The 57671-nt window shown below is 63.7% G+C and carries 50 protein-coding genes (1 of these 50 cut by a window edge); 39 read left to right on the top strand and 11 right to left on the bottom strand.

The features are described 5' to 3' along the window. Positions 1-164: 164 nt before the first annotated feature. Positions 165-977, bottom strand: coding sequence for a ParA family protein (locus tag AC25Z0_RS06690; RefSeq protein ID WP_488119403.1), 813 nt, complete (start codon positions 975-977; stop codon positions 165-167). A 77-nt stretch (positions 978-1054) separates the two neighbouring features. Here AC25Z0_RS06690 and AC25Z0_RS06685 point away from each other — a divergent pair, with 77 nt between their 5' ends. The 3 genes from AC25Z0_RS06685 to def all read left to right on the top strand — a co-directional run bounded on the left by AC25Z0_RS06685 (position 1055) and on the right by def (position 6445). Beyond that, positions 1055-4459 (top strand): pyruvate carboxylase, encoded by a 3405-nt coding sequence (locus AC25Z0_RS06685; protein ID WP_488132671.1) that lies wholly within the window; start codon positions 1055-1057, stop codon positions 4457-4459. Positions 4460-4510: 51 nt separating this feature from the next. Then, on the top strand, positions 4511-5842 hold the full coding sequence (locus AC25Z0_RS06680; protein WP_488132670.1) for a MinD/ParA family ATP-binding protein: 1332 nt from the start codon (positions 4511-4513) through the stop codon (positions 5840-5842). A 111-nt stretch (positions 5843-5953) separates the two neighbouring features. Beyond that, positions 5954-6445 carry a peptide deformylase gene (def, locus tag AC25Z0_RS06675; RefSeq protein ID WP_488133121.1) on the top strand — a complete coding sequence of 164 codons (492 nt, stop codon included), beginning with the start codon at positions 5954-5956 and terminating at the stop codon, positions 6443-6445. Positions 6446-6503: 58 nt separating this feature from the next. Here the strand turns inward: def and AC25Z0_RS06670 are convergent, their stop codons facing one another. Beyond that, the gene (locus tag AC25Z0_RS06670) at positions 6504-7061 is read right to left on the bottom strand and encodes a TetR/AcrR family transcriptional regulator (RefSeq protein WP_488132669.1); all 558 of its coding nucleotides are present in this window, start codon (positions 7059-7061) and stop codon (positions 6504-6506) included. Between the two features lie 178 nt (positions 7062-7239). On the opposite strand from AC25Z0_RS06670, the gene AC25Z0_RS06665 reads away from it, so the two are divergent. Further along, positions 7240-8250, top strand: coding sequence for an SDR family NAD(P)-dependent oxidoreductase (locus AC25Z0_RS06665; protein WP_488119399.1), 1011 nt, complete (start codon positions 7240-7242; stop codon positions 8248-8250). A gap of 140 nt (positions 8251-8390) precedes the next feature. Here AC25Z0_RS06665 and AC25Z0_RS06660 read toward each other — a convergent pair whose 3' ends face one another. Next, positions 8391-10226 carry an AMP-dependent synthetase/ligase gene (locus tag AC25Z0_RS06660; RefSeq protein WP_488119398.1) on the bottom strand — a complete coding sequence of 612 codons (1836 nt, stop codon included), beginning with the start codon at positions 10224-10226 and terminating at the stop codon, positions 8391-8393. A gap of 173 nt (positions 10227-10399) precedes the next feature. Here AC25Z0_RS06660 and AC25Z0_RS06655 point away from each other — a divergent pair, with 173 nt between their 5' ends. The 3 genes from AC25Z0_RS06655 (at position 10400) to AC25Z0_RS06645 (ending at position 13565) form a co-directional block, all read left to right on the top strand. Beyond that, entirely contained in the window at positions 10400-11350 is a 951-nt protein-coding gene (locus AC25Z0_RS06655; RefSeq protein ID WP_488119397.1) for an ROK family glucokinase, read from the top strand. 58 nt (positions 11351-11408) lie between these two features. Then, the gene (locus tag AC25Z0_RS06650) at positions 11409-12098 is read left to right on the top strand and encodes a lysophospholipid acyltransferase family protein (protein WP_488132668.1); all 690 of its coding nucleotides are present in this window, start codon (positions 11409-11411) and stop codon (positions 12096-12098) included. A gap of 138 nt (positions 12099-12236) precedes the next feature. Next, complete coding sequence (locus AC25Z0_RS06645; protein WP_488119536.1) at positions 12237-13565, top strand: class II 3-deoxy-7-phosphoheptulonate synthase; 1329 nt, start codon at positions 12237-12239, stop codon at positions 13563-13565. A gap of 115 nt (positions 13566-13680) precedes the next feature. Here AC25Z0_RS06645 and pknB read toward each other — a convergent pair whose 3' ends face one another. Then, positions 13681-15633 (bottom strand): Stk1 family PASTA domain-containing Ser/Thr kinase, encoded by a 1953-nt coding sequence (gene pknB / locus AC25Z0_RS06640; RefSeq protein ID WP_488132667.1) that lies wholly within the window; start codon positions 15631-15633, stop codon positions 13681-13683. A 66-nt stretch (positions 15634-15699) separates the two neighbouring features. After that, positions 15700-16971, bottom strand: a complete 1272-nt coding sequence (locus AC25Z0_RS06635; protein ID WP_488132666.1) for a LysM peptidoglycan-binding domain-containing protein — start codon at positions 16969-16971, stop codon at positions 15700-15702. 146 nt (positions 16972-17117) lie between these two features. Here AC25Z0_RS06635 and AC25Z0_RS06630 point away from each other — a divergent pair, with 146 nt between their 5' ends. Next, positions 17118-17459: an Rv2175c family DNA-binding protein gene (locus AC25Z0_RS06630; protein WP_488132665.1), complete on the top strand. Its 342-nt coding sequence runs from the start codon at positions 17118-17120 to the stop codon at positions 17457-17459. A gap of 93 nt (positions 17460-17552) precedes the next feature. On the opposite strand, the gene AC25Z0_RS06625 is transcribed toward AC25Z0_RS06630, so the two are convergent. After that, positions 17553-18677, bottom strand: coding sequence for a polyprenyl synthetase family protein (locus AC25Z0_RS06625; RefSeq protein ID WP_488132664.1), 1125 nt, complete (start codon positions 18675-18677; stop codon positions 17553-17555). A 75-nt stretch (positions 18678-18752) separates the two neighbouring features. Here AC25Z0_RS06625 and AC25Z0_RS06620 point away from each other — a divergent pair, with 75 nt between their 5' ends. The 21 genes from AC25Z0_RS06620 (at position 18753) to dnaE (ending at position 42996) form a co-directional block, all read left to right on the top strand. After that, the gene (locus tag AC25Z0_RS06620; RefSeq protein WP_488119391.1) at positions 18753-19142 is read left to right on the top strand and encodes a DUF3040 domain-containing protein; all 390 of its coding nucleotides are present in this window, start codon (positions 18753-18755) and stop codon (positions 19140-19142) included. A 346-nt stretch (positions 19143-19488) separates the two neighbouring features. Further along, positions 19489-19920 (top strand): division/cell wall cluster transcriptional repressor MraZ, encoded by a 432-nt coding sequence (mraZ, locus tag AC25Z0_RS06615; protein WP_488119390.1) that lies wholly within the window; start codon positions 19489-19491, stop codon positions 19918-19920. 98 nt (positions 19921-20018) lie between these two features. Continuing rightward, positions 20019-20972 (top strand): 16S rRNA (cytosine(1402)-N(4))-methyltransferase RsmH, encoded by a 954-nt coding sequence (gene rsmH / locus AC25Z0_RS06610; RefSeq protein ID WP_488132663.1) that lies wholly within the window; start codon positions 20019-20021, stop codon positions 20970-20972. Beyond that, positions 20969-21634 carry a cell division protein FtsL gene (ftsL, locus tag AC25Z0_RS06605; RefSeq protein WP_488119388.1) on the top strand — a complete coding sequence of 222 codons (666 nt, stop codon included), beginning with the start codon at positions 20969-20971 and terminating at the stop codon, positions 21632-21634. Before rsmH ends, ftsL begins: the two co-directional genes overlap by 4 nt. Positions 21635-21716: 82 nt before the next feature. Then, a complete protein-coding gene (locus AC25Z0_RS06600; RefSeq protein WP_488119387.1) occupies positions 21717-23510 on the top strand; it encodes a peptidoglycan D,D-transpeptidase FtsI family protein in 1794 nt (597 codons plus the stop codon). A gap of 78 nt (positions 23511-23588) precedes the next feature. After that, positions 23589-25067, top strand: coding sequence for a Mur ligase family protein (locus AC25Z0_RS06595; protein WP_488119386.1), 1479 nt, complete (start codon positions 23589-23591; stop codon positions 25065-25067). Further along, positions 25068-26480 (top strand): UDP-N-acetylmuramoyl-tripeptide--D-alanyl-D-alanine ligase, encoded by a 1413-nt coding sequence (locus AC25Z0_RS06590; protein WP_488132662.1) that lies wholly within the window; start codon positions 25068-25070, stop codon positions 26478-26480. It abuts the gene before it with no gap. Further along, positions 26477-27574: a phospho-N-acetylmuramoyl-pentapeptide-transferase gene (mraY, locus tag AC25Z0_RS06585; RefSeq protein ID WP_488119384.1), complete on the top strand. Its 1098-nt coding sequence runs from the start codon at positions 26477-26479 to the stop codon at positions 27572-27574. The genes AC25Z0_RS06590 and mraY overlap by 4 nt, the downstream gene beginning before the upstream one ends. Beyond that, on the top strand, positions 27571-29085 hold the full coding sequence (gene murD / locus AC25Z0_RS06580) for a UDP-N-acetylmuramoyl-L-alanine--D-glutamate ligase (protein WP_488132661.1): 1515 nt from the start codon (positions 27571-27573) through the stop codon (positions 29083-29085). The genes mraY and murD overlap by 4 nt, the downstream gene beginning before the upstream one ends. Positions 29086-29094: 9 nt before the next feature. Continuing rightward, positions 29095-30294 carry a putative lipid II flippase FtsW gene (gene ftsW / locus AC25Z0_RS06575; protein ID WP_488119382.1) on the top strand — a complete coding sequence of 400 codons (1200 nt, stop codon included), beginning with the start codon at positions 29095-29097 and terminating at the stop codon, positions 30292-30294. Next, positions 30291-31358 (top strand): UDP-N-acetylglucosamine--N-acetylmuramyl-(pentapeptide) pyrophosphoryl-undecaprenol N-acetylglucosamine transferase, encoded by a 1068-nt coding sequence (locus AC25Z0_RS06570; RefSeq protein ID WP_488119381.1) that lies wholly within the window; start codon positions 30291-30293, stop codon positions 31356-31358. Before ftsW ends, AC25Z0_RS06570 begins: the two co-directional genes overlap by 4 nt. A gap of 152 nt (positions 31359-31510) precedes the next feature. Next, positions 31511-32932 carry a UDP-N-acetylmuramate--L-alanine ligase gene (gene murC, locus AC25Z0_RS06565; protein WP_488119380.1) on the top strand — a complete coding sequence of 474 codons (1422 nt, stop codon included), beginning with the start codon at positions 31511-31513 and terminating at the stop codon, positions 32930-32932. Between the two features lie 13 nt (positions 32933-32945). Then, on the top strand, positions 32946-34172 hold the full coding sequence (locus AC25Z0_RS06560) for a cell division protein FtsQ/DivIB (RefSeq protein ID WP_488132660.1): 1227 nt from the start codon (positions 32946-32948) through the stop codon (positions 34170-34172). A 215-nt stretch (positions 34173-34387) separates the two neighbouring features. Next, on the top strand, positions 34388-35566 hold the full coding sequence (gene ftsZ, locus AC25Z0_RS06555; RefSeq protein WP_488132659.1) for a cell division protein FtsZ: 1179 nt from the start codon (positions 34388-34390) through the stop codon (positions 35564-35566). Between the two features lie 6 nt (positions 35567-35572). After that, entirely contained in the window at positions 35573-36256 is a 684-nt protein-coding gene (locus AC25Z0_RS06550; RefSeq protein ID WP_488119377.1) for a YggS family pyridoxal phosphate-dependent enzyme, read from the top strand. 36 nt (positions 36257-36292) lie between these two features. After that, positions 36293-36805 carry a cell division protein SepF gene (locus tag AC25Z0_RS06545; protein ID WP_488119376.1) on the top strand — a complete coding sequence of 171 codons (513 nt, stop codon included), beginning with the start codon at positions 36293-36295 and terminating at the stop codon, positions 36803-36805. 7 nt (positions 36806-36812) lie between these two features. Beyond that, positions 36813-37106, top strand: coding sequence for a YggT family protein (locus AC25Z0_RS06540; RefSeq protein ID WP_488119375.1), 294 nt, complete (start codon positions 36813-36815; stop codon positions 37104-37106). A gap of 144 nt (positions 37107-37250) precedes the next feature. Continuing rightward, positions 37251-37904 (top strand): DivIVA domain-containing protein, encoded by a 654-nt coding sequence (locus AC25Z0_RS06535; RefSeq protein ID WP_488119374.1) that lies wholly within the window; start codon positions 37251-37253, stop codon positions 37902-37904. Further along, the gene (gene lspA, locus AC25Z0_RS06530; RefSeq protein WP_488132658.1) at positions 37894-38496 is read left to right on the top strand and encodes a signal peptidase II; all 603 of its coding nucleotides are present in this window, start codon (positions 37894-37896) and stop codon (positions 38494-38496) included. Before AC25Z0_RS06535 ends, lspA begins: the two co-directional genes overlap by 11 nt. Before the next feature lie 5 nt (positions 38497-38501). After that, entirely contained in the window at positions 38502-39425 is a 924-nt protein-coding gene (locus AC25Z0_RS06525; protein WP_488132657.1) for an RluA family pseudouridine synthase, read from the top strand. Positions 39426-39474: 49 nt separating this feature from the next. Next, positions 39475-42996, top strand: coding sequence for a DNA polymerase III subunit alpha (dnaE, locus tag AC25Z0_RS06520; protein ID WP_488132656.1), 3522 nt, complete (start codon positions 39475-39477; stop codon positions 42994-42996). A 325-nt stretch (positions 42997-43321) separates the two neighbouring features. On the opposite strand, the gene AC25Z0_RS06515 is transcribed toward dnaE, so the two are convergent. Then, positions 43322-44725, bottom strand: a complete 1404-nt coding sequence (locus tag AC25Z0_RS06515) for a pyridoxal phosphate-dependent decarboxylase family protein (RefSeq protein WP_488132655.1) — start codon at positions 44723-44725, stop codon at positions 43322-43324. Positions 44726-44855: 130 nt separating this feature from the next. Here AC25Z0_RS06515 and AC25Z0_RS06510 point away from each other — a divergent pair, with 130 nt between their 5' ends. Next, positions 44856-45632 carry a lysophospholipid acyltransferase family protein gene (locus tag AC25Z0_RS06510; RefSeq protein ID WP_488132654.1) on the top strand — a complete coding sequence of 259 codons (777 nt, stop codon included), beginning with the start codon at positions 44856-44858 and terminating at the stop codon, positions 45630-45632. A gap of 44 nt (positions 45633-45676) precedes the next feature. Here AC25Z0_RS06510 and AC25Z0_RS06505 read toward each other — a convergent pair whose 3' ends face one another. Beyond that, positions 45677-46237 carry a flavin reductase family protein gene (locus tag AC25Z0_RS06505; protein WP_488132653.1) on the bottom strand — a complete coding sequence of 187 codons (561 nt, stop codon included), beginning with the start codon at positions 46235-46237 and terminating at the stop codon, positions 45677-45679. 125 nt (positions 46238-46362) lie between these two features. Between AC25Z0_RS06505 and hisD the strand changes: the two genes are divergently transcribed. The 3 genes from hisD (at position 46363) to AC25Z0_RS06490 (ending at position 49330) form a co-directional block, all read left to right on the top strand. After that, on the top strand, positions 46363-47667 hold the full coding sequence (gene hisD / locus AC25Z0_RS06500; protein WP_488132652.1) for a histidinol dehydrogenase: 1305 nt from the start codon (positions 46363-46365) through the stop codon (positions 47665-47667). A gap of 107 nt (positions 47668-47774) precedes the next feature. Beyond that, positions 47775-48290: a transcriptional regulator NrdR gene (gene nrdR / locus AC25Z0_RS06495; RefSeq protein WP_488119535.1), complete on the top strand. Its 516-nt coding sequence runs from the start codon at positions 47775-47777 to the stop codon at positions 48288-48290. Positions 48291-48298: 8 nt separating this feature from the next. After that, positions 48299-49330, top strand: a complete 1032-nt coding sequence (locus AC25Z0_RS06490; RefSeq protein WP_488133120.1) for a quinone-dependent dihydroorotate dehydrogenase — start codon at positions 48299-48301, stop codon at positions 49328-49330. 87 nt (positions 49331-49417) lie between these two features. Here AC25Z0_RS06490 and AC25Z0_RS06485 read toward each other — a convergent pair whose 3' ends face one another. Further along, positions 49418-50506 carry an App1 family protein phosphatidate phosphatase gene (locus AC25Z0_RS06485; RefSeq protein WP_488132651.1) on the bottom strand — a complete coding sequence of 363 codons (1089 nt, stop codon included), beginning with the start codon at positions 50504-50506 and terminating at the stop codon, positions 49418-49420. Positions 50507-50615: 109 nt separating this feature from the next. On the opposite strand from AC25Z0_RS06485, the gene AC25Z0_RS06480 reads away from it, so the two are divergent. The 5 genes from AC25Z0_RS06480 to AC25Z0_RS06460 all read left to right on the top strand — a co-directional run bounded on the left by AC25Z0_RS06480 (position 50616) and on the right by AC25Z0_RS06460 (position 54690). After that, a complete protein-coding gene (locus AC25Z0_RS06480; protein ID WP_488119365.1) occupies positions 50616-51278 on the top strand; it encodes a TetR/AcrR family transcriptional regulator in 663 nt (220 codons plus the stop codon). 158 nt (positions 51279-51436) lie between these two features. Further along, positions 51437-52327 (top strand): ABC transporter ATP-binding protein, encoded by an 891-nt coding sequence (locus tag AC25Z0_RS06475; protein WP_488132650.1) that lies wholly within the window; start codon positions 51437-51439, stop codon positions 52325-52327. Then, positions 52324-53025: an ABC transporter permease gene (locus AC25Z0_RS06470; RefSeq protein ID WP_488119363.1), complete on the top strand. Its 702-nt coding sequence runs from the start codon at positions 52324-52326 to the stop codon at positions 53023-53025. Before AC25Z0_RS06475 ends, AC25Z0_RS06470 begins: the two co-directional genes overlap by 4 nt. Further along, positions 53022-53762, top strand: coding sequence for an ABC transporter permease (locus AC25Z0_RS06465; protein WP_488132649.1), 741 nt, complete (start codon positions 53022-53024; stop codon positions 53760-53762). Before AC25Z0_RS06470 ends, AC25Z0_RS06465 begins: the two co-directional genes overlap by 4 nt. A 1-nt stretch (position 53763) precedes the next feature. Continuing rightward, positions 53764-54690, top strand: a complete 927-nt coding sequence (locus AC25Z0_RS06460) for an ABC transporter substrate-binding protein (protein ID WP_488119361.1) — start codon at positions 53764-53766, stop codon at positions 54688-54690. Positions 54691-54821: 131 nt separating this feature from the next. On the opposite strand, the gene AC25Z0_RS06455 is transcribed toward AC25Z0_RS06460, so the two are convergent. Both AC25Z0_RS06455 and AC25Z0_RS06450 read right to left on the bottom strand, forming a co-directional pair. Continuing rightward, positions 54822-55790, bottom strand: a complete 969-nt coding sequence (locus AC25Z0_RS06455; protein WP_488132648.1) for a M56 family metallopeptidase — start codon at positions 55788-55790, stop codon at positions 54822-54824. 17 nt (positions 55791-55807) lie between these two features. Beyond that, positions 55808-56191, bottom strand: coding sequence for a BlaI/MecI/CopY family transcriptional regulator (locus AC25Z0_RS06450; protein ID WP_488132647.1), 384 nt, complete (start codon positions 56189-56191; stop codon positions 55808-55810). 101 nt (positions 56192-56292) lie between these two features. On the opposite strand from AC25Z0_RS06450, the gene AC25Z0_RS06445 reads away from it, so the two are divergent. Next, a protein-coding gene (locus AC25Z0_RS06445) for a cytochrome ubiquinol oxidase subunit I (protein WP_488119358.1) crosses the window boundary here: on the top strand, positions 56293-57671 show its 5' portion. It continues 34 nt past the right edge of the window; the window shows 1379 of its 1413 coding nt (coding positions 1-1379); it begins with the start codon at positions 56293-56295; its stop codon lies off the right edge, out of view.

Below are 57671 nucleotides of genomic sequence, written 5' to 3'. Positions count from 1 at the left end.
CGGAAAGGTTGCCGCAGAGAGCGCGATCCGTCCTGTATTCGGTGACACGTGCTCGATTCATCCTGTATTCGCTACAGGTTGGGCTGCTGCGCGGCAGCGCCACTCGCCGGCGCCCGTTCCTCAAGCACCGAGGTGGCACCGCCCACGCCGCGTGTGACGCCCTGTTACGCGTCGCGCTGCTCGGCGTATTCGCCGATTCGAGCCGTGCGCAGCACGCGGTCGAGCAGCTGGTCGAAGTAGCGTGCCATCTCCTGGGCGCTGTCGCCAGGCCAGACGTGCAGCGGCTTTGCCGCGCCCTGTGCCTGCTGCAGCGACGTACGTTCAGGCAGCTGGGGGCTGAGCACGAGGGGACCGAACATGTCGCGCAATTCCTTGATGCGGAACTGGTGCTCAAGCGAGGCCGTGCGTGCACGGTTGACGATGATGCCGAGTGGCTGCAGGCGAGGGCTCAATCCACGACGGATCTCTTCGATCGCGCGCAGGGCCCTGTCGGCCGCGGCGACGGAGAACAGGCCGGGCTCTGTCACCACGGTGACGCGGTCACTGGCTGCCCACGCGGTACGCGTGAGTGCGTTCAGGGATGGCGCACAGTCGATGAGAACGAGGTCGTATTCTTTTTCGACCGTCGAAAGTGCCTCTTCGAGCTTCCAAATATCACGGATGCTCGGGTGCGGGCCATCGAAATTGATCGCAGACGGGCTGCCGATCATCACATCGATCGTGCCGCTGCGTCCCTTGGTCCACCCACTAGGGGCAATGGCCGCACGCACCGTCTTCTCCTTGGGAGAGGCCAGTACGTCGGCAACGTTGAGGTGACCGGCGACCTGAATATCCATGCCAGTCGAGACATCCGACTGGGGATCGAGGTCGACGACCAGGGTTCTTACACCGCGGGCGAAGGCAGCAGAAGCAAGACCAAGGGTCACCGTGGTCTTTCCTACGCCTCCCTTGAGGGAGCTGACGCTGAGTACGTGCACAATCAGTTACGTTACCTTCACTAGGCTGAGAGTACCTAACCGTTAGCTGTGTGCACCCCCACGCTCGAAAGGTCTGCATGTTCACCAAGATTCTCGTTGCCAACCGTGGGGAAATCGCGATTCGCGCCTTCCGCGCCGCCTATGAATTGGGCGCGAAAACCGTCGCTGTTTTCCCTTTCGAAGATCGCAATTCGCTGCACCGTCTGAAGGCCGATGAGGCCTACCAGATTGGTGAGACCGGCCACCCTGTGCGGGCATATCTCGACGTCAGTGAGATCATTCGTGTTGCAGTGGAGTCCGGCGCAGATGCGATTTACCCCGGCTACGGCTTCCTCTCTGAGAATCCTGAGCTGGCTGAAGCCGCCGCAGCCGCCGGCATTACCTTCATCGGTCCTGGCAAGAGCGTGCTCGAGATGGCCGGCAACAAGGTCACGGCGAAGGAACACGCCATTGCGGCCGGTGTTCCGGTGCTGAAGTCGACCCCGCCGTCGCAGGATGTCGACCTCCTGATCAGCCAGGCCGACGAGATCGGCTTCCCGATCTTCGCCAAGGCCGTTGCCGGTGGTGGCGGGCGCGGCATGCGTCGCGTCAACTCGAAGGCCGAACTCCGCGGATCCCTCGAAGAGGCCATGCGCGAGGCCAAGAGCGCCTTCGGCGACGCCACGATGTTCCTGGAGCAGGCTGTCCTCCGCCCGCGCCACATCGAGGTGCAGATTCTGGCGGATGCCACGGGCGAAACGGTTCACCTGTTTGAACGCGACTGCTCTGTGCAGCGTCGTCACCAGAAGGTCATCGAGATCGCCCCAGCGCCGAACCTCGACGAGACGGTGCGCCAGAGCATGTACAAGGACGCCATCGCGTTCGCCCGCTCGATCGGTTACGTCAACGCAGGCACCGTTGAGTTCCTGCTCGACACCCAGGGGGAGCGCGCAGGCCAGCACGTCTTCATCGAGATGAACCCGCGCATCCAGGTTGAGCACACGGTGACCGAAGAGGTCACCGACGTCGACCTCGTGCAGTCCCAGATCCGCATCGCAGCCGGTGAGTCCCTCGAAGACCTCGGTCTCACCCAGGACAAGATCCAGCTTCGCGGCGCCGCACTGCAGTGCCGCATCACGACGGAAGACCCCACCGCGGGCTTCCGCCCAGACACCGGCAAGATCACCACGTACCGTTCACCGGGTGGTGCCGGCATCCGTCTCGATGGCGGAACGATCAACCCCGGTGCACAGATCAGCCCCCACTTCGACTCGATGCTGGCCAAGCTCACCTGCCGTGGCCGCGACTTCGACGCGGCCGTCGTTCGCTCCCGTCGCGCCCTGGCTGAGTTCCGCATCCGTGGCGTGTCCACGAACATCCCGTTCCTGCAGGCCGTGCTTGACGACCCAGACTTCGCCGCAGGCGACCTGAGCACGTCATTCATCGACGAGCGCCCAGAGCTGCTCAAGGGACGCCCGTCCAAGGACCGCGGAACCAAGATCCTCAACTGGCTCGCCGATGTGACGGTGAACCAGCCCAACGGGTCGCCGATCACCTCTGTGAAGCCCGCAGACAAGCTGCCGAAGATCGACCTGTCGACGCCGCCACCTGCCGGTTCACGCCAGCGCCTGCTGGAGCTCGGCCCGAAGGGATTCGCTGACGCGCTGCGCGCCCAGACGCCGCTGGCCGTGACGGACACCACGTTCCGTGACGCACACCAGTCGCTGTTGGCCACTCGTGTGCGCACCAGGGACCTCGTTGCCGTTGCGCCGTACGTTGCCAGGATGACGCCAGAGCTGCTCTCCGTAGAGGCGTGGGGCGGCGCGACGTACGACGTCGCACTGCGATTCCTCGGCGAAGACCCGTGGGAACGCCTCGCAGCCCTCCGTGAGGCGCTTCCGAACATCAACATCCAGATGCTGCTGCGCGGTCGCAACACCGTCGGCTACACGCCGTACCCGACAGAGGTGACGGATGCCTTCGTGCGCGAAGCCGCCGCCACCGGCGTCGACATCTTCCGTATCTTCGACGCCCTGAACGATGTGTCCCAGATGCGTCCGGCCATCGACTCCGTGCTGGCAACGGGGACGACCATCGCCGAGGTCGCCGTCTGCTACACGGGTGACCTGCTCGACCCGGCTGAAGACCTCTACACGCTGGATTACTACCTGCGCCTCGCTGAGCAGATCGTGGACTCTGGCGCGCACATCCTGGCGATCAAGGACATGGCCGGCCTGCTGCGCCCGTCGGCGGCTGAGAAGCTCGTCACGGCATTCAGGGAGAACTTCGGCCTTCCCGTTCACGTGCACACCCACGACACCTCCGGCGGACAGCTGGCAACGCTCCTCGCCGCATCGCGCGCCGGTGCAGACGCGGTTGACGTGGCCAACGCATCGATGGCCGGCACCACCAGCCAGCCGTCGGCATCCGCTCTGGTCGCCGCCCTCGCACACACCGAGCGCGACACCGGAATGTCGCTGAAGAACGTGAGCGACCTCGAGCCGTACTGGGAGGCCGTTCGCCTCGTGTACCGCCCGTTCGAGTCCGGCCTCATCGGCCCGACTGGTCGCGTGTACACCCACGAGATCCCAGGCGGACAGCTGTCGAACCTGCGCACGCAGGCCGTTGCCCTTGGCCTCCAAGACCACTTCGAGCTCATCGAGGACATGTACGCAGCTGCGAACACGATCCTTGGCCGCATTCCGAAGGTGACGCCGTCGTCGAAGGTGGTCGGCGACCTTGCTCTCTATCTCGCGGCAGTCAAGGCCGACCCGGCCGACTTCGAGGAGAACCCAGGTAACTACGACGTGCCTGACTCCGTGGTCGGCTTCATGGCCGGTGAGCTGGGCGACCTGCCAGGCGGCTGGCCAGAGCCCTTCCGCACCAACGTTCTCGCCGGGCGCACCATTCGCACCGGCATCACGGAGATCACCGAGGACGAGCGGGCCGCGCTGAACGGCGACAGCACCACGCGTCGCGCCATGCTCAACCAGCTGTTGTTCCCTGCCCCCACTCGCCAGTTCGAGCAGACCAGGGAGCTCTTCGGAGATCTCTCAACGCTCGACACCGTCGACTACCTCTACGGCCTGAAGCAGGGCCAGGAGCACGTCGTCGAGATCGACAAGGGCGTTCGCCTCTACGCAGGGCTTGAGGCCATCGGTGAAGCCGATGACAAGGGCATGCGCACGGTCATGACCATCCTGAACGGCCAGCTGCGTCCGGTCTTCGTTCGCGATCGCAGCATCGCGGTGGAGACCAAGGCTGCAGAGAAAGCGGATGCGAACCGGCCAGGCCAGATCGCCGCTCCCTTCTCCGGAGTCGTGACCCTGCAGGTCGAGGAAGGGACCGTTGTTGAGGCTGGCCAGACTGTGGCATCCATCGAGGCTATGAAGATGGAAGCTGCGATCACCACCCCGATTGCCGGTGTCATCGAGCGTGTCGCGATCCCGAAGACCCAGCAGGTTGATGCAGGAGACCTGCTGGTCGTTGTGAGTCCGCGCTAGTCTTAGGTGCGCTCCCCAGACGGGGGGAGCACCAAAGAGGAGTTCGGTCTGTTGTCAGAAAAACCCAAGGATGACGAAAACGCCGCCCAGTTGCTCGCGTCAGACGCACGCGTGCTTCCCGGCGACGAGTACCACAGCGAACTGCCTCCGCACAGTTTCGAAAACCTGGCAGCTGCCCTCCCCGAGAGCCTGAGCGTCCCGATCGACGTTCCAGCTCCCCGGAGGGCAGTGTCAGGAGCACGCTCAGAGAGCGGCTCGCACACCGGACCAGTGTCGACGCCAGCAGCCGCATCGTCGGCACCACACCCGGCGACTCACACGATCGAGATCAGTACGCCGCGCACGGAACGCGTCGCTGTTTCGGCGCGCGACACCGCGCCCATGATCGATGAGTCAGCGCCCAAGCGTGATCGCGTGCGCACCGAAAGCCACGACGCACCTGAGTCGGCCTCGATGCTGACCTCTGACCGCCTGCTTGAGGTGAACCGCAAGACTCGGCGTCCGCCACAGGGCGGCTGGAACCGCTTCGTGTACACCGCGACGTTCCACCTGGTGAACCTCGGTGACTCTGCGAAGGTGCGCGCCCAGAAAGAAATGGATGCCCGCATCCAGAAGCAGTTCGAAGGTGGCGCGCGCTTCGTCCCGATCCTCACTCGGAAGGGCGGTGTCGGCAAGACTACCGTTACGACGCTGCTCGGCATGGCATTGGCGGATGCTCGCGAAGACCGCATCATTGCCGTCGACGCGAACCCAGACCGCGGCACGCTCTCAGAGCGGGTGCCGAAGCAGACCAGGTCAACCGTGCGCGACGTCGTCACGAAGGCGTCCTCCATCGGCGGCTTCACCGACTTCTCCGCGCTCGTCTCCCGCGACGTCACCCGCCTCGACATCCTGGCCTCAGACACCGATCCCATGCTGTCAGAGGCATTCGACGAGAACGACTACAACGTCGTTGCCGACCTCGCCGCACGTTTCTATTCGATCGTCCTCACCGACTGCGGAACCGGCATCGTGCACTCCGTGATGCGGGCAACCCTGCAGCGCGCTGACTCGATCGTGATCGTGTCGGGCGGCAGCGTCGATGAGGCCAGGCTGGCGTCGGAGACCCTTACCTGGCTTGAGGCCAACGGCTACGGAGAGCTCGTCAGGAACGCCATCGTCGCGCTCAACACGGCCACCCAGGGCACCAACCTGGTGAAGCTCGAAGAGATCGAGTCACACTTCCGCTCGCGGGTGCGTGAGATCGTGCGTATCCCGTACGACCCGCAGCTTGCCGCGGGCAGCGTCGTGTCGTACAACGACCTGCAGCCGATCACGAAGCTGGCCTCGCGAACCCTCGCAGCACTCGTCGTCGAGGGCCTGCCGGCAGACCGCACCGCCTAAGGCGTTGCAGCACCTCGTTAGCCCGTGACCCACGTACTACCCGGCCGCCACCGCACTGCGGATGCGTTGCGCTACTTCCAGAACACCGCACACCACCACAGGGAGATCACTGTGCCCGAACGCCAGATTCGTCTCTTCGGAGATCCTGTCCTCAAGACCGTGTCCGATCCGATCGTCACGATCGACGATCGTGTTCGGGCTCTCGTCACCGACCTCATCGACAGCGTGCAGCTGCCTGGCAGGGCAGGGGTGGCTGCAGCACAGATCGGTGTGAACCTCCGCGCCTTCAGCTACAACGTCGACGGAGAGGTCGGGTACATCCTGAACCCAGTGGTCGTTGAGCTCTCCGGAGAACCGGAACTCGTTGACGAGGGATGCCTGTCGGTTCCCGGCCTCTGGTACCCGGTGAAGCGGTACCCATTCGCCAGGGTCACGGGAATGGATCTCGACGGCAATCCGGTCGAGCTTTCCGGCCATGACCTGATGGCGCAGGCACTGCAGCACGAGACCGACCACCTCGACGGGATGCTTTACCTCGATCGTCTCGACAAGGCGAACCGAAAGGCCGCGATGAAGGAAGTCAGGGAATCCACCTGGTTCTAGCCGTCACGCGCAACAGTCCATCGCGCGCAACGGATGCCATCAGGCGCGTGTGCGCGAACTAACCGCGCAGGCCAGGCCCGATCAGTACCCGCCACACCCAGTCGGCCGCCGTCTCAACGGGTGGCCGCGGGTCGCGGTCAAGCCAGTACACGATCACGCTGAGCGCTGAACCGGCGATACCGACCCCGACGACATCGAGCGGGAGCCCGTGGAATGCGTCAGAGCCAGAGGCGACGACGCCCTCGATCGCTGCCTTCTCCAGACGTGAGCGGATGCGGCCGGCTGCGGCCGACGCGCCTCGTTCGCCCAGCACGATCCGATAGAGCGCTGCGTGCGTCTCGAAGTGCTGGAGATACGCGACGAGATCGGCCGGTGGCCGCTCAGGCAGTGGGCCATCGAGGGTTGGCACGCGCGCTCCTGCCTCCGCTTCGACGACGTCAAGGGCGTCGGCGAGCAACGTCTCTTTGTCGGAGTAGTGCTGGTAGAAGCTGCTGCGATTGACGCCAGCCCGTTCGACGATGCTGGCGATCGTGATGCCGTCGAATGGCTGCTCCCTGGCAAGCGCGAGGAGCGCCTGCTGAAGACTGCGGCGCGTGCGTTCGACTCGGGCATCCATTCGTTGATTCTCTCAGTGTTTTCGCCCTTCCGATGCACGTTTGCCGACATGTGTTGGATTTCCGACATTCGTTGGATAGCCTTGAAGTAGCTCGAAGGGACACGGTGAACCCGTTTCCAGACGGCCTACAAACGAGGACGGAGACCGTTCGTCCCGCATCCTTTCAGAAGGGCACAACATGGCATCGAACCCGATTCTCACCGCCAACAGCACCATCGGCGAATGGCTCGCGCACCCGGAGGGTGGGCCGGCCGTCAGGGGACTGCTCGCGGCCTCCGGTGCCGATGAGGCGTCGCTCGCTCCGGTTCTCGGCCTGCCGCTGCAGCAGCTCGTTGCGCTCAGCCAGGGCCAGATGCCGCAGTCGGTCATTGATGACCTGGTGAAGTCGGTCAACGGTGGCGTGATCCCGGAGAGCGAAGCCACCGGCTGGCAAGAAAAGGTCAGCACCGGTCGTTTCGCAGGCAAGACCGTCGTTGTCACGGGCGCCGCCTCCGGTATCGGCCGCGCGACTGCTGCACGCATCGCCCGTGAGGGAGGGCGTGTCATCGCGGTTGACATCTCTGCAGAGAAGCTCACCGAGTTCGCTGAGTCGCTGCCAGAAGCCGAGATCGTCACCGTTGCCGGCGACATTACCAAGCAGGAGTCGGTCGACGCTATCGTGGCCGCAGCCGGCGACCAGATCGACGGCCTGGCCAACGTGGCCGGCATCAATGACGACTTCTCGCCGCTGCACGAGACCAGTGATGCGATGTGGGACCGCGTCATCAGCGTCAACCTGACCGGAACCTTCAAGCTCACCCGCGCTGTGCTCCCTGCGATGATGGCTGCCGGTTCAGGGTCCGTCGTCAACGTTGCAAGCGAGGCTGGCCTCCGCGGCAACGCATCCGGCAACGCATACACGTCGTCGAAGCACGCCGTTGTCGGCCTCACCCGCAGCGCCGCGTTCATGTACGGCCCGCAGGGCATCAGGGTTAACGCCGTCGCCCCAGGCGGCGTCGCCACCGGCATCCCGTTCCCCCCGCACGTTTCTGAGGTCGGTCAGGCTCGCCTGCAGCCGTTCCAGTCGGCGATCCCGTCCCTCGCGACAGCGGAGCAGCTCGCTGCATCGATCACCTTCCTGCTGAGCGATGATGGCGTGAACATCAACGGCGTCGTCCTGCCGTCTGACGGCGGCTGGTCAGTGCAGTAATACACGCTGCAGCAATACGCACCTCCGCCTTAACACGCGACTTGCGCGTACACAGAACGGGCGGGGTGGATGCTTCGGCATCCGCCCCGCCCGTTCTGGCGCTGACTGTGATTCTGTCTGCGTTAGTGATTCTGTCTGCGTTAGCCGCGGATGGAGAAGCCCTCCGTTGCCGGAGCGTCGGCGTAGAGGTCCTCAATGGTTGTGCTGAAGTCGCGCACGATAATGTTTCGCTTGATGCTGAGCTTCGGCGTCAGGTGCCCGCTGTCCTCGGTGAACTCTGTCGAGAGGATGACGAACTTGCGGATGGATTCTGCGCGCGAGACGCCTTCGTTGGCGTGATCGATGGCCCGCTGCACCTCGGCGAGAACCGCTGCGTTCTTCGTCGCAGCCGGGATTCCCATGCCGGCGTCCTCGCCGTTGTTGTTCAGCCAGACCGGCAGCATGTCAGGGTCGAGCGTGATCAGCGCTGAGATGAACGGCTTCTGGTCGCCTACGACGACGACCTGGCCGATGAGCGGGTTCGAACGGATCGGGTCCTCAAGCTGGGCAGGCGCCACATTCTTGCCGCCGGCCGTGACGATGATTTCCTTCTTGCGGCCCGTGATGGTGAGGAACCCATCCTGGTCGAAGCCGCCGAGGTCACCCGTGCGGAACCAGCCATCGTTGAAGACCTCTGCGGTGGCCTCAGGGTTGTTCCAGTACTCCTTGAATACGTTGACGCCCTTCACTTCGATCTCGCCGTCATCGAGCACGCGAACGCCGACGCCGGGCAGCGGCGGACCAACGGTGCCGATCTTCGACTTGGTGGCCAGGTTCACGGTGGCAGGCGCCGTGGTCTCTGTCAGTCCGTATCCCTCAAGGATCACGATGCCGAGGCTGTGGAAAAAGTGGCCGAGCCTGGCGCCCAGCGGGGCTGAGCCTGAGACGGCGTACTTGACGTTGCCGCCCATGGCCGTACGCAGCTTGCTGTAGACCAGCCTGTCGAACAGGGCGAACTTGATCTTCATGCCGAGCGGGATGGGGGAGCCGGCCTCCAGCGCCTGCGAGTGCTGCACAGCGACCTCAGCGGCTGCGCGGAAGATCTTGCCCTTGCCGCCGGTTTCTGCCTTCTGCTCCGAGGAGTTGTACACCTTCTCAAACACGCGAGGAACGGCGAGGAGGAAGGTGGGCTTGAAACTGCCGAGAGACGGCAGCAGCTGGCGGGTGTCTGCCTGGTGCCCGACTCTCACGCCGTTGTCGACGCAGAGCACCGTGATGAAACGAGCGAACACGTGGGCCGTCGTGATGAACAGCAGAGTGGATGCGCCGTTCTTGTCTTCCAGGACCTCACGCAGGGCGATGCCTGAATTCCGGCTGGTCTCGAAGAAGTTGGCGTGGGTCAGCACGCATCCCTTCGGCTTTCCGGTTGAGCCTGAGGTGTAGATGAGGGTGGCCATGTCGCTGGCCACCGCGAGGTTGCGGCGGCGCTCGATCTCGGCATCCGTCACCTCAACGCCACTCGCCATGAGCTTGTCAAGGTCGTCCAGGTGGATCTGCCAGAGGTTGGCGATGCCGGGGAGGTCAGGGCGCACCTCATCAAAGCGGGCGAACTGGTCTGGAGACTCGACGATGAGGCTTCCGGCGCCTGAGTCACCGAGGATCCACTTCACCTGGCTGGGGGAGCTGGTCTCATAGACCGGAACCAGGATCGCGCCTGCGAACCAGGTTGCGAAGTCGATGAGTGTCCACTCATAGCGGGTCTTGCAGATCAGGCCGATCTTGTCGCCTGGCTGGATGCCGGCTGCGACGAAGCCCTTGGCGAGGGCGACGACCTGGCGGTGGAACTCGGCGGTGGTCACCGGTGACCAGCCGCCATCCGCTGTCGGCAACGAGAACAGCACAAGGTTGGGGCTCGCCGCCAGGCGCTCCACCAACAGGTCGGTGATATTGGCCTCTGGTCGGGCAGGTACGACTGCGGGCGTGGTGAACTCTTTCACGGCAACTCCTTTGGTACCGGATGGGCTTTCGTCGACTGGCCGTCATGCTGTGCGTGCCAGGCGCTGATCGCCCGACGGCGAACTGGTTTACTACACTCTAGAGGGTGGTGTCCGTTGCGTATTCAACGCCGGGCATACTCCAACACGCTTCCTCAACATGAAAGGTGCTGCTTGTGCACGCCATTGGGATCGATATCGGCGGCACAAAGATTGCCGGCGCCCTCGTCGACGAACTCGGCAACATCGTCACAGCGCTGCGCACGCCGACCTCCGCAGCGAATCCGAGTGAGATTGAAGATGCTGTTGTCGAGATGATCGAGCGCCTCAGCGCCGGACAAGAGGTGGTCGCCGCCGGCGTTGCAGCCGCTGGTTTCATCGACTCCGCACAGTCGACCGTGTACTACGCCCCCAATATCAACTGGCGCAACGAGCCGTTCCGCGACAAGCTTGAAGCGCGCCTCGACCTCCCCATCATCGTGGAGAACGACGCGAACGCCGCCGGCTGGGCCGAGTTCCGCTATGGCGCAGGGCGCACATACAGCGACATGGTCACGCTGACCATTGGCACGGGTGTCGGTGGCGCGATCGTGTCGAACGATCGACTGTTCCGTGGCGGATTCGGAGCTGGGGCAGAGCTCGGTCACATGCGTCTCGTGCCAGATGGCCTGCCCTGTGGCTGCGGCGCACGCGGCTGCATCGAGCAGTACGGCTCAGGCCGCGCGCTCCTGCGCATCTCCAATGACCTGGCAGATGCCGGCGGAATCGGCCTGCGGTTGGCTGAGGTTCGCCAGCAGAATGGCACGCTCACCGGACACGACGTCAGCGCACTGATCGGTGAAGGCGACGGGGGAGCCCTGACGGCCCTGCGCCAGCTGGGCGCAGCACTCGGACAAGCGTGCGCAAGCCTCGGCGCGATCCTCGACCCGCAGGTCTTCGTCTTCGGTGGCGGCGTCGCCGCAGCTGGCGACCTGCTGCTCGACCCCATTCGTACCGCGTACCTGGACCACCTGCCCGCCCGTGGGTATCACCCTGAGGCGTCGTTCGCGATCGCTGAGCTCGTCAACGACGCCGGAGTTGTGGGTGCAGCCGACCTGGCTCGCCAACACGCGCTCCGTCTTCGGTAACGGCCGGTCGGCAGAGGCGCAGTAGGCTGATTCATCACACGCAGGAGGGAGGAGTGCAATGTTCTACTGGTTCATGAAGAACGTTGTGGTCGGTCCGATCCTTCTTGCAATCTTCCGGCCCTGGATTATCGGCCTCGAGAACGTGCCGAAAACGGGTGGGGTCATCCTGGCCAGCAACCACCTGTCGTTCATCGATTCCATCTTCCTGCCCCTCGTCGTTCCGCGGCGCGTGGTGTTCCTGGCCAAGAGCGAATACTTCACGGGCAAGGGCTTGAAGGGGTGGGCGACTCGCCAGTTCTTCAAGGCAACCGGCCAGTTGCCGATTGACCGCTCTGGCGGCAAGGCATCCGAAGACTCACTGAACACCGGCCTCCGCGTACTCGGAGATGGCGGTGTGCTCGGCATTTACCCTGAGGGCACCAGAAGCCCAGACGCCAAGATGTACCGCGGCCGTACCGGCGTCGCCAGGATGGTGCTCGAGGCCGGCGTTCCCATCGTGCCCGTCGCCATGATCGACACAGAAAAGGCGATGCCGACCGGGACTCGGATTCCCAAGGTGCGTCGCATCGGCATCGTCTTTGGCGAGCCCCTCGACTTCAGCCGCTTCGAGGGAATGGAGGGTGACCGTTTCGTGTTGCGTTCCATAACTGACGAACTCATGTACGAGTTGCAGCACCTCAGCGGCCAGGAGTACGTGGACGTCTACGCGACCTCCGTCAAGGAAAAGCGCGCAAGCCTTTCGCGCTAAGCTGCGACAGGGGAGCCACGCGCCCGCGTGAGCATACCCACCGTCATTCACCCACCGCGTATTCGCGGTATCCAGAGAGAAAACAGGAACAGTCCAGTGGTAAATAGCACCGAACCAGTTGTATTGGCAGATGAATCTGTGATCGCTGGACTGGACTATTGGCGCACGCTGGACATCAAGCAGCAGCCTGAATGGCCGGATGCAGACGCCGTCGCTGCGGCATCCGCTGAACTGGCCACGCTGCCGCCCCTCGTTTTCGCCGGCGAAGTCGACATCCTGCGCGAGCGCCTTGCTGAGGCTGCCCGCGGTGAGGCATTCCTGCTGCAGGGCGGCGACTGCGCAGAGACGTTCAGCGGCGCGACCGCCGACCAGATCCGCAACAGGGTCAAGACCGTGCTGCAGATGGCCGTCGTTCTCACCTACGGCGCGTCTATGCCCGTGGTGAAGATGGGCCGCATGGCCGGCCAGTTCGCCAAGCCGCGCTCGAGCAACCTTGAGACGCGTGGAGACGTCACGCTGCCCGCCTACCGCGGCGACATCGTGAACGGATACGACTTCACACCCGAATCACGCGAGGCCGACCCGGCTCGCCTGGTCAAGGGATACCACACGGCGGCATCGACGCTGAATCTCATCCGTGCGTTCACGCAGGGTGGCTTCGCCGACCTCCGCCAGGTGCACAGCTGGAACCAGGGCTTCGCCGCCAACCCGGCCAACCAGCGCTACGAAAAGCTGGCCAAGGAAATCGACAGGGCGATCAAGTTCATGATCGCGTGCGGTGCGGACTTCGAGGCGCTGAAGCGCACCGAGTTCTACACCGGTCACGAAGGCTTGCTGATGGACTACGAGCGCCCCATGACGCGGATCGATTCGCGCACGGGAACGCCGTACAACACCTCGGCCCACTTCATCTGGATCGGCGAGCGTACGCGCGAGCTCGATGGCGCCCATGTTGACTTCCTGTCGCGGGTGCGTAACCCCATCGGCGTGAAGCTCGGCCCGACGACGTCGGCCGACGACATGCTGCGCCTGATCGACGTTCTCGACCCGAACCGCGAACCTGGACGCCTCACGTTCATCACCCGCATGGGTGCAGGCAAGATTCGGGATGCCCTCCCGCCGCTTCTCGAAGCGGCCAAGGCCAGCGACGCGCAGCCGCTCTGGGTGACAGACCCGATGCACGGCAACGGCGTGACGACCCCCACCGGCTACAAGACCCGTCGTTTCGACGACGTGGTCGACGAGGTCAAGGGCTTCTTCGAAGCGCACCGCGCAGTCGGCACGCACCCGGGTGGCATCCACGTTGAGCTGACCGGTGATGACGTCACCGAGTGCCTCGGCGGATCTGAGCACATCGACGAGGCAGCACTTGCGACACGCTACGAGTCGCTGTGCGACCCGCGCCTGAACCACATGCAGTCACTGGAGCTCGCGTTCCTGGTGGCAGAGGAGCTCGCTGCTCGCTAGCTGCTGTCGCACTGAAAAAATTGACCCCGGTCGCATAGCTGTGAAGCTGCGACCGGGGTCATTTTTTATTGAAGCGGATGCCAATAGCGGATGCTGACAGCCCCGCCGCTCGACGCTAGCTGAAGAAGTTGATCTTCACTGTGCTGTTCTTCGGCACGGTGGTGCCGGCTCCTGGCGTCACCGTGGTGACGGAGAAGAGCCCTGGGGCCGCGTCGGCGAACAGGTTGTAGTCGAGCTTCAAACCGGCCTCTTCGAGCATCGGCTTCGCCTCAGACCACGGCAGGCCGACAACATCGGGGATCGTGACAGGCTCAGGCCCGCGAGAGATGGTCAGCGAGAATGAACTGCCTTCGCGCACAGCGCCGTCGGACGACGGTGTCGCCTGGATGACGTTGCCTTCTGGAACGTCATCGCTGTAGGTGTGCTCGCCCTCAACGCCGACGAGGCCAACGCTGTCGAGCTTGTTCATGGCATCCGACAGCGACAGGCCGGCCACATTCGGCACGGCGCCGAGTGAGACCGTCAGGTTGATGGTCTGCCCTTCGAGGGCATCGCCGCCCTGCGAGAGGTCTGCACCATCGCCTTCACGGGTCGCAGAGATGACGGTGTCGGCGGGAACCTCGTCGTCGAAGACCTTGTCGGCCACCTTCGGGACGGCTTTCTGGTCTGAGATGGCGGCGGCGGCATCCGCTTCGCTCAGGCCGGCCAGGGGAGGCAGCGAGATCGGCCGTGCGCCCTGGGAGACGAACAGGGTCACTGTGCTGCCCTTGGGCACACGAGCATCGGGTCCCGGCTTGGTGCTCGACACGAGCCCCTGTGGCACGGTGAGGCTGTACTCGGTATCGAGGGCTGTGGTGAGGCCCAGGTCGGTGAGCTGCTGGGTGGCGGCTTCCGGCGATTCGGAGACGAGGTTCGGAATGGGCACCTGCGAGCCGGGGCCCGCACCGAAGTACCAGCCCGTTCCTCCTGCGATACCGGCAATCAGCACGATGAGCGCAAAGAGCCAATAGCCCTTGCGTTTGCGGTTGGTTGCCTTCGTCGCGAGCTGGGTGCCGCTGGCCGGAATCGCATCGCCGGTGTCCGCAGCGGCAGCAGCAGCGGTAGCTGTCGTGGCCGCGGCGAGGCTCTTGGCGCCGAAGACCTGGGTCTCTGCATCCGCTATGGCAGGGTCGAGGCCGCTGGGCAGCACCATGGTGGCATTCGCGGTCGTCTCATGGCTGCCGCCACGTACGAGACCTTCAATGTCCTGCAGCTGCTCGAGCATGACGCGCGCATCGCGCGGGCGCTCCTCGGGGTCGCGTGCGGTCGCCCACAAGACGAGCTCGTCGAGCTCGCGCGGGGTGGACGGCACCTTGGTACTCGGCATCGGCACTGAGTCATTCGCGTGCTGGTATGCGATCTGCATGGGCGCCTCGCCCACGTACGGTTGCTCGCCGGTGAGCATCTCGTAGGTCATGATTCCGAGTGCATAGATGTCGCTGCGGGCATCGGCGATGCCACGCGTGACGAGTTCGGGGGAGAGGTAGGCAATTGTGCCGAGCAGGGCCTGGCCGGTCGCCGTGTTGTTGCTGGCAGCGCGGGCGAGGCCGAAGTCACCGAGTTTGATGCGACCGTCGTCGGCCAGCAGCACGTTCTCCGGCTTCAGGTCGCGGTGGACGATGCCGGCCTTGTGCGCGGCAGCCAGGCCACTGAGCACGGCCTTCAGGATGTCGATGGTCTGCTCTGGGGTGAGCTTTCCGTAATCCTTGAGCAGGTCGCGAAGCGTGATGCCGGGGAGGTACTCCATCACCATGTACGCCATATCGGCGTCCTGGCCCTGGTCGAAGACGTTGACCACGTTGGGATGCGCGAGACGAGCAGCAGAACGGGCCTCCTGAACGAACCTGCTCTTGAAAGCATTGTCGTCAGCGAGGTGCCCGTGCATGATCTTGATCGCGACGCGGCGCTCGAGACGCAAATCGGTGGCGAGGTAGACCGTGGCCATACCGCCTCTGGCGATGCGGGAGCGCACTTGATACCGGCCGTCAATCAGACGGCCGATCATCGGGTCGCTCGAAGTTTCGGTCACTCGTTGATTCTAGAGATCGCGGAGGGGTTCTCCCTGATAAACACCCCGCAAACCGCGCATTGTGCCCTAGCCGAGATCAACAAGCCAGGCGCGAGCCGACATCTCCCACTTGGCGTAGTGATCCGGGTACGCCGAAATCTGCACGGCCTGGGCCGCCTGCGTCACCGTCATAGATTCCCATCCCGGAATGTCAAGGAGCCCGCGGGTGGCTCCGACGTTGGGGTTTCCGGCACCGCCGTAGAAGGCAAGCGTTGTGTGAACAGGGTCGAGGATCTGGTCAGGTGTTCCCCAGCCAGAGCTCGGTCGCTGCTGGAAGAGTCCGAGGGAATCCCTGTCACCGTACGTGAGGTTGAGCAAGCCAGATTCCTGCGCGGCTGCGGCGAGAGCGATGACGAGTCCGTACTCGCTGACGCCTGCGCTCCGCCCGAGCGACACGATCAGCTCGGCGTTCTGGCGCATCTCTGGAGTGAGGGCCGTGACGAGCGGGTCAGCGGATACGGGTGCGACCGGCGCGCTCGGCGCCTGGGCCGCGACAACGCTGCCGGATGCGGGGATGGTGAGCACCTGGCCGGGGTAGATGATGCTCGACCAGCCGAGCTGGTTTGCGTCAAGCACGGCCTGGACGCTCACCCCAGACCGCTCTGCAACGGCAGCGATGGTGTCACCGGTGACGATGGTGTACTGGCTCGCCGCTGAACCCGCAACGGGGGCAGGCGCGCTGGCAGCGGATGCCGGGATCGCGGCATCCGCGATGGACAGTGACTGGCCCGGGTAGATGATGCTGGCGCGGTCGAGACCATTGGCCGACAGCACGGCCTCTGTGGAGAGGCCATGTGCCTCTGCGATAGCGCCGACGGTGTCGCCGGCAACGACGGTATAACGAGTGATCTCCTGGGACACCGACGTCTGCGGAGCCGCGGCGACGAGTTGGTCGGAGCCGTTGCTCAGGGTGAGAACCTGGCCGGGGAAGATGCTGGCAGACCAGCCGAGCCCGTTGAGGGCAAGGACGCTGGCCGTTGACAGCCCGAACCGGCTCGCGATTGCGCTCACGGTGTCACCGTCGACAACGGTGTATTGCGCCGGAGCCAGCGCTGCGGCAGCGACGCTCGCGGTCGAACTGGCGACGTCTGTGCCCGTGGTCGACGCCGGTTCTGTGCTCTTTGACTTCAGCGGCTTCTTGGCAAGAGCCTGCGCGTTGGCAGGCGAAGCGAGGTTGAGAGTGATGGCAATCGTGCTCACCAGAACGATGGGAACGCCGATCAGAAGCGTGCGAGTGCGCTCCGAGAGCGTACGGGCAGCAGCGGTTTCGCTCGATTCAGGCAGTCTGAAAGGCAACAAAGGACCCCCTTCGGTGGCGTGTGCCCCTTAACGCTGACACGGTTGGGCACACGAGTCAACCAGTGTGACAGATGTGAAAGCAGTTAACATGCCCGAAACATGGCCCCGTGGTTGGCGCATCTCGCGACTCATGGCAGTCTTTAAGGGTGACCGACGCTTTCTCAGAGTATGCATGGCTGACCATTCCCGATCTTGTTGAGCGACTCGGCCTGGCGCAGGGCCGGGTTCGACGACTAATTGAAGACAGGCACCTGCTCGCGGTGCGCCGCGATGGCGTGCTGAAGGTTCCTGACCTGTTCCTCGACGGCGACATGCCGCTGACCGAACTGCGCGGAACCCTTTTCGTGCTGGCCGACGATGGCTTCGACGACGAGCAGGCCATGCGGTGGCTTCTCGAAGTTGATGACAGTCTCGGTGTCGCTCCCATTGCGGCGCTCAAGGCCGGCCGCAAGGCTGAAGTCCGACGCGTGGCGCAGGCGCTGGCTTAACCAGCCCCCTTCACGGGATGAGCCTGTCGACGCCGGATGGCGACGACAGGCTCATCTGTATGCCCGCATGCACGCGGATTCAGCCCGTTCTGGTTAGCTCACACGGGCCGTGACGGTCTGGGTCAGTGCGATGAGCGTGTTGGTCGCTGCCTCCGCAAGCGGCGAGTTGGCAAGCGCTGCGATGGCTTCCTCGACGTGCGCTGCAATGCGCTCCTCGACCAGCTCGACCGCCCCACTAGAGCGGATGCTCTCCTGCAGCATGCTGATCTGGCTCGTGCTGAGCGCTGGATCGCCGAGCAGCCTGTCCATGTCTGCCTTGTCGGCGGGGGAGAGCCCCTGCCTTGCCAGGGCGATGAGAACGGTGCGCTTGCCCTCGCGCAGGTCGTCGCCGCTGGGCTTCCCCGTGACGGCCGAGTCGCCGAAGACTCCGAGCAGGTCGTCGCGAAGCTGGTAGGCAATGCCGAGTGGCAGGCCGAACGCGCGGAGCGTGTCGAGCTGGGCATCCGTTCCTCCGGCCAGCGCCGCACCGATCACCAGCGGGGCCTGGATGCTGTACTTCGCCGATTTGAAGACGATGACCCTGAGCGCCCTGTCGAGCAGCTCGTCTTCGGGCTGGGTGAGCCAGGCGCGCTCCTCGAGGATGTCGAGGTACTGCCCAGCCGTCACCTCGGTGCGCATCCGGTTGAACTCACGTCGTGTGCGGAGGGCCGCGGCGCGGTCGTGTACCTGCGAGAGGCCCTCGTCGAGCAGTTCGTCGCTCCAGCCGAGCATGAGATCACCGAGCAGGATCGCGGATGATCGACCGAAGTCTCCGGCGTCGCCTGCCCATCTGCTCTGGCTGTGCAGGCTCTCGAAGAGTTTGTGGGCGGCAGGCGAACCGCGACGGGTGTCTGAGTTGTCGATGATGTCGTCGTGCACGAGTGCCGCCGCATGGAACATCTCAAGCGAACTTGCCGCAGAGACAGTCGCCGCCAGGTTGGCCGAGAGAGCACCGTCGGCACCCACCGTGTCGGCGAGCGAAGCGTCGCCGGAGACACTCTGCGCTCCCCAATAGCAGAACTGCGCCCGGAAGCGCTTACCACCCCTGAGAAACTGCCGTGAGTAGTCGATCAAGGGACGTAAGTCCGGGCTGATCGAGGCCACAATTGGATCACGGATAATTAGGAATTCGTCGATGCGAGATTGAACCAGATCGACCAGACGATTGCTTTCAGCCACGTGCCTAGCCTAGCCAACGCGGGCGCACTAGACTTGGAAGTCAACCCGCTCGATCCCGTAACTGGAGGGAATGAGATGCCGCTTTCGGAACAGGAGCAGCGACTCCTTGATGAGATGGAGCGCAGCCTCTATCACAATGACGCTGACTTTGTGGCGACGGTCGGTGCGACGCGCCTTCGACCCAACTACCGGTCGATCGCGTTGGGGATTCTTTTGGCTGTCGCCGGGATCTGTGGATTGCTCGCCGGAGTTGCACTGCACCTCCTGTGGCTCGGCATCATCGGCTTTGCCGTGATGTTTGCGGGCGTGCTCGTGGCACTGTCGCCGTCGAAGTCGATGCGACGCTTTACCAAGAACTCGTCGTCCAAGGGAACCGGTGGTGCGCCGCAGTCCCGTCAGAAGCAGTCCGGTTTCATGGACCGCCTGAACGACCGCTGGGACAACCGCCAGGACGGTAGTCACTAAACGAATCAACCTGCCGACCCTGTCGGCTGAAGGACACCAAGGGCCGGTCATCTGATCGGCCCTTTTTCGCGCGCCCGGCCGGCCCACTCTGGGCCCTTCTCTTGCGCCTCGCCCTGCGCCACCGGGTTCTCCTCGCGGGCCTAGACGCGCAGGCATCCACTCTCGCTCCGTATTGCGGCGGGGTGGTCCCTATCCGCTCCATTTCCCTCCACCGCTGTCTATCCCGTGTTTTCAAGGAATTTCCCTGATCATTTCGCCAAATATGATCCAATTTCATTGTTCAGTGGTGGATTGTGGAGTAAAGTGGAGCAACACCTGACCTTGGCCGGAAGAAAAGGGGTGATGAATGTTCCTCGGGACCTATGCCCCCAAGCTCGACGAAAAAGGACGCATCATCCTGCCAGCCAAATTCAGGGATGAGCTCGCAACGGGTGTTGTGATGACCCGTGGGCAAGAGCACTGCATCTATGTGTTCAGCACGCGTGAGTTCGAATCGCTTCACGACAAGATCCGCCAGGCCCCTGTCACCAGCAAGCAAGCTCGTGACTATCTGCGCGTGTTCCTGTCCGGAGCGGCAGCAGAGACGCCAGACAAGCAGAACAGAGTCACCATCCCGGCCAACCTGCGCACCTATGCAGGCCTCGGCCGCGACCTCACCGTCATCGGTGCCGGCAGCAGGGTGGAGATCTGGGACAGCGAAGCCTGGGAAAACTATTTGACCGAACAGGAAACTTCGTTCGCGAACACGACGGAGGAGGTGATTCCGGGACTCTTCTAATCCCTGGTGCCTGACTCCCAGCCGTTCATACCCCTGACACACTTCCCCGGTGGCAGGTCGAATGGATGGGGATCAGGATCCAGGGCCTCCCGGTAACTATGGCCATAAACGAAATCCACACCCCGGTAATGCTCGAGCGATGCATCGAGCTGCTGGCACCCGCGATCGGCAAGCCAGGCGCCGTGCTCGTTGATGCAACGCTCGGAATGGCCGGCCACGCCGAGGCATTCCTGCAGCGATTCCCCGAGCTCACCCTGGTCGGCCTCGATCGCGACCTCGAAGCGCTCGCGATCGCTGAGGAGCGCCTCGCGCCGTTCGGCGGCCGCGTGCACCTGGTCCACACGGTGTACGACGGCATCACAGAAGCGCTCAACTCCCTCGGGATCGACGAGGTCGACGGCGTGCTCTTCGACCTCGGTGTCTCATCCATGCAGCTCGACCGGGTGGAGCGCGGCTTCTCCTATTCGAAGGATGCGCCACTCGACATGCGCATGGATCACACGTCTGAGCTCACCGCGGAACGCATCCTCGCCGAGTACAGCGAGCAGGAGCTTCGCCGCATCTTCCAGGAGTACGGCGAGGAGAAACTCGCCGGGCGCTACGCCAAGGTGATCGTTGACACCCGCGATGAGAAGCCATTCGTGCGTTCGGCGCAGCTCGTCGAAGCCATCACCGCCGTCACGCCCGTTGTCGTCCAGCGTGCAGGTCACCCGGCCAAGCGGGTCTTCCAGGCGCTGCGCATCGAGGTCAACCAGGAGCTTGCTGTCCTTGAGCGCGCGATCCCAGCGGCCATGGAAGCCGTCACCGTCGGCGGTCGCATCGTCGTCATGGCCTACCAGTCCCTCGAAGACCGCATCGTGAAGAAGCAGTTCGCTGCGGCATCCACGTCGAGTGCACCAGCGGGGTTGCCGGTTGAACTGCCGGAGCACAAGCCGCTGTTCAAATTGCTGATTCGCGGTGCAGAACTGGCGACAGAAGAAGAGAAGGCGCAGAACCCCAGGGCAACCCCTGTGCGGTTGCGCGCTGCTGAACGAGTTCGGAGAGCCGAGTGAGCGACAACCTCGCCAGAGTGATGCGGCCCACCTGGCAGCCGCAGACAGCTGCCCCGATGGTGGACGGAGCCACAGCGCGAAAGCGCAGTGCAACGGTGCCAGAGATCGAGGGCGTCGCTCCAGAGCGCCGGCACATCGAGATCGTTGCGACCCGCAGCCAGCGCAAGGCACGCCCCCGCATCGTCTATGCACTGTCGGCGCTCGGCGCGCTCGGCGGCATCGTTGTCGCCCAGCTGCTGCTGAGCGTCAGCATTTCGCAGGGTGCGTACGACATGTCAAACCTTCAGGCCAGGCAGGTCGAGCTCGGCAGAACGGCCGAGAGCATCAGCGAAAATCTCGTGCGGGTGTCCTCCCCGCAAAGCCTCGCGACCAACGCCGAAGCACTCGGAATGGTCACCAACTCCAATCCGGTCTACCTGCGCCTGTCCGATGGCGCGGTGCTTGGGGCACCCGCTTCAGCAGCGGCGACGGCGAGTGACACGAGCCTGGTACCGAACTCCCTCCTCATTGGCGCTCCATTACTCGGAGCGGATGCCGCAGCTGCGGCAGCGCCGGGGAACGGCGTGGCCGCAGGCTCTGCGGGCGGTGACGCTGTAGCTTCTGGCGTAACACCCGTTCAGGGCGCCGTGGCAAACGGACTCCCTGCCCCGTCGACCAGATAGCCAGAACGCCAACCAGACAGACAGATCGCCCAGGTGAAGAGGCGCAAGTGAGGACGTATCGGTGGCCAGCAACGGCTCGAAGATGACCACATCGAACAAGCGCCGCCTGACGATGACCGTGCTTGCGCTATTCATCGTCATCGCGGTGTTCGTGGTGAAGCTCGTCGACATCCAGGTGGTGCGCGCAGACACTCTCACCGCTGATTCGGTGGGCAATCGTTCGATCGAGAAGGTGATCTACGGTTCGCGCGGCGACATCGTTGATGCCAAGGGTGTTGTCCTGGCGGGAACCGTGATGCGGTACAACGTCGTTGCGTCACCGAAGAACGCCAAGCCGATCGAGCGCTCTGTGAAATCAGGCGAGACAGGCAAGACCGAAGACATCAAGGTAAGCCTCGCCGAGATCGCCGCGGAGATTGGTGCGGTCACCGGCCAGGCCCCTGAACAGATCCTCGCGATCATCTCTGAGGCTCTGGCCGACAACCCGAAGTCTGACTACGCAACGCTCATCAAGAACATCGATGTCGACGCCTATCGGGCGCTCGACGACCTCAACATTCCCTGGCTGTACTTTGAAAAGAGCCCGAGCCGGGTCTATCCCGTTGGAGCAGTAGGCGGGAACCTGGTCGGATTCGTCTCTAGCGAAGGCGAAGCGCAGGCCGGCCTTGAACTGGGCGAAGACAGCTGCCTGGCCAGCATCAACGGCGAAGAAACCTATGAGCGCGGCGCGGACGGGGTGCGGATCCCCGGCAGCAGCGTCACGACCAAGCAAGCAGTCGACGGTGGCAGCATCGTGATGACCATCGACTCCGACCTGCAGTACTTCGTGCAGCAGACCCTGGCCGAGCAGGCCGTTGCGACCGGTGCCAAGTGGGGAACCGTCGTTGTGCAGGAGGCCAAGACAGGCAAATTGCTCGCCGTTGCCGACTATCCGTCCGTCGACCCGAACAACGTTGATGGCACAGCCGACCCCGCGTACCGTGGGTCGCAGGCGTTCTCCGCGTCCTTCGAACCTGGCTCGACGTTCAAGGCGCTGACGGCGGCATCCGCTATCGATGCCGGTGTCGCAGACCCAAGCACGCAGGTGATGGCGCCGTACCGCTACATCCCGTCCAACGGCGCTGACATCAACGACAGCGCCATGCATGGCGATCTGAACCTCACCCTGACCGGTGTGCTGATCGAATCCTCCAACACCGGCATGTCGAAGATCGGCGAGAAGCTGAGCGCAGAGCAGCGCTACAACTACATGACCAAGTTCGGCATCGGCACCGAATCTGAGGTCGGCTTCCCCTCTGAGGACAGCGGCATCCTGCACGACTGGGACGGCGAGAACTGGGACAACCAGACCGACTACGCCACGATGTTCGGACAGGGCCTCACCACGACGGCGATCCAGATGTCGAGCGTCTACCAGGCGATCGCGAACAACGGCGTCAGGATGCCCGTGCAGCTGATCTCTGGCTGCACGCAGTTGGATGGAACGATGACAGAAGTGCCGGATGCCACAGGCACGCAGGTGGTGTCGGCCGCTGCAGCGAGGTCAACGTCTGACATGCTTGAGATGGTCTACTCAAACGCGTGGCTGAAAAATGTGTGGAACATTCCCGGCTACCGGGTGGCCGCCAAGACCGGTACAGCCCAGATGCCAGACGGCAATGGCGGGTACTCGAAGGGGTACCTGGTTTCGGTCTCCGGCTTCGCGCCGGCAGACGACGCACAGTACGTCGTTTCGGTGAGTCTGGCAGATCCTGTTAAAATGAATTCATCTGCAGCCTCGGCTCCGATCTTCCAAAAGGTTATGAGCCAGGTTTTGAAGAAGTACCGGGCGGTTCCCTCGGGCGAACCCGCGCCTGATCTCCCCGCCAACTGGTAAGAAAGCGAGCCTGTGTCCGATTTGGTGCCCTCGGCTCTTCGACCTCAGCATCCTGTTCCCCGATCCTTGTCGGGTCTGGTGGATGAATTTGAGCTCGAACTCCGCGGCGATATCGATTCTCTGGAAGTAACCGGGGTGAGCCTCAGCTCACGCACGGTTCAGCCAGGAGACGTCTACGTGGGAGTGCCTGGCCGTAACAGCCACGGCGCGTCCTACGCGACCCAAGCGGCAGAGGCGGGTGCTGTTGCGATCCTCACGGATGAAGCCGGCGCCACCCTCGCTGCAGAAAGCGGCCTGCCGATTCTGGTGACGCCAGATGCCCGTGCGGCACTCGGCGCCGTCGCGGCCTGGATCTATCGCACAGACGAGAACCAGGCCACCCTCTTCGCGGTCACAGGAACCAACGGCAAGACCAGCGTTGTATACATCCTGTGCGCGATCCTGAACCAGCTTGGCGTTGTCTCCGGCCTCACGTCCACCGCTGAACGCCGCATCGGTGACCTCGCGGTGACCAGCTCGCTCACGACGCCAGAAGCCAGCGAAATGCACGCGCTCCTGGCTCGCATGCGCGAAGCTGAGGTGCGTGCTGTTGCCGTTGAGGTCTCCGCCCAGGCAATCTCACGGCACCGCGTCGACGGCATGGTTTTCGACGTCTCCGGGTTCACGAACCTCAGCCACGACCACCTCGACGACTACGACACGTTGAACGACTACTTCCAAGCGAAGCTCGAACTCTTCCAGCCGGATCGCTCAAAGCGTGGCGTCATCACCGTCGACTCAGAATGGGGCAGGCGCCTCGTTGACGAGTGCCGTATCCCGGTCACGACCCTGACCACCACAGCGGATGTCGATGCAGACTGGAAGATGACGGTGCTCAGCGAGAGCGCGTACTACACGTCATTCGCCCTTGAGGGTCCTGGCAATCGTCGGTTGGAGACCCGCGTCCCCCTGCTGGGCTGGTACATGGCGGCCAACGCAGCGCTGGCTATCGTGATGCTCGTCGAATCGGGGTACGACCTCGACGCGATTGCACACACCCTGAACCGCGACGGTGGCATCGATGTCTTCATCCCCGGCAGGGCAGAGCGCATCTCTGGCGAGAACGGGCCGCTGGTCTTCATCGACTACGGACACAGCCCAGATGCCTTCCTGAACACCCTGAACGCCATCAGGGCCATCTCCGACGGCCGCATCATTATGGTGTTCGGTGCCGACGGCGATCGCGACACCACGAAGCGGGCCGACATGGGAGCCATCGCTGCGCGCGGCGCAGACGCAGTGGTCATCACCGATTTCCACCCCCGCTTTGAAGACCCTGCCGCCATCCGGGCCACGCTGCTCGACGCCGCACGGGCCGCAGTGCCAGACGGTGAGCTCTATGAAGTCCCCAATCCGAAGGCAGCGTTCCGCAAGGCGTTGTCGCTCGCGGGGGAGAACGACGTCGTCCTGTACGCCGGGCCAGGCCACGAGGACTACCACGAGGCAGCCGGAGTGAAGATTCCATACTCGGCACGGGAAGACGCCCGACAGGCGCTTCGCGAAGCAGGGTGGTTGTAAATGATCGCCATGACACTGGCCGAGATCGCAACTGCGATGAACGGCACCCTCCACGTGGGTGCGGGGCCCCTCACCGCCGACTCGGTCGTGAGCGGTGCCGTGCACACCGACTCACGCGACGTCAGGGCAGGCGACATCTTCGTCGCCAAGCCAGGTGAATTCACCGACGGACATCTCTTCGCGCCCGCCGCGGTTGAACAGAATGCTGCGCTGCTGATCGTAGAGCGCGTGCTCGACATGCCCGTCGCCCAGATCGTGGTTCCGGACGCCGTTGTGGCTCTGGGCGACCTCGCCACAGAGGTCGTTGCGCGCGTGCGTGCGCTCGGCCGGCTGAAGATCGTCGGCGTGACCGGGTCCAACGGCAAGACGACGACCAAGAACCTGATCAGGGCCGTACTGGAGCGCGTCGGTCCGACCGTTGCTGCGCGCGCCTCGTTCAACAACGAGGTCGGCGCTCCGCTGACCATGCTTGAGCTGACAGAAGACACCCGATTCCTGGTCGCAGAGATGGGTGCGAGCGGAATTGGCGAGATCGCCAGGCTCGTGCACATGGCCAGGCCGAACGTCGGCATTGTCCTGAAGGTCGGGCTTGCCCACGCCGGCGAATTCGGTGGCATTGAGTCCACCGTGCGCGCCAAGACGGAAATGGTCACCGACCTTCTGCCCACAGACGTCGCGATCCTGAACGCCGATGACTCGCGCGTCGCCGGAATGGCAGCGCACACGTCAGCCGGTGTTGTCTGGTTCGGCCTCGGTCACGATGCCGACGTGTGGGCAAGCGATGTCGACGTCAGTGCGCGCGGCACCCGATTCACGCTGCACCTGTCGAACGGTGAGAGCAGCCCTGTCGCCTTCCGCGTGCTCGGCGAACACCACGTCATGAATGCGCTTGCCGCTGCGGCTGCCTGCGAGGTACTGGGCGTGTCGCTGGCCGATATCGTGTCAGCGCTCGAATCCGTGCACATGGCAGAACGCTGGCGGATGCAGGTGATGGGCGGGCGCGATGGCGTGACGGTCATCAACGATGCATACAACGCCAGCCCCGATTCCATGACGGCAGCGCTGAAGACCCTCGCCCAGATCGCCGAGCCTGGCCAGCGCACCATCGCCGTCCTCGGAGAAATGAGCGAACTCGGTGAGCTCTCTGGCGAAGAACATGACAGGATCGGGTTGCAGGCAGTACGGCTGAACATCTCGCAGCTTGTTGTTGTGGGCAAGGCCGCACGCCGCATGCACATCAGCACCATCAATGAAGGCTCATGGGACGGTGAATCGGCGTATGTCGACACAGCGGACGAGGCCTTCGAACTTCTGGAGAAGACAGTGAAGCCGGGCGACATCGTGCTCGTTAAATCCTCGAATTCCGCAGGACTGCGCTTTCTGGGCGATCGACTGGGAGAATTGTTCTCGTGAGAGCCCTATTGCTTGCCGGAGCCATGTCGCTGGCGTTCACTCTCTTTCTGACCCCGCTGTTCATCAAGCTGTTCAAGAAGCTGGGGTGGGGCCAGTTCATTCGCGACGACGGCCCGAAGAGTCACCACGCCAAGCGTGGAACAGCGACCATGGGTGGAATCATCATCATCCTCGGCACGCTCATCAGCTACTTCACCGCGATGTGGGTGACGGGGGAGCATATCCCTGCGTCACCGCTCCTGGTGCTGTTCATGATGGTGGGCCTCGGCCTCGTCGGCTTCGTCGATGATTTCCTGAAGACCCGCAACCAGCGAAGCCTTGGCCTCGGGGGCTGGTCGAAGATTGGCGGGCAGGTGATCGTCGCCGGCGTTTTCGCCTGGCTGTCCATCCAGTTCCCGAACAAGTACGGGCAGACACCGGCATCGACGCAGATCTCCTTCTTGCGTGACCTGCCCATCGACTTCATGTCGCTCGGCACGATCCTCGGAACCATCCTGTTCATTGTCTGGATCTGCATCATCGTGACGGCGACATCGAACAGCGTGAACGTCACGGACGGCCTCGACGGCCTCGCAACGGGCGCCTCCATCCTCGGCATCGGCTCGTTCATCATCATTGGGTTCTGGCAGTCCAACCAGGCACGCTTCGGCGGCTCAGACATCGTTGACCTGTACCGGTCGTACGAGGTGCGTGACCCGCTCGACCTGGCGATCGTCGCAGCAGCCATCGTCGGTGGACTCATCGGATTCCTCTGGTGGAACACCTCACCAGCCAAGATCTTCCTCGGTGACACCGGGTCCCTCGGCATCGGTGGAGCGTTGGCCGCCCTGGCGATCCTGAGCCACACCGAACTGCTGCTGGTTCTTGTCGGCGGCCTGTTCGTGATCGAAGCCGGCTCCGTGATTGTGCAGCGCGCCTACTTCAAGGTGACACATGGCAAGCGGATCTTCCTGATGAGTCCTATCCATCACCACTTCGAACTGAAGGGCTGGGCCGAAGTCACGGTTGTCGTGCGCTTCTGGATCATCGGCGGCCTGCTGGTCGCCGCCGGCGTTGGAACTTTCTACCTGGAATGGCTGTCACGAACTCCATGAACCGTCTCGATACACTGACCAGCTGGCACTCTGACTGGTCTGGCCTTCGTGTCGGCATCCTCGGTCTCGGCGTGACCGGATTTGCGGCAGCTGACACCCTCGCTGAGCTCGGCGCCGACGTGCTCGTCGTTGCCTCCACGGCACCTGATGAGCGCGCACGGCTCCTCGACGTGATCGGCGCGCGCCTCGTGCAGGCTGACCTCGCCGAGCCCCCAGTCGAACTCATCGAGCACCGGCCGGACGTCATCATCGCCTCGCCAGGCTTCCACCCCGACCATGTTGTGCTGGAGTGGGCCGAAGCGGCAGGCGTACCCGTCTGGGGCGACATCGAACTCGCCTGGCGGCTCCGCGACAAGGTGGGGGAGCCCGCAGAGTGGATCCTGGTGACGGGAACCAACGGAAAGACCACCACCGTTGAGCTGACGGCAGCCATGCTCGCCGCAGCCGGCCACCGGGTCGCGCCCTGCGGAAACATCGGTATCCCCGTCCTCGACGCCATCCGCGACCCACAGGGCTGGGACGTCCTGGTGGTCGAACTCTCCAGCTACCAGCTGCACCACGTCAAGAGGACCGGCGTCGGCTCGCTGGTGCCGTTCTCGAGTGTCTGCCTGAACCTCGCCGACGATCACATCGACTGGCACGGTTCGTATGAGGCATACGGCGAAGCCAAAGCCACCGTGTACGAGAACACCAGGGTCGCCTGCGTCTACAACAAGGCAGACGGCGCAACGGAGATGATGGTTCGCGACGCCGACGTGCAGGAAGGCGCCCGAGCGATCGGCTTCGACCTCGGCGTTCCAGGCCCCAGTGACTTCGGTATCGTCGACGGCATCCTCGTCGACAGGGCGTTCCTCGAGGAACGCTTCGACCGCGCGCTCGAACTGATCACGATCGACGAGCTTGCCCTCCTCGGGCTCGATGCACCACACGTCGTCTCCAACATCCTGGCCGCCAGCGCGCTTGCCCGCTCTTTCGGCGTGCCCTCAGACCTGATCAGGGTGGCACTGGCCGGATTCCGGCTCGATCCACACCGCATCGAGCTGGTGGCATCTGCCGGCGACATCCGCTGGATTGATGACTCAAAGGCGACGAACCCGCATGCAGCGGATGCCTCGCTCACGGCGTACAACTCCGTCGTCTGGCTCGTTGGCGGCCTGCTGAAGGGCGTCGACATTGACGCACTCGTCAAGCGCCATGTGCCGCGGCTGCGCGGCGTTGTCATCATCGGGGTCGATCGGGACGAGTTGCGCGACGCATTCGCACGACACGCGCCGGAACTCCGAGTCATCGAGATCGATGCGGATGACACTGGGCAGGTGATGCCGGACGCGGTGAGACATGCTGCGGGGCTGGCTGAGGCCGGCGACGTGGTTTTGCTTGCTCCTGCAGCGGCATCGATGGACCAGTTCGCAAGCTACGAAGAGCGTGGCAACAAATTCCAGGCAGCAGTGCACGAGTTCTTAGGAGGTGAGGCGGATGGCGATGACACCGCCTCACGCCCGAACGCCTAGGCCAACGTGGTGAACGCACGCGACACGGCAGCTTCTCCTGGCGCTGGCGGCCTGGCCGCCCGCATCAATCTCGGCAAGGTGTTCAAGGCCGAGTCGGCCAACTACTTCCTGCTGCTCGGCACCACGCTGTTCCTGGTTATCTTCGGCCTGGTGATGGTCTTGTCGTCATCGTCTGTCGATTCGTACCTCGAGAACGAGGGATTCTTCGGCGGGCTGTTTCGGCAAGGAATGTTCGCCATCATCGGCGTGCCACTCATGCTGCTCGTCAGCCGCTTGCCGCTGAAATTCTGGCGACGCATTGCATGGCCGGCCCTGATGGTGGCCAGCTTCTTCCAGTGCCTCGTCGTTTTCACCCCGCTCGGCGTCACTGTCGCAGGAAACACGAACTGGCTCACTATCGGGGGCATCCAGTTCCAGCCCTCTGAGATGATCAAGGTCGCCCTCGTGATCTGGCTGGGCGTCATCCTGGAGCAGAAGAAGAACCACTTCGACGACTGGCGTCACATCTTCATCCCGGTATTCGGGGTCGGCGGTGGCGCGGTGATGCTCGTCATGATCGGCGGCGACCTCGGAACTGTCATCATCATGGCCGGCATCCTGTTCGGCGCCCTGTTCTTCGCAGGCATCAGGCTGCGGCTGCTCGCCATACCGCTGGCCATCGGCGCTGTGGGCGCCGGCATCATCGCGTTGGCGAGCTCGAACCGGCTGACGCGCATCATGAGCTTCTTCGGCGAGGGATGCGAGAACGTCACCGGCACGATCTCTGCAGCGTGCTGGCAGCCACTGCACGGCACCTGGGCGCTGGCCAACGGCGGCGTGTTCGGCGTGGGGCTTGGAAACTCCAAGGCCAAGTGGTCCTGGTTGCCCGCAGCGGACAACGACTACATTTTTGCCATCATCGGCGAAGAACTGGGACTGATCGGCGCCATCGTCGTGCTGTTCATGTTCATCATGATGGCCATCGCCTTCGTGCGGATCATGCGGTCAGCCACCACCATGCAGGTGCGGGTGTCCACCGCTGCCGTCATGGTGTGGATCATCGGGCAAGCGCTCGTGAACATTGGAGTCGTCCTGGAAATCCTGCCCGTACTCGGAGTGCCGCTGCCGCTGATCTCGGCCGGCGGCACCGCACTGCTCACGACCCTCGTGGCAATCGGCATCGTGTTGTCGTTCACCAGGGGGACAGAGCGAGAAGGTGAAGCTCGATGACCACGTATCTCCTGGCGGGCGGCGGAACTGCCGGCCACGTCAATCCGCTTCTCGCCGTCGCTGACAAGATCTCTGCGACTGAAGCGGATGCCACCATCTACGTGCTTGGAACGGCCGAAGGCCTGGAGTCCAGGCTCGTGCCAGCGCGCGGCTACGAACTGCTCGTCATTCCCAAGCTGCCGTTTCCCCGCCGCCCGAACAAGAGCGCGCTCACGTTCTGGCCGAGGCTGAAGCGCACGGTGTCTGATGTCGCCGAGATGATCACGTCGAAGCACATCGATGTCGTCGTCGGGTTCGGCGGCTACGTGTCGACGCCCGCGTACCTGGCCGCTCGACAGGCGAAAGTCCCGATCGTCATCCACGAGGCCAACGCGAAACCCGGCCTGGCCAACAAACTGGGCGCGCGGTATACCAGCCATGTCGGCGTCGCCTTCGAAGGAACACCGCTGCCGCACGCGACCTTCGTCGGGATGCCGTTGCGGGCGGAGATCGAGAACCTCGACCAGGATGCCGCCAGGCCCGTCGCCCAGGCCTTCTTCGACCTCGACGCTGCCAGGCCGACCCTGCTCGTGACGGGCGGCTCGCTCGGCGCCCGCCGGCTGAATGCCACCATGGTCCAGTCGGCGTCAGCACTCGTCGCCGCCGGTTGGCAGGTGCTGCACATCACGGGGGAGTCGTCAGAGGTCACCGACCCGCAGATGCAGCACTACCGCATGATCTCGTACTGCGATCGAATGGACCTCGCGCTGGCCGGCGCCGATTTCGTCGTCTCGCGGGCTGGTTCAGCGACGGTGTGTGAACTTGCAGCACTCGGCAAGCCGGCCGTCTACATTCCGTATCCAGTGGGTAACGGCGAGCAACGCTTCAACGCAGCTGGAGTAGTTGTCGCCGGCGGGGGCATCCTCGTTGACGACGCTGCGTTCCTGCCAGAGTGGGTGACCGCAGAGCTCATCCCGCTGCTGAACGACACCGATCGGGTGACGACGATGGGTGCCGCTGCCGGAGCCGTCGGAGTGCGGGACGGCGCATTGCGCATGCAGAGACTGATTCACAGCGCCCTGTGAGGCCAGCCTCAAAGTCCAGCACGCGCCACCAAATCCAGACTTCGCAGCCAACGGCGCGTAACGTGGATTCCAGCACGAATCCCGTGGATTCGCTGCACTCCTGATTTTCACCACCCTGATTTTCGAGCCAGACCGAGAAGAGCATCAAGACCGTGATCAAGCCAGACCCGAACCTCATCATTCCCGACGACCTGGGTGCCGTGCACTTCGTCGGCATCGGCGGGTCAGGCATGAGCGGCATCGCGAGACTCTTCCTCAGTCGCGGTTTCACGGTCACCGGTTCCGATGTGCGCGAGTCAGCCAACATCGAGGCCCTGCGTGCGCTTGGAGCGCGCGTCAGCATCGGCCACGACGCAGCCAACGTCGGCGACGCAGACAGCCTCGTGGTCACCGGCGCCCTCTGGCAGGACAACCCTGAATACGTGCTCGCATTGGAACGTGGCCTTCCGGTGCTGCACCGTGCGCAGGCACTGGCCTGGCTGATCAGGGACCAGCGTCTGGTTGCCGTTGCAGGCGCACACGGCAAGACCACCTCAACGGGCATGGTCGTGACAGGCCTGCTCGGTCTCGGCCAGGACCCGAGCTTCGTCAACGGTGGCGTCATCGAGTCACTCGGAGTGAGCTCGGCCGCGGGCACCGACGACATCTTCGTCGTTGAAGCGGATGAATCCGACGGTTCGTTCCTGCTCTACTCGACGGCAATCGCACTCATCACCAACGTCGATCCTGACCACCTCGACCACTACGGTTCGCTGGAGGCCTTCGAGGCGGCGTTCGTTGAGTTCGCCCAGAACGCCAGTGAATTCGTGGTCGTCTCCTCAGACGACCCTGGCGCAGTGCGCGTCACGTCCAAGCTCACAACCGATCCAACGCAGGGATCAACGGCCAAGCGCATCATCACGTTCGGCCTGGCAGAGACCGCAGATGTGCGCGTGCACTCCGTTGTGACGGATGGGCCAGTTCAGTTCAGCGTGCGCTGGGAGGGCAACGACTACCAGGCAACGCTCCGCATCCCCGGCCTGCACAACGCCATCAACGCCGCAGGTGCCTTTGCGGTGCTCGTCGCCCTCGGGTTCGAGCCTGCGGCTTCGCTTGAGGCGATCTCGGCCTTCGGCGGCACACAGCGGCGCTTCGAACTGCACGGCACGGTCGGCGGCGTCAGCGTGTACGACGACTACGCGCACCACCCCACAGAGGTTGCTGCGGCTTTGGCTGCCGCCCGCACCGTCGTCGGCAACGGCCGAATCATTGCCGTGCACCAGCCGCACCTCTACAGCCGTACGCAACTCTTCGCCCAGGAATTCGCGGACATCCTGGAGAGCCATGCCGACCAGACCATCGTCCTCGACGTGTACGGTGCTCGGGAAGACCCGGTACCAGGGGTGACCGGCGCCATCGTCGCAGACAAGTTCGCCGACCCCAGCCATGTCGCATTCATTCCGGACTGGCAGGACGCGGCAGACTACCTGGCGTCCATCGCCCAGGAGGGCGACTTCGTTGTCACCCTCGGCTGCGGCGACGTCTACCGCATCGTTCCCCAGCTTCTCGAGTCCCTTGGCACGGTGCGCGGATGACGCGTCGGCGGTCATGAAGCGGCCTGACGGATTCACGCGGCCGGCCACTGTAGCTGAGCCAGAGCCCACCCAGCCATCGGCGCGGGAGGCACGGGCTTCGCGCGCCAGGAAGCCGTTGCTCGGGTCACGCAACACCCCCGGTGGGCAAGCGGCGGGCGCAGTGCAGAGCGCACTGCCGAGCGACCCCGACTCTGTGACAGAGCCGATCACGGTCATCCCGTCGACGACGCCGGCATCGCTTCCGTTGGCGAGCAAGCCGACGAAGCCCCACGTCTCACCGGTAACGCCCATCACGCGCCTCACGCCTGCGCATGACGCCATTGTGGGCGCCGCACGGGTTACGGGGCGCGCGGGTGCTGAGCGGGCCGCCAGCACAAAGAAGACGGCCAGCACAGAAAAGGCCGCCAGCACAGAAAAGGCCGCCAGCACAGAGAAGGCCGCCAGCACAGAGAAGAAGGCTCCGGCGACTCTCACGGCGTGGCAGGCACGGAAGCGGCTGTGGGCCGCCAAGCGGGCCCGCAAGCGTTATGAACGTGAAGAAGTGCGCCGGTTCACCTGGCGCGCCAGGAAGCGACGCCGGTCGATCTGGATCGCACTCGGCATCTCCATGAGCCTTATCGCGTTCGTCATCGTCGGCGCGTACTCACCGCTCATGGCACTCCGCACGATCGAGGTCACGGGGACGAACCGCATTCCGGCGGCTGACATCCAGAGCGCCCTCGGTGACCAGTTGGGAACGCCGCTGCCCCTGATCGACTTTGGCAAGGTGAAGACCGAACTCGCCACATTCCCGTTGATTCGCAGCTTCGTCACCGAGAGCCGACCACCGAACACCATCGTCGTGCGCATCGTGGAGCGCGAGCCTGTTGGACTTGTCACGACAGCAGCAGGCTTCGACGTGATCGACGCCGCGGGTGTCGTCATCCAGTCGAGCGCTGAGCGGCCGGCTGGGTATCCGGTCATCGTGGCGGAGGGCGGCATCAACAGTCACGGGTTCCGTGCTGCCGCCGCCGTGATTTCCGCACTTCCGGAGTCGATTCACAGCCAGCTCGACACGGTTTCGGCCGCAACGGCAGATGACGTGACCCTCGGCCTGGCCGGGGGGGCGCGCGTGGTGTGGGGCAACGCGGAGCGCTCGGAGTTCAAGAGCCAGGTGCTGGGCGCATTGATGGTCAGCCATCCGGTCGGAAGCGTGGCGGAATACGACGTTTCCTCACCCGACAGCGCCGTTCTTCGGTAGCGGATGGGGCCGAAATCGGCCCTGCATGGTGTCGCGCAGCCGCTCGTTGGATGCGGTTCAGGGCCGTGAAAAGGAATCTGCGACGGTTCTTCGCGACACGCGGGCGCGCCTCCCCAAACGGGCGCGCGCCCGGCATAACTTCAGATTCAGGAATTGCATACTCAGCATAACTTTAAGCTTCGACTAGAGGTTTAGGGTTCCACCGGAGGCCAGACGTGTCAACAAATCAGAATTACCTAGCCGTCATCAAGGTCGTCGGTATCGGCGGCGGTGGTGTCAACGCTGTCAATCGCATGATCGAACTCGGTCTGCGCGGAGTCGAGTTCATCGCAATCAACACCGATGCCCAGGCCCTGCTCATGAGCGACGCCGACGTCAAACTTGACGTCGGTCGTGAACTCACGCGTGGCCTCGGCGCCGGCGCAGACCCAGAGGTCGGCCGTCGTGCCGCTGAGGATCACGCCGAAGAGATCGAAGAAGCACTCGCGGGTGCTGACATGGTCTTCGTCACCGCAGGAGAGGGTGGCGGAACCGGTACGGGTGGAGCACCTGTCGTCGCACGGATCGCAAAGTCCATCGGCGCACTCACCATCGGTGTCGTCACAAAGCCGTTCGGCTTCGAGGGCAAGCGCCGTCAGGCCCAGGCCGAAACCGGTGTCGCAACCCTGAAGAACGAGGTTGACACCCTCATCGTCGTTCCCAACGATCGCCTGCTGGAAATCAGCGACCGCGGCATCAGCATGCTCGAGGCATTCTCGACGGCTGACCAGGTACTGCTCGCCGGTGTCCAGGGCATCACAGACCTCATCACCACTCCTGGCCTCATCAACCTCGACTTCGCCGACGTCAAGTCGGTCATGCAGGGTGCGGGTTCCGCGCTCATGGGTATCGGTTCGTCCCGCGGGGCAGACCGTGCCATCAAGGCTGCAGAACTCGCTGTGGCTTCACCGCTGCTCGAAGCATCCATCGACGGTGCGCACGGCGTGCTCCTCTCGATCCAGGGTGGTTCAAACCTCGGCATCTTCGAGATCAACGACGCTGCCCGCCTCGTGCAGGAAGCCGTTCACCCCGAAGCCAACATCATCTTCGGTGCCGTCATCGACGACACCCTGGGCGACGAGGTGCGCGTCACCGTCATCGCTGCCGGCTTTGACGGCGGCGAACCGGGCAAGACCGGCGAGGCCAAGCAGGCCGAGCTGGTCGCCGCAGGCGTCGCTGCCGGTGGCGCACACGCCATCAGCTCAGTTGCTGCGGACACCGCATACGCGGCTCCGGCAGCCACCGAGTCCGTTGCCTGGCAGCAGGCCGATTCTGCAGCCGGCGACGTCATCGCGACCGACCCGGCCTTCGAGGACGATTCAGACGACCTGGACATCCCCGACTTCCTGAAATAGACCGTGATGGATGTGAACGCTTCCGGCCTGGCCGAGCGGCTCGACAGCGTGCGCGCACGCGTTGCTACCGCTGCCCAGGCGTCAGGCCGGGACGCGTCCGACATCACGACCATCGTGGTGACCAAGTTCCACCCGGCGAGCCTCATCGCTGACCTGGCGGCCCTCGGCGTCACCGACGTGGGGGAGAACCGGCACCAGGAGGCCAGCGCCAAGGCGGCTGAACTGCAGCCGCTTGGCTTGCGGTGGCATTTCGTTGGCCAGGTGCAGGGCAAGAAGGCGAGGCAGGTGCGTGCGTATGCCAACGTCATCCACTCGGTTGATCGGCTCTCGCTCGTGCACGCGCTGTCGTCGACGGAATCCAGTGTCGACTGTTTTGTGCAGGTGAACCTGACGGATGACCCGGCCAGGGGTGGCGTGAGTGAGCACAACCTGGAGTCGCTGGTCGAGGCGGTGCTCGCCTCAGATGGCCTTCGTCTCCTCGGCCTCATGGCCGTCGCTCCCCTCGGAGAAGAACCGCGACGTGCCTTCGCGCATGTACGAGAATTGGGCGAACGCGTGCGTTCGCTCTCCCCAGCAGCCCAGTCACTCTCGATGGGAATGTCCCACGATTTCGAAGACGCAATCGTCGAAGGGGCGACACACCTTCGAATTGGCACAGCAATCACCGGTAATAGACCGGAACACGGTTAATCTCAACTGAGAAGCTTCACGAACACGGAGGTCGAAATGTCTAACCCGCTCAAGAAAACCATGGTCTACCTTGGTCTGGCGGATGAAGAGCTGGAGTACGAGGCGCCCGCGAGTGTCGCTCCCGTTTCTGCCGTTCCTCACCAGCAGGCACCTCACCAGCAGGCGCAGTCGCATGCTGCAGCCGCCCCGGTTCGCACCACCGGTAGCGCACCCGTTACCCCGCTTCGCAAGACCAACACGCCCAAGAATGTGGCAGCGTCAGATATGAACGAAATCCTCACGGTCCACCCGCGTCAGTACCGCGACGCCCAGGTGATCGCAGAATCCTTCCGCGACGGCATCCCCGTCATCATCAACCTGTCGCAGATGAGCGATGCAGACGCACGCCGTCTCATCGACTTTGCCAGCGGCCTCTCGCAGGGCCTGTTCGGCAAGATCGAACGCGTCACGGCCAAGGTCTTCCTGCTGTCGCCGTCGCACGTCGTTGTCTCCGGCGAAAACGCCGACGGTGAAGCCGACGCTGACGCGTCGTTCTTTGCGCAGTCCTGATAACAGCGTGAACCTCGTTCATCTCGTCGCGAACATTCTCTATTTCGCCCTGCTGCTGTATTTCTTCGTGCTGTGGGCGAGATTTATTCTCGACCTCGTGAGAACTGTCAACCGGAGCTGGCGCCCGCGGGGCGCCGGCCTTGTTGCGGCGTCAACGGTGTACACCCTGACGGATCCTCCGGTGAAGTTCTTCCGCCGTTTGCTTCCGCCGCTACGTTTAGGGCCGGTAGCATTCGATTTCGGATGGAGCCTGACCATGCTGTGCTGCATCGTGGCCATGTCGCTCACGGGGCTTTTTTAGGACGCACCAACCATGTGGCATCCGCATGGCATGTATTCTTGAGCGGTAACAGTGCCACACGGTGCAGTTAGTTCTCACGCAGCCTTGCTAGCGTTAGTAGACGTAAGTTTTTGTTCGCAACTCAAGTTCTAAGGGTGGAAAGCCATGGCGCTAACTCCGGAAGATGTAGTCAACAAGCGGTTCCAGTCAACAAAGTTCCGCGAGGGGTATGACCAGGACGAGGTAGATGACTTCCTCGATGAGGTCGTTGTTGAGCTGCGTCGTCTCACGCAGGAAAATGAGGAGCTGAAGGCTCAGCTGGCCGCGGGCGGCAACGCTCCTGCCAAGCAGGCAGCCGAAGCCCCGAAGGCTGCTGTCGTTCCGGAGCCCGTCGCTGCTGCCGCTCCGGCGCCGGTTGCTGTTCCGGTTCCCGCTGCTGTTCCCGTCGCCGAAAGCGCAGACGAGACCGCTGGCACGACCAACCTGCTGCAGCTGGCTCGCCGCCTGCACGAGGAACACGTCAAGGAAGGCGCTGAGAAGCGCGACGCTCTCATTGCAGAGGGTCACGCCACGGCAGCCCGTGTCGTCGCTGAGGCAGAAGCCAAGCAGCGCGCACAGATCCACGCCCTCGACGCAGAGCGTGCAACGCTTGAAAAGAAGATCGATGAGCTGCGCACGTTCGAGCGCGAGTACCGCTTGAAGCTCAAGAGCTACATCGAAGGCCAGCTCCGCGAGCTCGACACCGCTTCACCGGTTGGCGCCGGCGTAGGCAGCGACTCCAACGCACCGAAGCCCAGCTTCCAGGGCTTTGGCGCGTAGTTCCAGAGCGAAGGTCAGCGCTCGTGCGCTCATCGTTCTGGCCAGTGTCGCGCTAGGCGGTTACGCGCTCGATCAATTCACCAAGTTCCTCGTCGTCAGCTCGATGAACGAGGGCGACGTTGTCCGGGTTCTGAACGATGTGCTCCAATTGCACTTCGTTCGGAACCCGGGCGCTGCTTTTTCACTTGCGAGCGGCATGACCTGGATCTTCTCGATCCTTGCTGCCTGCGTCGTTGTTTTCATCGTGTGGTTCGCCAGGCGCATCAAGTCCATCGCGTGGGCCGTTGTCTTCGGGCTCCTGCTTGCCGGTGTCCTTGGCAACCTGACTGACCGTCTGCTCCGTGAGCCCAGCTTCGGCCTCGGACACGTCATCGACTTCATCTCAACGCCGTGGCTGATCCCGGCTATCTACAACGTCGCCGACATGTGCATCGTGGCGAGCATGATCTTGTTCATGATCCTCACCATTCGCGGCATCGGTCTCGACGGAAACAAGATCAGCGACAAGCCGGCTTCGACGCCGGAGAACACCAGTGCGAGTGATGCCACCAACCATGGCAGCACCAGCCGCGACAGCGAACCGACGTCTTAATCACTATGGAATCTCGTTCTTTACCCCTGCCAGATGGTCTCGCCGGCGTCCGCGTCGACGCGGGGCTGGCGAAACTCCTGGGGTTCTCCCGCAACTTTGCTGCCGATGTGATCGAAGCCGGTGGCGTGACGCTCGACGGTGTCGTTGTCGACAAGTCAGACAAGCTGAAAGCCGGCGGATGGCTGGAAGTGACCTGGCAGCCCAAGGAAGCTGTGGCCATCGTGCCCATCGCTGTGCCAGACCTCACCATCGTCTACGACGACGACAGCATGGTTGTGGTGAACAAGCCTGCCGGTGTCGCCGCTCACCCGAGCGTTGGCTGGACAGGCCCGACCGTTGTCGGGGCCCTGGCCGCCGCCGGGTACCGAATCTCCACCTCTGGGGCTGCGGAACGCGCTGGCGTCGTGCATCGCCTCGACGCCGGAACCAGCGGCCTCATGGTGGTTGCCAAGTCTGAAGCGGCGTACACGGCACTGAAGCGTGCGTTCCACGACCGTGAGGTCGAGAAGATCTACCACACCGTGGTTCAGGGGCACCCTGACCCGCTCGCCGGCACCATCGACGCACCCGTCGGTCGGCACCCGCGCCTTGACTGGCGGTTCGCCGTCACGGCCGACGGCAAGCATGCCGTCACCCACTACGAGACGCTCGAAGCATTTCCGTTCGCGTCGCTCCTCGAGGTGCACCTGGAAACAGGGCGAACGCACCAGATTCGCGTGCACATGGCCGCCCAGCGACACCCGTGCGTTGGCGATGCCATGTATGGCGCAGACCCCAGCATCTCCGCACGGCTCGGCCTCACTCGCCAGTGGCTGCACGCCAAGCAGCTCTCGTTCGCGCACCCGGAGTCTGGGGAGTGGGTGACATTCAATTCTGAATACGCCCCGGATCTCGCCCATGCGCTCTCTGTTCTGAGGAACGAAGCTTAGGCTAGAGATTCACCCCCCCCAGCACGACCAACAGTATTTCGGAGCAGTTTTGTCCTCTCAGAGTGATTCGTTCGTTCACCTCCACGTGCACAGCGAGTACTCAATGCTTGACGGTGCTGCGCGGGTAAAGCCGCTCATCGCGGCCGCCATCGAGCAGGGTATGCCAGCCGTCGCGGTCACCGACCACGGCAACGTCTTCGGTGCCTTCGACTTCTGGCGCACAGCGACAGAGGCCGGGATCAAGCCGATCATCGGCACAGAGGCGTACATCACGCCTGGCACCCACCGCAGCGACAAGACTCGGGTGAAGTGGGGAACCAATACCCAGAGCCGCGACGACGTCGGTGGTAGCGGTGCGTACACGCACATGACGCTCCTCTCCGAAAACACCGCCGGCATGCACAACCTGTTTCGGTTGTCGTCACGGGCGTCCCTCGAGGGCTACTACTTCAAGCCACGCATGGACCGCGAGCTGCTCAGCGAGTACTCGAATGGTTTGATCGGCACAACAGGCTGTGCCGGTGGTGAGATCCAGACGCGGCTACGGCTTGGCCAGTATGAGGAGGCCAAGAAGGCCGCAGGGGAGTTCCGCGACATCTTCGGCGCAGAGAACTTCTTCTGCGAGGTGATGGACCACGGCATCGACGTGGAACGCCGCACCATGAGCGACCTGCTGCGCCTGGCAAAGGAGCTGAACCTCCCGCTCGTCGCCACCAATGACCTGCACTACACGCACGCCCACGATGCGACGGCTCACGCTGCCCTGCTGTGCGTGCAGTCTGCGTCGACGCTCGACGACCCCAACCGGTTCAAGTTCGACTCAGACGAGTTCTACCTGAAGACGGCCGCCCAGATGCGGCACATCTTCAGGGACAACCCAGAGGCCTGTGACAACACGCTGCTCATCGCAGAGCGGTGTGAAGTCGAGTTCAACACCAAGGCAAACTACATGCCGCGCTTCCCAACGCCAGAAGGGGAGAACGAGGAGAGCTGGTTCATCAAAGAGGTCGAAGTCGGCCTCCACATGCGCTACCCGAACGGCATCCCTGACGACGTCAGGAAGCAAGCCGACTACGAGGTCGGCGTCATCACCCAGATGGGCTTCCCCGGCTACTTCCTGGTGGTTGCCGACTTCATCGCGTGGTCGAAGCAGCAGGGAATCAGGGTAGGCCCTGGCCGCGGTTCAGGCGCCGGCTCCATGGCGGCATACGCCATGGGCATCACCGGCCTCGACCCACTGGTTCACGGACTGATCTTCGAGCGCTTCCTCAACCCAGACCGCGTCTCCATGCCCGACTTCGACATCGACTTCGACGAGCGCCGGCGCGGCGAGGTCATCCGCTACGTCACCGAGAAATACGGCGACGAGCGGGTTGCCCAGATCGTGACCTACGGAACCATCAAGGCGAAGCAGGCGCTGAAGGACTCCTCGCGAGTGCTTGGCTTCCCGTTCGGCATGGGCGACAAGCTCACCAAGGCGATGCCGCCAGCCATCATGGGCAAGGACGTTCCCCTCACCGGGATGTTCGACAAAGACCACCCGCGCTACCGGGAAGCCGTCGACTTCCGCGCGGTGATCGAAAGCGACCCAGAAGCCAGGACCGTTTTCGATACCGCCCTCGGGATCGAAAACCTCAAGCGCCAGTGGGGTGTGCACGCTGCAGGCGTGATCATGTCGAGCGATCCGCTCATTGACATCATCCCGATCATGAAGCGTGAGGCCGACGGCCAGATCGTCACCCAGTTCGACTACCCGGCCTGTGAGTCGCTCGGCCTGATCAAGATGGACTTCCTGGGGCTTCGAAACCTCACGATCATCGACGACGCACTCGACAACATCGAGGTCAACCGCGGCCACCGGCCGGTGCTCGAAGACCTCGACCTTGACGACACCCTGGCCTACGAGTTGCTGGCCAGGGGCGACACCCTGGGCGTGTTCCAGCTCGACGGCGGGCCGATGCGTGCGCTGCTGCGCTCGATGAAGCCCGACAACTTCGAAGACATCTCGGCCGTCATCGCGCTCTACCGACCGGGCCCCATGGGTGCGAACTCGCACACCAACTACGCGCTGCGAAAGACCGGTCTGCAGGAGATCGTTCCGATCCACGCAGAGCTCGAAGAGCCCCTGAAGGACATCATCGGTGGTACCTACGGCCTGATCGTGTACCAGGAGCAGGTCATGTCGATCGCGCAGAAGCTGGCAGGCTTCTCGCTCGGCCAGGCCGACCTGCTGCGACGCGCCATGGGCAAGAAGAAGAAGTCAGAACTCGACAAGCAGTTCGAAGGCTTCTCAGGCGGCATGAAGGCCAACGGCTATTCGGATGCCGCGATCAAGACGATCTGGGACATCCTGCTGCCGTTCTCCGACTACGCATTCAACAAGGCGCACTCCGCCGCGTACGGTGTGCTCTCCTACTGGACCGCGTACCTCAAGGCTCACTATCCGGCCGAGTTCATGGCGGCACTGCTGACCAGCGTCGGTGACTCCCGCGACAAGCTCGCGCTGTACCTCAACGAGTGTCGCCGCATGGGTATCCAGGTGCTTGCCCCAGACGTCAACGAATCCATTGGCTACTTTGCCGCCGTCGGCACCGACATCCGCTTCGGCCTTGGCGCTGTTCGGAACGTCGGCTTCAACGTGGTGGACGCGATCCGTGAGGCACGCAGGGAGAAGGGCAGGTTCGAGTCGTTCCACGACTTCCTGCGCAAGGTGCCGCTCCAGGTGACCAACAAGCGCACCGTCGAATCGCTGGTCAAGGCCGGGGCATTCGACTCGCTGGGGTCAACCAGGCGGGCGATGGTCGAAATTCACGAAGGCGCCGTCGAATCCGCGGTGAAGATCAAGCGCGATGAGGCGCACGGCAACATCGGCTTCGACTTCGACAGCCTCTTCGACGATCCGCAGTCAACAGACCAGGTGCCTGAACGACCGGAGTGGTCGAAGAAGGAGAAGCTCGCCTTCGAGCGCGACATGCTCGGCCTCTACGTCTCTGACCACCCGTTGGCCGGCCTGGAGATTCCGCTGGCCAAGCACGCCAGCACCGGCATCGCAGACCTGCTGGCCTCTGAGCAGACCCAGGATGGCGATACCGTCACCGTCGCAGGCCTGATCACGAGCGTGCAGCACAGGGTGGCCAAGAAATCGGGCAACCAGTACGGCATGATCCAGGTTGAGGACTTCGGCGGCGAGATCACGGCGATGTTCATGGGCAAGGCGTATGTCGAGTTCGCGCCCGATCTCGTCAATGACTCCGTCGTTGTGGTGCGTGGGCGCGTCAGCATGCGTGACGATGGCATGAACCTGCACGCATACAGCGTGTTCGCGCCGGAGCTCGGTCAGGAATCGGATGCCGGCACACTGTCGATCACCGTGCTCGAGCAACGGGCGACCACCGGGACGATCAGGTCGCTCAGCCAGACGCTGTCCGCACACCCAGGCGGAGCAGAGGTGCGGCTCAAGCTGGTCAAGGGACAGACAGCCAGGGTGTTTGAGTTGCCCTACAAGGTGAAGGTCAGCGCCGATCTCTTCGGCGAGCTCAAGAGCCTGCTCGGCCCGAACTGCCTGAGCTAGCTGAACTGCCCGGGCTAGCTCGCCCGAAGCGCGTGTCTGGCATCACCGCGCCCGTTGTCGCGCGTTGCGCCCGCACTAGCGGTAGCGGTGTGCCACAGCGGGCGCGACGAAGCCGCCGGGAGGCGTCGCCGCGCACCTGGCAGATGGCGCACGCCATCGGCCAGGGCCGAGCGGCGTCGCCGCTGAGGCCGCCTGCGAGACCGGGAACTAGCATCCGCTCGCCAGAGTCGCCGTTGTGCCCAGAGTCGCCCGTTGTGCCGAGAGTCGCCGTTAGAACGGCGACTCTCGGCACAAACGGCGATTCTCGATGGATGCCGCGCCCACGTCACTCCGGCACCGGCTCCAGGCTGACGGCCGCCATCGCCCTGGCAACGGCGGCGATGGCCGCGATGATGTCGGTATCGTCTGTCGACCAGTTGCTGACCGAAATTCGCAGCACGGCCCTTCCCTGCCAGACCGAGCCAGACATCCACACCTGCGCCTCCTCAAGCAGCTTCTCCGTCACGCGGCGGGTTCGCTCATCGGAGCCAAAACTCAGGCACACCTGGGTGAACGCGACCTGGTTCAGTACCTCGACCCCCGGCAGTTGCGCGAGTCCGCGGGCGAGCGCGGTTGCCGAGTCCGCAAGCTTCTCGACCATGGCGACGGTGCCTGTCCTGCCCAGGGATCGAAGCGCTGCCCACACGGTCATGCCGCGCGCGCGGCGAGACAACTCAGGCACGCGCTCGAACGGATCGCCAACGCCCCGGTCATCGGCAACGAGGTAGCTGGTGTGCACGCCGAACGTCGCCTGCAAGACGTCCTTCCTGGCGACGATGGCGATGCCGCAGTCGTACGGCACGTTGAGGGTCTTGTGCGCATCCGTTGCCCATGAATCAGCGGATGCCAGGCCGAACAGCTGCTCGCTGTAGCGCTGGCTCACAGCAGCCCAGAGTCCGAACGCACCGTCGACGTGCACCCAGGCGCCGTGCTTGTGCGCCACCTCGATGGACTCGTGCAGGGGGTCGAAGGCGCCGGAGTGCAGGTTTCCGGCCTGGAGGCAAACGATCGCCGGGCCGTCGATGGTGGCCATCGCTGTGGCCAGCGCCGCAGGCTTGATCCGGCCCTCGCTGTCTGAGGCGACGGCCGTCGGGGCGCCAAGCCCGAGATAGCGGAGCGCCAGGTCGACGGAGGCGTGCCGCTCTTCCCCCACGAACACCGTGATGCGCGGTGCGCCGGTCAGCCCATCGGTGTTGAGGTCCCAGCCGGCGTCATCGAGAACGCTCTGTCGGCCGGCCGCCAGCCCAACAAAGTTCGCCATGGTTCCGCCCGTTGTGAATCCGACGCCCGCGTCCCGCGGGAGATCGAGCACGTCGAGCAGCCAGTTTCCGGCAACCTCTTCGGCGGCCGCTGCTGCCGGCGTAGCGAAGCGGATTGCCGCATTCTGATCCCAGGCGCTGACCAGCCAGTCGGCGGCCAAGGCTGCCGGCAGGGTGCCGCCGATGACCCAGCCGAAGAAGCGACCGGATGGCATGGCCATCAATCCGGGCTCGGCCCATGCGGCCAATTCGTCGATGACGGCGCTCGGCTCGAGTGGCTGCTCGGGCAGCGTCGAGCCGTACGTCGCCGCGAGTTGTTCAGCGCTCAGGCTGGGCGCGACGGGCCGACTCGGCATCGACGCGAGCCAGGCCGTTGCATGGGCTCGCGCCCTGTCGAGTGGTTCCTGGAAGTCGTTCGGTTCGGCAGGCACAATTTCACGCTAGCCCTCCACCGCTCTGGGAAACACCCCTGCGTCCTGCACTAATGCGCGAGCTTTCCGACGCGGATTCGCTGAGCATACTTACCGCTGGTATTCAGGAAACTCCCATAACCTTGCCCCTATGACGAAGCGCCGGAGTGAGCCGATTTATGCCACCGCGATCGGTGCTGGCCGAACGTTGTTCGGCCTCTTGCATCTGAAGCCCCGCGTCACAGGCGGGAACAACCTGCCAGACACCGGCGGTGCCGTGTTGGCGATCACGCACTTCGGCTACCTCGATTTCGCCCTCGCCGAGTGGATGATGTGGAAGAAGAACAAGCGTCGCATCCGCTTTCTGGCTAAGAAGGGTGCGTTTGACCAGCCGGTGATCGGCACGTTCATGCGTGGCATGGGGCACATTTCGGTCGACATGACGCATGGCGCAGAGGCGTACACCCTTGCCGTTGACGCTCTGAAGGCCGGCGAGGTTCTCGGTGTGTTTCCGGAGGGCGGCGTCAACGCGTCGTTCACGGTGCGAGACCTGAAGACCGGAACCGTGCGGATGGCGGCAGAGGCCGGCGTTCCCATCATCCCGATCGCGATCTGGGGCGGACACCGGTTGATGACCAAGGGTCACAAGCGTTCGCTCAAGGAGGCGTACGGCGTGCCCGTCAGTTTCATGGTCGGCGAACCGATAGCCGTGACATCGGCCGATGACATGCAGGCGAAGACCCAGGCGCTGCACGACACGCTGCAGGGACTCGTTGACATTGCCCAGGAACGCTACCCAGAGGATGGCACTGGCGCATGGTGGCAGCCAGCTCACCTGGGTGGAACGGCACCAACCCCGGAAGAAGCGGCCATCGCTGAAGCTGAACGCCGCCGCAAGCGGGAGCTGGCCAAGGCCTCAGCGAAGTAGCCGCGCATCGTCTGGGCGAGTCTCCTGGCGTTGACTCGCTGCCGCTAAACCTCGCTGCCTGGCGTGTGGTACCGGCGCTCGTGGTACAGCAGGGCCTCGTCGTCCTCGCCCATCCCGCCCTCTTCGATCTGAACGACCACGACGGCGTTGTTGTGCACGGGGATGCGTTCGACGATGCGACCAACCATCCATGACGTCACGTCGTTCAGCACGGGAAGCCCGAAAGGCCCGACTCGCCAGTGGTCGCCCAGGAAGCGTTCCTCTGCGGGCCCTGACATCTTCTGCGCCAGCGGGCGATTACGCACACCGAGGATATGGATGATGACGCGGTCGTTTTCAACGATCGCGGGCCAGGCGCTGGCCGATCGTGCCATGTTGAAGGTCGCCAGCGGCGGCACCGCAGACAACGACGCGAGCGAGGTGGCGGTGAAGCCCACCGGCGTGCCGTCGCCGTCCAGGGACGTCACGATGGCGACTCCAGCTGCGTGGCGCCGGAACGCGTGCTTGAACGCCTCAAGGTCTTTCGGTGCATGCGGGTCGCCTTCGAGCGGCGGCACGGGAGCACCTGGCAGATCAGTGGATTGTGGTGCGGCTGTTTCGTTCATACGAATGCATCAATCTCCTTCTGGGCCAGCCTATTCCCGACATCTGAAACCTTCCCGAGTCCGTGTCACGCAATGACATCGACCGACAGCCAGCGCGCAGGGATGGCAGATAAACTGGCAGTGCCATGATGCAGACCATTGACCTTCGGGGTACCCAGCTCACTCCCGCAGAATTGCTCGCCGCAGTTCCGCGCTCGCTCACCGACGTTTCCGCTGCGAGCGAGATCGCCGCTGAACTCATTTTCGACGTCCGCGAACGCGGGGGAGCAGCGCTCCTCGACCAGGCTGAGCGCCTCGACCACGTTCGTCCGGAGGCCATTCGGGTGCCGGAAAGTCACATCGTCGAGGCCGTTGCCGGCTTGAGCCCGCTCGTGCGCACCGCGATGGAAGAGACGATCCGCCGGGTTCGACTGGCGAGTGCCGCCCAGGTACCGCCGCGCGTCCAGACGACGATCGCCGACGGCGCCGTCATCACGCAGCGCTGGCAGCCCATCAACCGCGTCGGCCTCTACGTTCCAGGCGGCAAAGCCGTCTATCCGTCCAGCGTTGTCATGAACGTCGTCCCTGCTCAGGTCGCCGGCGTGTCGTCGATCGCACTGGCGTCGCCGCCGCAGGCCCACTTCGAGGGCCGCGTGCACCCCACCATCCTCGCCATCGCCGGTTTGCTCGGCGTGAGCGAGATCTACGCCATGGGAGGAGCCGGAGCCATCGGCGCTTTCGCCTGGGGCGCGCCTGACATCGGGCTCGATCCCGTGCAGCTCGTCACTGGCCCTGGCAACGTCTTTGTCGCAGCGGCCAAGCGCCTGGTACGCGGCCAGACCGGCATCGACGCAGAAGCCGGCCCGACCGACATCCTGGTGATCGCAGACGGCACGGCAGATCCGCTGCTGGTCGCTGCCGACCTCGTGAGCCAGGCTGAACACGACGAACTGGCCGCGGCCGTTCTCGTCACAGACTCCGTCGAGATCGCCGATGCGGTCTCAGCGCGCCTCGTCGAACTCGCGCAGTCCACCACCCACAGCGCTCGTGTCACAGCGGCGTTGAACGGAACCCAGTCAGCGCTGGTGCTTGTCGATGACATTGCGGCCGCTGCCGCGTTCAGTAACGCCTTCGGCCCTGAGCACCTGGAGATCCAGACCAGCGACCCTGAGGCTGTCCTTGAGCTGATCGAGAATGCCGGCGCCATCTTCCTTGGCCCGCACTCCCCGGTAAGCCTGGGCGATTATGCGGCAGGCTCGAACCACGTGCTGCCAACAGGTGGTCAGGCCCGGTTCTCGTCGGGTCTTGGCGCGTATACCTTCCTCAGGCCACAACAGGTGGTGCAGTACAGTCGTGACGCCCTGCAGTCTGTTGCCGCGCACATCGATGCCCTGTCAACGGCGGAAGCACTTCCGGCGCACGGAGATGCCATCAAGGCCAGGTTCATCTAGGCCAGGTTCATCGAGGCCAGGTTCATCGAGCGTTCATCGGGCTGCCACGGCGTACACTCGCCGTGGTGGCCCGCTCATCTGGGTCAGCACGATAGGCTGTGATCACAATGTTCTGCCCGTTCTGCCGCCACCCAGACTCCAGAGTCGTTGACTCACGCACCAGCGACGATGGCCTGTCGATTCGTCGACGCCGCCAGTGTCCAGAATGCGGCCGCCGCTTCAGCACCACAGAGACCGCGAGTCTCAACATCATCAAGCGCAGCGGGGTGGTCGAACCGTTCAGCCGCGAGAAGATCGTCGCCGGCGTGCGCAAGGCCTGCCAGGGTCGACCGGTGACGGACTCCGACCTCGCGCTGCTCGCGCAGAAGGTCGAAGAGACCATCAGGCAGACCGGCGCATCGCAGATCGACGCCAACGACGTCGGCCTTGCCATCCTGTCGCCGCTGCGCGAACTCGACGAGGTCGCCTTCCTGCGCTTCGCCAGTGTGTACCAGGCATTTGACTCACTCGAGGACTTCGAGTCCGCCATCACCCAGCTTCGTGCAGAACATGCGGAACCTGCGGAACAGGCAGAGGGCATCCGTCAGACGCCGGCGCCCCTGTCATCGTCGACGGAGCTATAGCGATGCGCTTGTACCCCATTCTCTTCTCCACAGTGCTGTCAAAAATGGACCCGGAGAACGCGCACCACCTTGCGTTCACCGCGATCAGGGCGCTGCCGACACTCGGTTTCGGCCGCCTGGTCAACCGTTTCACCCGGCCACGAACCGACCTCTCAGTGCAGACCCTTGGATTGACCTTCGAGTCACCGTTTGGCGTCGCAGCCGGTTTCGACAAAGACGGCAAGGCCGTCATTGGCCTTGGCCAGCTCGGGTTCGGGCACGTTGAAGTCGGGACGCTGACCGCTCTCGCCCAGCCGGGGAATCCGAAGCCCCGCCTGTTCAGGCTCATTCCCGATCGTGCGGTGATCAACCGGATGGGCTTCAACAACGGTGGTGCCGGCGCGGCGGTTGATCGCTTGACGCAGGTGCGTTCCGTGCCTGGTCGTCCGGTGCTCGGCGTCAACATCGGTAAGAGCCGTGTCACAGCCGTCGAGGACGCCACGGCCGACTACGTCACGAGCACGGCAATCCTTGCGCCCCTGGCTGACTATCTCGTCGTCAACGTGAGCTCACCGAACACCCCCGGCCTCCGCGGCCTGCAGGAACTCGATCAGCTGGCTCCGCTGCTGACAGCGGTCAAGGCTGCTGCGGGAACAACGCCGCTGCTCGTCAAAATCGCACCTGACCTGAGCGACGACGAGGTGACGCGCATCTCGGAACTCGTGGTGCAGCTGGGCCTCGACGGAATCATCGCGACCAACACGACTCTCTCCCGCGCCAACCTGGCCACAGACGCCGCCGTTGTCGAAGCCGCGGGCGCAGGAGGCCTGTCTGGCGCTCCGCTGGCCGCTCGGGCCCTTGAGGTGCTCCGTATCGTGCGGGCCACCGTTCCGGCAGAGCTCTGTGTCATCTCGGTAGGAGGCGTTGAGACGGCTGCGCAGGTCGACGAGCGCCTCGCCGCTGGCGCAACGCTCGTGCAGGGCTACACGGCGTTCCTCTACCGGGGACCGCTGTGGGCGCGCGAAATCAATCGCGGACTCGATCGGCTGCGTTCGCGCTGACGTCGTCGTGCGTAGCCGCTCGTAACCACTCGTAGCTGCCGTGCAGCTGAGCCATTAGCTCGCAGCTGCGGACTTGCGGGCGTCAGCCTATGACGCAGGGTGCGACAGCAGCCCGAGCTGAACGAGCTGGTCTGAGATGCTCGACCCGTCTGGCCCGTACACCCATGGTGCGTTCGGCGTGCCGCTCGCTTCATCCTTTGAGCGGCCTCCGGCGAGCACCGCTTCGCTGGTAGAGAGCTGCCTGATTGCAACGGCGGCAACGCTTCCCGGGTATTCCTTTTGGAAATCGCTGTAGATCGCCTCGTCGTGCTGCCCGTCGTCGCCGATCAAGATCCAGCGGATGTCGGGAAATTCCTGGGCGAGCCGCCTGAGGTTTGAGCGCTTGTGGTCCTGTCCGCTGCGGAACCACCGGTCGTGGGTGGGGCCCCAGTCCGTGAGCAGCAGCGCTCCGGACGGGTACATGTTGCGGGAGAGGAAGCGGGTGAGTGTCGGCGCGACATTCCAGGCGCCAGTCGACAGATAGATGACGGGGGCGCCAGCGTCCTGCTGCACGAGACGGTCGAGCAGCACCGCCATGCCTGGCGTCGGAATTCGGGCATGCTCGTCGAGGACGAAGGTGTTCCAGGCCGCAAGCAGCGGCCGGGGGAGAGCGGTGACCATGACGGTGTCGTCGACGTCAGAGACGATCCCGCGCGTGACCCCAGGCGGCACGACATAGATCGAGGCGCCCACAGGGGCAGCTGTGGACGTACTGAGGCGCGCCGTGTGGGTGCCTGGCTCCAGCTCGATCTGAACGACGGTATCGACGACACCACCGCGGTCGGCCTGCACGTAGTGAAGCTGGCCGCCGATCTCAATCGTGACCGTCACATCGTTCACGGGAACGCTGGTGAAACTGCGCCAGCCTCTGATGCCGGGATACTGGTTGGCCGCGGTCGCCGTGCGTCGCGCGGCCATGCGCGCTGCGGTCTTCGGCTTGGCCAGCAGTACGCGGCACAGTATGCGTGCCCACTCCGTGGATCCGTAGCCGGCGTATGGAACGACAACCGGAATGTGCCCACGTTTGCGCGCCCACTGGTACCTGACCTCGTGAATCCAGTCTTCGATTCGCGCCGCTCGATGAACAATCCTCGACGGTGGCGAACTCCTGGTGGACTGTGGCGAGGGGCGAGGCACTGCCCTAGTCTGCCATGTGAATGCTTGAGGCTCCCTCCGTTTGGGTCGCCCTGGTGCAATTGGGGCCCACGAGGCACGTAGAATTATGGTTTCGCGTCAAGGAGGAAATGTGTCACTTGGTGACCTGATTAGTGTGAATTCCGGGGCCCAGGGGCAGCTCATCAGAACAGAACCCATTCAGCAGCGCAGTGCAGATCGGCTTTCAGCCCTGCTCGATGCCGCTGCCGAGGTTGTTGATGAGGTCGGGTTCGACCGCATTACGACGGCGATGATCGCTGAGCGTGCCGGTGCTTCCATCGGCACCGTCTACCGCTACTACCCTGATCGTGTTGCTGTGCTGCACGCTCTTCGGGAGCGGGCCATCGCCCGGTTCCGAGTTCGGGTCGTCAGCGAAATTGCGGCGCAGTCACCGGAGAACTGGTGGGAAGCCGTCGATTGCGGCACCACAGCCTTCGTTGGCCTGTACCGCTCAGAACCCGGCTTCCGGATCATTCACTTCGTCGAGCGCGAGCGCGTCAATGCGGCAGATCCCCAGGATGCACAGTCGACGACGTTCGCCAGAGCACTCGCTGACATCCTCGCTGAGGAATTCGGTCTCCCTGGCGGACCCGACTTGATCTTCCGCCTTGAGGTCGCGATTGAGATGGCAGACGCCCTGCTCTCCCGCGCCTTCTACGCCGACCCGCAGGGCGACGAGCGATTCATCGTGGAGTGCCGCCGCGTGGTGCACGACTACCTGGTGGAGTACTACGGATCGGCGGTTGGCGCCTAGGCGCCGACGTCAGCCATCCACGCAATTGGCGGCCTCGTTCTTCTGAACGAGGCCGCTTTTTTGTTGGTTTCTTGGCAATCTGCTTTGCCACCTGCTCCGAAGGATGATTGGCTGGAGAACCTGGCAGCTGGAAACCCATTGAGGAATGAGCCACATTTATGATCGAGTTCCACGCGGTGACCAAGCAATTTCCTGACGGCACGCGTGCCGTCGAGGACTTCAGCTTGGTACTGCCATCCCGGCAGACCACCGTTCTCGTGGGATCGTCTGGGTCAGGCAAGACAACCCTGCTTCGCATGATCAACCGGATGGTGGACCCGACAGACGGCCACATCGAGATCGACGGCGTTGACATCTCCACCCTGGAACCAGTGAAATTGCGTCGAAGCATCGGCTACGTCATGCAGAATTCCGGGCTTCTGCCGCACCGCAAGGTGATCGACAACGTCGCAACAGTTCCGCTTCTGCGCGGAGTGCCAAAGAAGCAGGCCAGGGCGGATGCACTCGACCTGCTCGACACCGTCGGACTCGATCGCGCACTGGCCGACCGATACCCAGCTCAGCTCTCCGGGGGACAGCAGCAGCGTGTCGGCGTTGCACGGGGCCTGGCTGTGAACCCCAATATCCTGCTCATGGACGAGCCGTTCGGCGCCGTCGACCCCATCGTGCGGGCCGAATTGCAGCAGGAGCTCATCCGCTTGCAGAGCGAGCTGGACAAGACAGTGGTCTTCGTCACCCACGATATTGAAGAGGCTTTCTTGCTCGGCGACCAGGTCGTGATCCTGCGCACGGGGGGACACATCGCACAGGTCGGTTCACCGGCAGAGATTCTCGCGAACCCTGCCGATGGCTTCGTGGCAAGTTTCGTCGGTGTCGATAAGGGAAAGCGCGCCCTGCACGTGGAGATGCGGCACGGCAGGGAGATTGTCGTGGACAGTGCAGGTCGGGTGACCGGCGTGCTCGCCGGAACTCGGTCAGACTCATCGGATTCAGGGGCCGTGCCAGTCACGGGTTCGGGCGCGCCCGTTCAGGGTGGGGACATACGGTGACCTGGGTCTGGTCGAATCTCGACCTCATCTGGGATCGCACGATCGATCAGCTGGTCTTGAGTGTGCCTGCGATTGTGCTGAGCTTCGTGATCGCAGTGCCAGTGGGGTGGCTGGCCAATCGATATCGCGTCAGTCGGGGCATCCTGCTCACCTTCTGCGGGCTGCTGTATGCGATCCCGTCGTTCCCGCTGTTGATTGCGCTGCCCCTCGTGATCGGCGTCGAACTGCGCTCACCGCTGAACCTGATAGTCGCGCTCACCCTGTATGGCGTCGCACTCATGGTGCGGGTGGTCGCAGATGGTCTCGCCGCCGTCGATGTCGATGTCAAGCAATCAGCGACAGCTGTTGGCTTCTCTGCGTGGAGCCAGTTCTGGAGCGTTGAATTTCCCCTCTCTGGCCCTGTACTCCTTGCCGGGATGCGTGTGGTCACCGTCAGCACGGTCAGCCTGGCCACGATCGGGGCTGTCATCGGGGTGCAGAGCCTCGGCAGTCTCTTCACCGATGGCTTCCAGCGCGGCATCCAGGCGGAGGTGGTGGCCGGACTGGTGGCCACTGTCGTGGTTGCGCTGGTGCTCGACGCTGCCCTCGTCTTACTCGGTCGGGTGCTGATGCCGTGGACACGGCGGCCCACCTCTGATCGAGCCGAGCGACCCGTCGAACTGCCGGCAATGGCCAGCGCGGTGGGAGTGAAGAGATGAACGTCTTCGCGGATGCCATGGCCTGGGTTCTCGACCCGGCCAACTACGTTGGACCTGACGGCATTTGGGCCAGGCTCGGCGAGCACCTCCTGTTCACGCTGGTCACCATCGTCATCGCATCGATCATTGCGATTCCGGTCGGATACCTGATCGGTCACACCGGGAAGGGACGGGCGCTGGCCGTCGCCACGTCTGGCGGCTTGCGAGCCATCCCCACCCTTGGCCTGCTCACCCTCGTGGGGCTCTGGGTCGGAATCGGCCTCACCGCGCCGTACGTGGCGCTCACCATCCTTGCGATCCCGTCCATTCTGGCCGGGGCATACACCGGCTTCGACGCAATCGACCGTCGTACGGTCGATGCGGCCAGATCGGTCGGTATGTCCGAATGGCAGATCGTGCGGAAAGTGGAAGTCCCGCTTGGTCTTCCCCTGCTCATCGGCGGGCTGCGGTCTGCGACCCTCCAGGTGGTGGCCACCGCGACTCTGGCCGCGTACGTGGCTAATTTCGGCCTCGGTCGATTCCTCTTCGCCGGGCTCAAAACCCGGGACTATTCTGAAATGCTTGGCGGGTCGATCATCGTGATCGTGCTCGCGTTCGTTCTGGACGGACTTATTGCACTGGTGCAGAAGTTTGCCGTCCCCCGGGGCGTCACAGCTGGCCGCCCCGTAGCTGTCCGCGTGCGATCAACCCGATCGAACGCGGTGATGGGAACCCCCGTCGAAGAAGGGAAGAGCTGACATGTTCACAGCACGAAAAGGCCGACTCGCGCTCATCGGCGCGGTCGCGGTCGGGGCCGTCGTAGCCCTGGCAGGGTGCTCATCCGGTAATCCGCTGGATGCCGGTGATTCGACATCCACTGACTCTGCAACCCTGGTGGTCGGCTCGCAGGACTACTACTCGAACGAGATCATCGCAGAGATCTACGCCCAGGCCCTTGAGGCCAATGGGTTCACGGTTGAGCGCGACTTCCGGATCGGCCAGCGCGAGGCCTACCTCCCCGACATCGAAGCCGGCAAGATCGATGTGTTCCCCGAGTACACCGGAAGCTTGCTCCAGGCGCTCGATTCCAGCGCAACGGGTGGCACGGCCGATGAGGTGTACACCGCGCTCCAGGCGGCGCTTCCCGACAACCTGCGGGTGCTTGACAAGGCTGACGCCTCAGACCAGAACTCCTGGACGGTCACCCAGGCGTTCGCAGAGAAGTACAACCTCACCGACATCGCCTCACTCACGAATGTCACAGAGCCGATCACGGTTGGCGGCAACTCTGAGCTTGAGACACGTCCGTACGGCCCGACGGCGCTGAAAGACACGTACGGCATCGACATTGCCGGGTTCGTGCCTGTCGAGGACAGCGGGGGACCGTTGACAGTCAAGGCGCTCGTCGACAACCAGATCCAGCTGGCCAACATCTACACGGCGGACCCCAACATCAAGTCGAACAACCTCGTCGCCCTCGCCGACCCAGACGGCCTGTTCTTCCCCGACAACGTCGTTCCCGTCGTGTCTGAGAAGGTCGATGACAAGGCCGCAGCTGTGCTGAACAAGGTGAGCGCAGCGTTGACCGCAGAGGACCTGATCGACTTGAACGCCCAGAGCGTCAACGAACAGCTCTCCGCAGACAAGATCGCGACCGCCTGGCTCGAGCAGGCCAACCTCTCGTAGCAGCACGGTCCACACCACTCGTCACGACGGGGCCCCGATCCAGCGCACCGCGGATCGGGGCCCCGTTGTGTGATGCCTGGTGTTGGAGGCCCTGGTGCCGGGTTTCCCGTGGCGCGGCTAGGTTCCGCGGCCTAGCTGAGCAGCAGGATCAGTGTCGGTACGGCAAGCAGCGACACCGCAAGGGCCAGCACGGCGGCGCGTGAGCCGACCGGCAGGGGAGGCCGCGGCTGCACGAGTCGCATCACCCGGGGGGTGACAAGGTCGACGTGCTCAGGATCGTTGACGGAACCGGAACCGGAACCGGATTCGAATTCGGTGTGCAGCTGGTCGGCGTGGAATGCGAGGTCAGGACGACCAGAAGTTCCGGCCAGGGCAATGGCGCGGGCGAGTACCAGGTCGTCGACCTCATGCCTGGCCTCGTCGTCAGCCAGCATCTCGACCAGGAGTGCCACTGCCTTCTCCGACCGGTTCGCGATCGGGAACCATGGCAGTGCATTTCGCCACGACCTGAACATGACGAGCACGAGCGGATGCTGTTGGCGAAGGTGCGCATGCTCGTGGGCGATCACGGCCTGCAGTTCGTCATCGTTCAACAGCTGCACGATGCCGGCAGAGAGCACGGTGACGGATCGAGCTGCACCCGGGAGGCAGTATGCGACGGGAGCGGCGTACTCGATGACGCGCGTGTCTGGGCGGTCTGGGACGGGGTCGCTCAGGAGTTGGACGAGCTGATGGTGACGTCGACGCTGACGCTCGGAGCGCACGAATGTGGCCGACAGGTTCAGCAACAGGTGGGCGGTGAGCAGCAGCGCACCGGTGAAGGCCAGCACATGATCGAGCCCGACGCCCGCCGGAACGCCGTTGAACCCAATGGCGACAAGCGCCAGCAACCCGCTCAGCAGTGTGTGGCCGAGGGGAATCAGTGCGTAGCAGAGCAGTGCGCCGATCATCGAGAGTCCACCGGCCAGGGCGATGGACTGCCACAAGGCCAGCGCGGTGCCCGGTGCGCGCGACGGCCAGGTTGCCCTGGCGAGTGCGATGGGCACCGGCCATGCGAGCGCGATGGCGATGACAGCCAATGCGGTTGCAGAGACAAACACGGCGAATGGGCCCGGTACTAGGTACGCGGGGCGGGGATGCCGCCGAGAAGTTCGAGAAGCGTGTCAGCTTCCTGGGCGGTGACGCTGCCGATGAAGCGCGCGAGAGCGGCTTCGCGGTCTGGCGAGGAACCGAGAACCTCATGCATCAACTCAGCGGTGTGATCGGCGCGCGTCGTCACAGAGCGGTACACGTGCGGGCGCATGCCGCGATCGCGGGTCACGAAGCCTTTGCTCTCCAGTCGCGAGAGCACCGTGAGCACGGTGGTGGCGGCCAGTTCTTTCTTCGGGGATTCGTCCTGCTGCACGACAAGACGATCCTTCAGGTCATTTGCGGAAAGCGGCACATCGGATTCCCAGAGGACGTCCATCACCGCTCTTTCCAACGCACCTAAACTTGTCATGCCACCAAGTTTACAGCCGTTTGCTGTGATTTCTACAGGTCGTAGAGGAGTAGAGTTCTACGTGACGTAGAAGTACACAAGTGGGACGAGTGGAGGAACGCGTGATCGACTGGTTAGATCCATTGCTGTTGTCAAGATGGCAATTCGGACTTACGACTATTTACCACTTCTTGTTCGTGCCTTTGACGATCGGCATGTCGCTGACCGTCGCGATCTTCCAATCGGCATGGGTGAAGACCGGTCACGTCAAATACCTGCAGCTCACTCACTTCTTCGGCAAGATCTTCCTGATCAACTTCGCCATGGGCGTCGTCACTGGAATCGTGCAGGAATTCCAGTTCGGAATGAACTGGTCTGACTACTCACGTTTCGTCGGGGACGTCTTCGGAGCGCCCCTGGCATTTGAGGGAATCGTCGCGTTCTTCCTGGAGGCCACGTTCATCGGCCTGTGGATCTTCGGCTGGGACAAGCTGCCGAAGAAGCTGCACCTGGCAACCATCTGGCTCGTGGTCATCGGTTCGACGGCATCCGCTTACTTCATCATTGCGGCCAACGCCTTCATGCAGAACCCGGTCGCGTACCGGATCAACGAGGTGAAGGGCAGGGCAGAGCTCACCGACATCGGCGAGCTGCTGACCAACCCAATTGCACTGGCGGCGTTCCCGCACACGATCTTCGCGTGCTTCATGGTGTCTGCGGGCCTGATCATCTCGGTCGCTGCCTGGCACCTGTACCGCAACCAGCACCTCGAGACCATGCGCCCAGCGCTGAAGCTCGGCCTCTGGATGATGGTTATCGCCGGCATCCTCACCACGCTGTTCGGCGACCAGCTGAGCCTGGCGATGGTGCAGGCGCAGCCGATGAAGATGGCGGCCGCTGAGGCGCTGTACCACACCGCCACCGGCTACGACGCGTCGTTCTCGCTGTTCACACTCGGTACTCCTGATGGTGTCCACGAGCTGTTCTCTGTGCGCGTGCCGTACCTGCTGTCGCTCCTGTCGACGCACACATTCGACGGCACGGTAGAGGGCATCAACGACCTGCAGGCACAGTACGTGCAGATGTACGGCCCCGGCGATTACACGCCCATCATCTGGATCACCTACTGGTCGTTCCGCTGGATGATCGCTCTCGGCATCCTGCACATCATCGTCGCCATTGTCGGACTGTTCCTGACCCGCAAGGGTCGTCACCCGAAGCAGAAGTGGGTGTGGAAGCTCGCCATCTGGACGTTCCCGCTGTCACTGGCAGCCATGATCGTCGGGTGGATCTTCACCGAGATGGGCAGGCAACCGTGGATCGTGTTCGGCCTGATGAAGACCGAGGACGGTGTGTCCCCTGGGGTCACGGGACTTGATGTCCTGATCTCCCTCGTAGCATTCACTCTCATCTACGGCATCCTCGCCGTCGTGGAGTTCAAGCTCATCCTCAAGGCCGCCCAGAAGGGGCCGGATGATGCTCCGGAAGTCGATTCGGAATC

This window comes from Leifsonia sp. Y862, from assembly GCF_057669585.1.
This window is presented reverse-complemented; position numbering and strand designations above follow the sequence as displayed.

Bases quoted from the DNA above. Each gene is read 5' to 3' on its own strand.
- hisD (WP_488132652.1), top strand. From the start codon at position 46,363: ATGATGCAGACCATTGACCTTCGGGGTACCCAGCTCACTCCCGCAGAA.
- AC25Z0_RS06620 (WP_488119391.1), top strand. From the start codon at position 18,753: ATGCCGCTTTCGGAACAGGAGCAGCGACTCCTTGATGAGATGGAGCGC.
- murD (WP_488132661.1), top strand. From the start codon at position 27,571: ATGAACCGTCTCGATACACTGACCAGCTGGCACTCTGACTGGTCTGGC.
- AC25Z0_RS06570 (WP_488119381.1), top strand. From the start codon at position 30,291: ATGACCACGTATCTCCTGGCGGGCGGCGGAACTGCCGGCCACGTCAAT.
- AC25Z0_RS06545 (WP_488119376.1), top strand. From the start codon at position 36,293: ATGTCTAACCCGCTCAAGAAAACCATGGTCTACCTTGGTCTGGCGGAT.
- AC25Z0_RS06550 (WP_488119377.1), top strand. From the start codon at position 35,573: ATGGATGTGAACGCTTCCGGCCTGGCCGAGCGGCTCGACAGCGTGCGC.
- AC25Z0_RS06535 (WP_488119374.1), top strand. From the start codon at position 37,251: ATGGCGCTAACTCCGGAAGATGTAGTCAACAAGCGGTTCCAGTCAACA.
- AC25Z0_RS06685 (WP_488132671.1), top strand. From the start codon at position 1,055: ATGTTCACCAAGATTCTCGTTGCCAACCGTGGGGAAATCGCGATTCGC.
- rsmH (WP_488132663.1), top strand. From the start codon at position 20,019: ATGGCCATAAACGAAATCCACACCCCGGTAATGCTCGAGCGATGCATC.
- AC25Z0_RS06665 (WP_488119399.1), top strand. From the start codon at position 7,240: ATGGCATCGAACCCGATTCTCACCGCCAACAGCACCATCGGCGAATGG.
- AC25Z0_RS06670 (WP_488132669.1), bottom strand. From the start codon at position 7,061: ATGGATGCCCGAGTCGAACGCACGCGCCGCAGTCTTCAGCAGGCGCTC.
- mraZ (WP_488119390.1), top strand. From the start codon at position 19,489: ATGTTCCTCGGGACCTATGCCCCCAAGCTCGACGAAAAAGGACGCATC.
- AC25Z0_RS06465 (WP_488132649.1), top strand. From the start codon at position 53,022: ATGAACGTCTTCGCGGATGCCATGGCCTGGGTTCTCGACCCGGCCAAC.
- AC25Z0_RS06600 (WP_488119387.1), top strand. From the start codon at position 21,717: ATGACCACATCGAACAAGCGCCGCCTGACGATGACCGTGCTTGCGCTA.
- AC25Z0_RS06525 (WP_488132657.1), top strand. From the start codon at position 38,502: ATGGAATCTCGTTCTTTACCCCTGCCAGATGGTCTCGCCGGCGTCCGC.
- AC25Z0_RS06510 (WP_488132654.1), top strand. From the start codon at position 44,856: ATGACGAAGCGCCGGAGTGAGCCGATTTATGCCACCGCGATCGGTGCT.
- AC25Z0_RS06560 (WP_488132660.1), top strand. From the start codon at position 32,946: ATGAAGCGGCCTGACGGATTCACGCGGCCGGCCACTGTAGCTGAGCCA.
- AC25Z0_RS06460 (WP_488119361.1), top strand. From the start codon at position 53,764: ATGTTCACAGCACGAAAAGGCCGACTCGCGCTCATCGGCGCGGTCGCG.
- AC25Z0_RS06475 (WP_488132650.1), top strand. From the start codon at position 51,437: ATGATCGAGTTCCACGCGGTGACCAAGCAATTTCCTGACGGCACGCGT.
- AC25Z0_RS06450 (WP_488132647.1), bottom strand. From the start codon at position 56,191: ATGACAAGTTTAGGTGCGTTGGAAAGAGCGGTGATGGACGTCCTCTGG.
- AC25Z0_RS06590 (WP_488132662.1), top strand. From the start codon at position 25,068: ATGATCGCCATGACACTGGCCGAGATCGCAACTGCGATGAACGGCACC.
- AC25Z0_RS06650 (WP_488132668.1), top strand. From the start codon at position 11,409: ATGTTCTACTGGTTCATGAAGAACGTTGTGGTCGGTCCGATCCTTCTT.
- AC25Z0_RS06505 (WP_488132653.1), bottom strand. From the start codon at position 46,237: ATGAACGAAACAGCCGCACCACAATCCACTGATCTGCCAGGTGCTCCC.
- nrdR (WP_488119535.1), top strand. From the start codon at position 47,775: ATGTTCTGCCCGTTCTGCCGCCACCCAGACTCCAGAGTCGTTGACTCA.